Raw genomic sequence first — 57,671 nt, 5'->3', positions numbered from 1 at the left:
TTTTCGGCTATTTGTGAATGCTGTGCTGATGATTGTAATTGTTGATTATTATTCATAGTTTACTTTTCAAATTAAACGCAGTATTTTATATTGCATACAATATACAAATAAAACAACCAGAACATGAAAAATTTATTACTCACACTCGTGCTCACAACACTTATAGCCTGCCAACCAATGCCTGATAATCAGTCTATTGATAGCCAACCCAGCACTCAACATACTACAAAAACAGCGACAAACTTAAATGTAGATCTTAATGTGCAAGGTTACACCAGCACATTAAGATCAATGGATGTTAAATTTTTAGGCAAAACAATTCCCTACACATACAGTGATGGCAAAATTGGCAACAGCCGAGGGTATGACTGGTGGGTCAGTAAACATTTCGCATTGAAAAGTGATTTACCAAAAGAAAAAGTGATTTTATACCTTGAGCTATTAGAAATGGCCTACCCGCATTATGTGGCTCTTTTTGGAATGGCGCCCCCAAATATTGAGCGTCAACGTATTGCTGTGGTTTATGGCAGCTCACGAGCCAGAGTGCGAGAAGCGATGCTGGACGATGGCTTTTTACGTGGTGTTCATAAAACTGCAGGCGGCGAAACCATGTTTTATAATCGTGCGGGATATAACTTTCCAAGTCACCGTGAACACCATCAACGCTATATTGTTATTCACGAAACCATGCATGCATTTCACATGGCACTAAACGGCCACTCAACATGGGCGCCTAATTGGATCACTGAAGGGTTAGCGGATTCTATTGCCCATCATGTTTATGACCCGGAGCAAAAACAACTCACTGTTATGGTGTTTGATCGTGCCCCAATGAACTACATTGAAACGGGCCTTAAGCAATACTACAATGCAAACGAGCCTACTATTGAACAAATAAATGACGACCCAGCTTTAAAGCGCGGCCTTAACTTTTTTATTATACATTACCTTTTAAGTACACCCGAACGTGCTCAATACTTTGGCTACTTCGTTGAACAACTTCGCTTAGCTAACCCACACAGTGGGGCAACACTTTCAACAGCAAATACCTTACTCAAAAAAACCTTTAAAGACTGGCAAAAAATCGAGCAAGGGTTTGCTGATTTTGTGCAATCAATCCAGCCTAGCTTCCACATTGTTAATGGTCCGTGGGAACAAAATGGCAACGCATACTGGCTAAGAAATACAGATGCAACAGAACTATCACGATTAGATATCAATCCAGCAATACAAGCCACGCACCCTGTTATGGACTTTCCTGCGCCTGTTAAAAACAAATTAATCAAAGTAAATGATAAGAACCATGTTTCGGTCCTGCTTAATTTTGAGCCAGCTCAATTAAACAGAGGCGAAATAGGTTTTGCTTTACAAGGTCAGCGCAGTGAACAAAACCAACAATTTCGTGCCTCGTTTATTGGCAAGGAGAACCCCCAAGATGATCAGTTACTTAAATTTATTGTTAAAGATGCCCAGCGCTTAATGATCAGTGCTAACCACGTTAAAGGTCTTAAACCACAAAGCATTGCACTTTCACCTGCAATAAAAGCCGCACTTGCACAAAATCATACTTTAGGGCTCAACTTTTCTTTAACTGATACCCATATAGCCATAAAATTAAACGCAGAGCTGAACAATAATGTAATTGAACAGCATTTTACCCTGCCACTTAATAGCACACAGTTAGAAAAGCTTGATGCACAAAAAATAAGCTTGTTAAGTAAAAACAACAACCACACAGTGACGCCCTATTTATACACGCATCGAGCAGGCAACACACAACTAACTACTAATGCGTCACTGACAAACCCGTGGTTATTCAAAGACTATGACTTACTCGAACGTGTTTTTAAAACCTGCCAACAACACAGTACACAGCTAACTCGGTGTGATGAAGAATTAAGCCAATTGATGGCTAAAATACCCAAGGCTGATTTACATACTGAAGTGCAAAATTCCCTTATCAAGGTTGCCAAAGATTATCAAAATACACTCAATCACGACGGGTTTAATACGCTATCAGGTGTACGTAGTACGATTGAATACCACCATGCAAAACCCTTTTTAAACGTTGAAAACCCCAGCGAATTTGATGTAAAACTCTCTGCAAAAGTTGAGCTTAAATCACGCTCTGGTCGTGTAACTGACATTGCTATGTTAGAGCAAACTCTGGCTCCAAGCGTTCACACCATTGCGCTGCCACATGATGAAAACGCACACACAGTAACCGTCAACAAAACGCTGTACTGGCAATCGCTTGTGGCAAAAGCAACATTGCACAATACGGTGAAACCGTTTAACGGGGTTGAATTGAGTGTATCTCACCAAAAGAACGAGAACGGAAATAGGCTATTTACAACGGGACTTACAGGGCCTTATTCAGGAAAAACGTCTGGGACAATTACATTACATACCAATGCGTTTAATCAACTCAGTGCAAACAACACACAACAACACGAGGTGGTCATTGCACCATATGAGCAAAAAAAATATGAGTTTGAAGTTACCCCAACGAATCAACCACAACTTATCACTATAACGGCGCTTTTGGATGTCGATGGTGAAGCAATTCGTTTAATAGAAACGGTCAATTTAAATTAAGTAACCCTCCTTAAAACGGTCTATTTAAATAACGCCCTTTACTATGAAAATAATAAAGGGCGTTCACTTTTTAAAATACGTCTGTTTAGATTCTTTTTCACTCAGATAGATAATCCCCAGCTCACCTGGATGCGTATCACTGCTTAAATGCCCAAAAGTAATAACAAAATTACCGCTAAATGCCTTTTTTGATTTATTGATTTTGGTTATTTTTACGGATATGATAATGGCTATCATTTACAGTTACATTTTGGATCTCCTTCATGAATGCATTATTTAAATCAGCAACAACCTTAGGTGTTAGTCTCCTTTTAGTGTCAACCTTTGTTACACAACCTGCTTACGCCAATGGTCCAATCGGTGAACATGTAAATCACCTGCAAGCTAATATTAAAGATTACTCAGAAGAAGTAGAGTGGATGGTTGCTAAAGTAGATACATTAGTAAGCAACTATGAGGCTAAAGGTGCAAAAGCAATTAACAGCGATGATTTAATTGAATACTGGGAATCAGTTAAATTTCATAGCGCAATTGAAACCAATTACGTACCTGTTTACGCATCAATTTGGCAGAGCCTGTATGGCATCAAAATGGCGATTGATAACAACAAGCCTGCAAGCGACGTACGCGCGCAACAAACCGCATTAAATGCTGCTTTATGGCAAGGCCTTGGTGCCGTTAAATTAGCGGCAAAGTTTCAACAAAAAGGCGTGCTAGATGCCGTTAAAACAACCGCAACAGAAAACATGACACAAAGCGCCACAGTTGACGAAATCAAACATAAACTTGACCGCGTTGTGGCAAAATATGCAGAGCGTTTAAGCGATGAAGCAACTACCATTGTTCACGATACCTACTTACACCTTTTTGAAGGGATTGAAGGCACATTGATTGAACAAGATGCAAATCTAGTAGAAGTGCTTGAAAAAGACTTTAACGTCACACTACCAAAAGCCATTTCAGACAATAAAACAGTGGACCAAGTGCGTGATGTAATCACGGATATGCAGACCAAACTTGACCGTGCAAAAGCATTGATAGAGAAAGCCGAAAAAACACGTAAGGATGTTTTTTAGTGGAGCGTAGAACCTTTATACAAGGCCTTGCTGCGATAGGGGCAATGGGAGCACTCCCGTTGTCACTCTCTCAAGCATTTGCCGCCACTGCAGCAAACCCGGTTTCAGTCGAGGATTTACCCAAGCTTAAAGGAGCACTTACGCTTTATTTAGGCCGTGGTGAAGGCGGGTTATATGAAGATGTGCTCAAAGCAATCGAAAAGAGAAACCCCGATCTCAAGCTCGCAATACGTCGCGGCCCAACTGCTGCGCTCGCAAATACCATTGTTGCCGAAGCAAAAGCAGGCATTAGACGTGCCGATTTGTTTTGGGCTGTTGACTCAGGGGCTATTGGTTTAGTCTCTGATGCAGGACTTGCACAACCTATGCCTAGCGATTTAGCGGCACAATTACAACCGCAGTTTCGCTACAAAGATTGGGCACCCGTAACGGGAAGAGTGCGTACCCTGCCTTTTAATACAGCAAGGCTTACGAAAGAACAAATTCCTACAAGTATTATGGATATTGCAGACAGCGATTTAAGTATAGGCTGGGCACCCGCTTATTCTTCATTCCAGTCATTCGTTACTGCAATGCGTTTAATTGAAGGCGATGTTAAAACCGTTAAGTGGCTTAAAAAAACCAAACAGCGCGCCAAAACCTATGCGGGTGAGTTAGGTGTAGTTATGGCTGTTGAGCGTGGTGAAGTGGATATTGGTTTTGCCAATCACTATTACACATTACGATTAAAATCTGGGAAGCCTGATGCAAAACTTGATTTAGCCTTCACCGAGCAAGATGCGGGCTGTTTAGTCAATGCTTCAGGTATTTTGGCTTTAAACCAAGATCCACTGGCAACCAACTTTATGCGTTACTTATTAAGCACCCAAGTGCAAAGTTATTTAGCACAAGAAGCCTATGAAATACCTTTGGTTAACGGCGTAGCGCAACCAGAAGGACTGCCTTCTTTCGCGGCTATTTCACCACCAAAAATTGATTTAACTCAGCTAGCTGATTTACGACCCACCATAGACTTGATGCGAAATAGCGGCGTACTTTAATGCGATTACCAGCCTCCTACCCGATGGCGCTGCTTGCAGCGCTTATCACACTGACACCTGTTTTTATTTTAATTACGCTGGCCTCTGATGCCAGTTCTTTTTTTGATAGCCATCATTTAACCATACTTGGCAATACATTATCTTTAATGCTATTAACAGTACTTGGCTCTATTTTAATTGGCGTACCGCTGGCCTTTATAAGTGCCTATGTTGTGCTGCCTTTTAAAAAGTGTTGGCTTGTTTTTTTTGCCGCCCCGTTAGCCATTCCAAGTTACATTGGCGCATTTACCTTGTATGCCGCATTTGGCACAGGGGGTGAAATACATAACCTCCTTGGTATTGAATTGCCTGCAATGGATGGCTTGAGCGGCGCAGCGATTGTCATGACGTTATACACATTTCCTTTTGTGATGATGACAACCCGTTCAGCCCTACTTAGCCTTGATGCGAGTATGGTTAATGCGGCACGTACGCTAGGCATGTCGATGACGCAAAGTGTGTTTAAGGTTATTTTACCGCGGGTAGTGAACGGTATTGCCGCCGGTTCATTGCTTGTTGCCTTATATACACTCTCTGATTTTGGCACCCCCGCGATGATGCGACTTGATACATTTACGCGCGTCATTTATGTTGAATACAACGCATTTGAGCTAAGCCGTGCCGCCATGTTGTCTTTACAGTTAATGGTCATTGTTGGCTTTTTACTACTGATCGAATCGCAAATAAAAACAGCCAGTGAGCGTCATGGTCGCCCCTTAATTTTATTTCCTAAAAAATGGCAATTAGCCGCGATGTTTGCCATGTTTGCTCCTATCCTTTTGCTTGCAATAGGCCTACCTCTGGCCATTTTTTCACTTTGGCTGGCGCGCGATGGCTTAAGCAGTTTTGATTTTAGCATTGCGTGGCACTCTGCTTACGCCTCTGCGATTGCTGCGGTAGTTGCAGTTATTGTCGCCATTCCGGTTGCACATGCCGCACTCACAGGAAAAGCAGGCAAAGTGATGGAACGCGTAACTTATTTTGGCTTTGGTATTCCGGGCATCGTGATGGGCACCGCGCTGGTCTATGGGGGCTTACAATTGCCATTTTTGTACCAAACATTGGGGCTATTAATTATTGCCTATATGCTGCGTTTTTTACCTCTCGCTGTGGGATCAGTAAGAACCAGCACTGAGCACCTCGACCCCAGTTTAGTAAACTCAGCCAGAGTACTTGGCGCAAGCCCTCGTGAAGCGTTTACGCGTATCACATTACCCCTAACAATGCGTGGAATTGTAGCGGGTGCGGCACTGGTGTTTTTAGAATCAATGCGCGAATTGGAAGCCACGCTTTTACTTGGTCCTACTGGGTTTGAAACCCTCTCAACTTATTTGTGGCGAGTCTATGAAGCGGGCTATTTTGGCCGCGCCGCTATTCCTGGCTTATTGCTTGTGGTGATTTCTGCCTGTGGTTTAGCTATCATGATGTCTGGCGAAAAACGTCAGCAACTCGATCATTGAGGATATAAATAATAATGTTATCTGTAAGTCAGTTGTCTATAGATTACGGCAGTAACCGTGTTGTGAGCAACCTTAACTTGTCGCTCGAAAAAAGTGAAATCCTCATGCTTGTTGGCCCCACAGGGTGTGGTAAAAGTACAATATTACAAGCGCTCGCTGGGCTTATTCCAATTAGTGAAGGCAACATTAAAATGGGCACGTGGCATGCAACGCCTAAACACACTGTTCCACCAGAAAAGCGCAGTGTGGGCATGGTGTTTCAAGACTTTGCTTTGTTCCCTCATTTAACGGTAAAGCAAAATATTTGCTTTCGGTTAAAAGACACTACCATTGCCGATCACTGGATCAAATTGCTTGGCCTTGAGGCATTTGTTGAAAAAAAACCGGCAACACTTTCTGGTGGCCAAAAACAACGTGTGGCACTTGCACGAACACTTGCCCACCAGCCTGACTTTGTACTATTAGATGAACCCTTATCAAATCTTGATGCTGCCCTCAAAGATATGTTGCGTTGGGATATTCGTAATGCGTTAAAAGAAGCGGGCGTACCGGCCATTTGGGTGACTCACGATCAAGAAGAAGCACTATCTATTGGTGATCGTGTCGGTATTTTACAAGCGGGTAACGTGCAGCAAATTGATACGCCTGAGCGTTGCTTTAGCCTACCTGAAACACGGTTTGTGGCGCGCTTTTTAGGGGAAGCCAGCTTTATCCCGGGGCAGTTTGCCAATAACCAAGCAACCACTGCGATAGGCAATGTACCTGCACATGCTATTGATACCGAAGAAGGTGATGTAGACGTTTTATTACGACCTGATGATGTGGTGTTAGTACAAAGTGACGTAGGCAGTAATGGCACTGTTGTGTGGGTTCGTTTTGAAGGGACCAGCCGATTATGCGCCATCGAACTTGCGTGTAAAACCATTGTCACCAGTCGCGTAAGCCATGAGCTTATTGTGCGACCGGGCGATAATGTACATGTATCGCTAAGCACCTCTCATCCATTAGCGGTATATAAACGCTGAACCCTGCATAATAAAAAAGCCCATTTTCATGGGCTTTTTTAGCTTCAAAAAAAACTAAACTTAAAACTGATAACTAACGCTAAAATCAACTGATCGAGGCTCGCCCGGCTGTACCCAAATTTGTGTGTATGAGTTAGGGAAATATTTACGGTCAAACAGATTATGGACTTGTAGTTTCACTTCAAATTGCTGCGTTAAATCATATTTAGCAAACATATTTGCCACAGTATACGATGGTAAATAAAAATCAGAACCTCGTTGACCTAAACGCTCATCTACATAATTAGCACCCGCGCCTAGAGTTAAAGCACGGTCAACCACTGAGAATTGCTTGCTAATTTGTAGGCTTGCGCTATTTTTTGGAATATTAAGCAGCTCGTCACCTCGTTTTAAAGCAACACCTAAACCAGTATCTTTTGCATCTTTGTCTACTTGCGCATCAATGTATGCGTAAGAAAACCACATATCAATATCACCTGGTAACTGCCCTGTTACATCAAACTCAAAGCCTGTACTGCTGGCTTGGCCTATAGCAGTGTGAAAGCCTGGATTCGCGGCATCTGCGACGATGATATTTTTTTGTGTGCTATCAAAATAAGCAAACGTAACACCTAAGTTATTATCGAGCAGATTAAATTTAGTGCCTATTTCTGAAGATTGAGTTTCATTTGGTTTAAAACCTTGGCCTTTTGCATCTGTGCCAAAGTTCAGACGATAACCTTCGCCATAACTTGAGTATAAAGACCAACTATCACTTAATTCATAGACCACACCAGCTTGAGGGCTAAAATGAGTTTCAGATTGTTCAGCATCAAAATTTGTAATTTTATCATCAAGTGTTTGCTTTAAACGGTCAATTCGTCCACCAAGCCTAAGGTGTAAATTATCAGTTAAACGCATCTGATCTTGCAGGTATAACCCTGTCGCAATTTGTTCTTGCACTCTTACAATTGCCGGAATAGGCGAAGGTAATGGATGTTGTCCATAAAGCGGCTGATAAATATCAATTGCATGCAACTGTTCATTCGTTGGATTTGTAGATAACGCAGGGGAGCGGTAAACGCGGTAATCACGGTCATAATCAAACAAATCGTAGTCAACACCCACTATTAGTTCGTGTGCAATTGAGCCGGTATCAAATTGCCCAGACACTTCTGAACGGATCACAAACTGATCGGTATCATAATCACGCTGACGTCTTTGACGTGTTAGCGTACGACCATTGTAATACAGCTTTTGTCTCGCGGGAGATACTTCTGCGTCACTCGATGTGCCTGTTAAGCGTGTTGAGCGATAGCTTAAACCCGAATTTAAGTACCAATCATTAGAAAACTCATATTGCCATTGCAATTGGTGTCCAAGTACTTCTGTAACTGTAGCGCCATCGTCGGGCTCGCCTAAAAAGCGCTCGATTGGCATCATATCAAAATCGCCACCTAGGGCTAATATTCCCCTGTCAAAAGGAATTTCTTGACGTGCAGCTTCTAATTCATATTGCCATACGGAGCGATCGCTCTGCTCAAATAAAACTGACGCCATCACACCTTTTTTGTTAATTTCAATGGTATCGCGAAAGCTATCACCCGTTTCATAATAGCCGATAACACGCGCAGCTGCTTGCTCAGTTAAACCACCGCTATAGTCAGCCTCAAATCGGCGTTTATCACGGTTTCCAACTTCTAGAGCTATTTTTCCTTGCTGCTCGAACGTTGGTTTTTTAGTGACTAAATTAATTGTCCCTCCAGGTTCTCCTCGACCATAAAGAGCCGCTTTTGGACCTTTTAGTACTTCAACCCGCTCAATACCTGATAAATCTCTGGGCCCTGAAAAGCCACGCCCTGCGTTAAAACCATTGACTAAATAGCCACTTGGTACATTTTCATCACCAAAAAAGCCGCGTATAGCAAAGCTGTCCCATAAGCCGCCAAGACTATTTTGTCTTGATACTGATGCTGATAGGTCCAACGCTTGAGTTAAGCCTGTCACACCGGTATTTTCGATTAACTGCTGGTTTATCTCAGAGATAGCTTCAGGTGTTTCCAGTACATCAAAGTTGCCACGATAAGCCTGACGCTTTGCTGTAACTTCTATTATTTCGAGTGATTCGTCTTGTTTTGCGTAGGCTGCAGTTGAGCATAAGCTCAGTGCAACCCCTAGGTGGAGGGAGCAAAGTTTAAATGAGCGAAGAGAAAAGTGCATTGTAGTTCCTTTAACAATATAACGTTCGAGATTTGTTATATCATAACACTTGCTGTACCCATATTGTAAAGAGCTTATTTATAGATTAGTTCTTTCGCTGTTTAAAATTAATATACTTACACTTCATTTTAAAGGCACCATAAAGCTTGCACTGCCAATAAACGCGCCAGATTCAACAATTATTTTTGCATCTTTGTAATACACTAAATCCTCTGATAATTTCTTTTTACAGTGTTTAGGGAAAAAACCTTCAAAACTCACCTGCTCTGTTTTATTAATCGTACGTTTAAACTTAAGATCAATATCTCTCAAATACACTTCACCTGCTTTGGTCTCTAATTGATTATCCCAACAGCCATATATTATCCCTAGCTGCGAAATCCAAATCATTGCGCTTTGCGCACTAAAATGAAACTCGCCATCTCCTGGCATTTGAAAATATTTAACATCTATTAAGCCTTTGATATAACCAGGTTCAAGGTGAACGGATGAAAACTCCATCACTTCTTGTTTCCAGCCTTTTTGCAAATAATCAGACATCAGAGCCTGTTGTTGCTGTGTATTTAACTGTTGCATAAATTATCCTTTTAAATGTTGAATGTGTTTAGCTTTTCTTCTTTATTTGGCGAGCTTAAATATAAATGTGCAAGTGCGCTGACTCCTCCTATTGAAGCAAATAAATACCAAATTAAGCCCGGTACTTGTTGCTCTAAATCTAAGGCATAACCAGCTAAAGCACTGCCTATGATTAATCCAAAACCTGCAAACAAGTAAAAGAATCCATAGTGAGTAGACACCGTTTCTGGCGGTGCCGAGTTCGCAATTTGTTTCATAATAAGCGGTAAGCTCATTGCAGTTGCTACACTAAAAAATAAAGCTAACAGCCCCAATTGAAGATATAGCTGCCACTGACTCTGGACTTCAAATAACATGACTAAAAAACCACTCCCCATCAATGCAAGCCCTGAACTAATAAACAGAGAATCTTTATTAATACGCTCAGTCAGCGCGGTAATCGGGAGTTGTACTAGGATTGAAATCAATGCGCACATACTTAATAACCAAGTTACACTATGCAGCGGCATATCTAATTGACCTAAAAAAATAGGCATCGCAAATGAGATTTGGTTGATCAGCATAAAGTAGCCAATCATCACTGCGCAAAGTTGTAAAAATGCACGATTGCCCAACACTGTTTTAATTAATTCATGAGTATTAAGCCCTGCACTTTTTTGTGATTTTTTTGCCGCTGGTAAATAATAAATAAACGCGATACCAAAACATAAAAAAGGAAACGCAGCCACGCCGCACAGTAAACCAAAACTCATTGAAATTAATAATAAACCGCACACAGGACCAAGCAGCTCGCCAGCGTTTCTTGCAACACCAACGAGCGCAAACATGTTTGCTTTACTGATCCCTTGCGCATGTGCAAAATAAGCTTGGGCAGCAGGTGTAAACAATGCCCCCGCAAAGCCCGTCAAAAATGCAGCTAAAAACAAAACAACAATGTGATCGGCCCATAAAAACAGTAAAAAACCGACTGCTCGTAAAAAACACCCCGCTATTATCAATCGCTTAACACCAAGCTTGTCAGCTAACACACCACCGACTAAAAACAAACCTTGTTGACAAAACGAGCGAACCCCCATGACGATGCCGATCAATGTGGCACTCAAAAGTAAGTTCTCTGCAAAATAATGGCTCAGTAATGGGATCAACATATAAAAACCCAAGTTAAATACAAATGCAGCAAACAGCATCAATTTGTACTCAGGGGTTAATCCACGAAAAGGTGCTAATGCGTGCATTAAGGTTGCTCTTCAAACGGCTTTTGCGCGATCAAAATAGAATGAAAATTATCGCTATAGGTCTGAATTTTTAATTTAGGAGTAAAAGGCATTAAATCACTCAACTCAATACTGGGGTAAAGTAGCTGACGTAAATTAAATGCTGTTCTTACTACAACAAAACTTCCCGCTCGCATGCGCGTAAATAAATGCGATAATATTTGCCTTTTTACATCGCTTGACCCCGCTAATGCAGCCAGCCACACTACATCAAACTGTTCAAGGTCTTCAAATTCACAAATATCTGCACAACTAAATTTTTGATTCTGCTGTGGGTAAACATGTTTTTGCACACGCTCACCAACGGTTAATGCCTGTGCGTCAATGTCAAGATTGCTCACCTTCATACCTTGCTGAGAAAGGAGCATTGACGTAATAGGCAGCGGCCCACTGCCAGCCATTAATACGTTTAGATTTTGCTTACCTGATAAGGCATAAATAGCATTTGACTCTAAACCAACCGCTCTTTGGTAGTGACTAAACCAAGGGTAATCAGACTCTAAGGTTGAGATAGGCGTTGTAGAGGCAAGTAATTTTTGCGCCCAGTAATGTTCATAGCGCCCCGACGCGGCTGCAAAAAGTGACGCTATCTCACTTTTAATTGCACTGAGGCAAGGTTCAGCTAAAACTTGGTTAGCAAATTTTTCATCTTGTTGATTAGACAGTAAAGCCATGAAGCGCTCATACAATGCCATGTTCGGCGCTTCAAAAGAATCCATATTTATATTTTTAATCAATTGAAATACATCACAAATTTGCGACGCATGTTGATAGGGTGAAATTGTTTGAGACATACATACCTAATTTAGGAAAAATTGTTACACTTAACTAAATAAAAATGTTATAACATATCAAAATAGGCAATTACAAGCGTTTCCCTGTATTTAATAAGGGTCCTTGATTATACAAAAAGGAATGAATTTTTATGCTCAAAATGTTGTACGGCATCAAAGGACGATGGTTTTTAACACTCTTAATAATTATATTGATTACATTAGTTGGCTATTTTATGACTCCTTCACCAAAGGCAAAAAGTGAGCCAACTAGCTCTTCAGCTAAGCCTTTGCCACTTATAAGTGTAACGCCCATAACGCCTAAATTGATGAATACTAAGCTTGAATTATCAGGCGTTGTAAAACCAATCGAAAACACTGATATTGCTTTTGAAGTTGCAGGGAAAGTAACCTACTTACATCCGAGCTTTATTGATGGAGGGATCGTTAAAAAAGGCACTGTGTTGATCAAACTTAATCCATTTGATTTAACGGCCGCGGTGACACTCGCGGAGGCTAAAGTTGCAAAAGCCAGCGCAGAGCTTGAAGAAGAAAAAGCCAAAGCAAGTGTTGCCAAAGCCACGCTTTTACTTGCTAATACGCCTTCTACCAACCCCCTTGCAAAACGAGAGCCGCAAGTTAAAAGTGCCAAAGCTTTATTACTTGCCGCACAAACACAATTGCAAATTGCACAAACAAACCTTGCCCGTAGTGCATATAGGGCACCTTACGACGCACTCGTTCAAAACCGCGCAGTAGGCCTTGGTCAGGTTATCAGTCAAGGGCAAACGCTGGGGCGTTTAGCTAATGTTGCTAAAGCCGAGGTTCATATTGCCATTGCAGATAACAAATTAAGTGTGTTACCAAGTTTACCAATATACAATGTAATTATTAACCATCATCATGTTATTCATACTGGCCGCTTAACACGCAGTATTGGTACGCGCTCTTCTTCAACTCGTAGCGCTATTTATATTGTTGAAATTACGGATCCCTACGGATTACTTAATCAAAGAAAAAGAATCGAATTTGGTGAATTTGTACACGTCTCTGTACCAACAAGACACTTTGAGAATGCAGCAGTTGTGGCACAACATATGGTTACTAATAGCCGTATATGGGCTTTGTCTGCAAACAATACCTTAGAGTCAATCCCCGTTGAAATCTTAAACATGCAAAAACACAATTTAATGATTCAACTACCTAGCGATGAATCAATTATTTTAGTCGATAAACGCCCTGAAATTGTAAGAGAAAACATGGCAGTAAATGTCATTAACTCAGCTCTAGCGACAGCCCCTCTTGAGGGCAACTCACTATGACGACACAGCACACACCAGCAGCACCTTATAAAAACAGTGTGATCGCTTTTTTTTGTCATCGCCCATTGGTTGCTAACTTATTGATGTTATTTATTATTGCGATGGGATTGTTAAGCTTTAACAGTATTCAAAGACAAATGTTCCCAATAGCTAAAAACCCTGAGATCCATATACAAATTCAATATTTTGGTGCCTCTGCAAAAGAGCTTGAAGAACAGGTCGTAGCCAAAATAGAGCACGCCCTCAATGGCCAAGCGGGCATTAAACGAGTTCAAAGCCAAGCTAGGCAACATAGCGCCAGTATGACCATTGCTTTATACGCAGATCAATCCAGTGAGCAAAGGCTCAATGAAATCAAACACAAATTAGATGCCATCGCTGATTTACCAAAAGCCATGGAACCTATCATTTTACAAAATAAGCCGCAGTTACAAAATGCAGTAAGCTTAGTACTAACCGGGCCAGACGATAAACTCGCTTTAAAGCAGTTTGGCGAACATATTAAAAGAGAGTTGTTAGCCCGAGACCTAATTAGTCACGTACAAGCAACAAACTTACCCGATGTTGAGTTTTCAATAGAGGTAACTCGCTATCAATTACAACGCTACGGATTATCATTACAGGACATTGCTGATCTTATTAGTCAACATTCGAAAAATATCAGTGCAGGTCAAATTGCTACTAAAAATGGCAAAATCAATCTACAAATGCCAGCCCGAAAAGAAACAATAGCGAGCTTAAACTCCCTGCCAATATTGAATACTGAGCATGGCGAATTACTCACATTAGGCAATATTGCCACTATAAAAAAATCACTCACTGAGCAATTGCACCTAGCAAAGTTAAATGGCAAAAATGCTTTTTATATGCGTATTTTAGCCGATGAGTCACAGTCAATTACCGCCGTGGCGCAAAGTGTACAATCTTATTTAGCGTATAAAACCCCTCTGCTGCCTGCGGGGTTTTCTTTGTACCAATTAGTCGACACCACCTACTATTTAGAAGGACGACTTAATATGATGTTAAACAATTTAGCCCAAGGGGCATTGTTAGTTTTTATTGTATTGAGTTTATTTTTACGGGTGCGCTTGGCCATGTGGGTAATGCTTGGCTTGCCAGTTAGCTTTTTAGGCGCTATTTGGTTAATGCCGTTTATCGGCGTAACGCTTAATGTTGTATCACTTTTTGCGTTTATTATGGTGTTAGGCATAGTGGTAGATGATGCCATTGTTATTAGTGAAAGCGCTGCGAACGAAACAACCGATTACGGCCATAATGTTGAAAATATAATCACAGGGGCTAGTAAGGTCGTTGCCCCTGCTACATTCGGTGTACTCACCACAATGGCTGTGTTTATGCCATTTATGTTTAGCACAGGCCCTAACTCAGGGCAATTTATCGCCATTGCGGGCGTTGCTCTACTGTGCTTATTTTTTAGTTTGATAGAATCCAAAATGATTTTGCCCGCACACCTTGCTCATAGCCCTATCAAGCCTCTTTCTAAAACCCACTGGAGAACAAAGTTTGATCACGCCTTTAATCAATGGCTAGCGGATACATTTGTGCCAGTCTTAAAGCATATTATTCACTTTAGGTATCCAGTATTAATGCTCTTTATTGCATTTTTAGCAGGCGCTATTTTACTTGTAAAAACAGGTTTAATTGGCTTTACTGCCGTACCTAAAGTTCCGCATGATTTTCCATCTATCCATATTCAAATGGATAACAATGCGTCGCATCAACAAACATTGCATGCTGTTAAAAGTATAGAACAAATGGTTTTACAAGTAGAGCAACAAACACAGCAAATCTCAGGGCGTTCGCTGGTAAAAGACACCTACATTTGGCTCGATAATGATACCGAGGGCGAAGTGCTCGCCCCCTTGGTTGATGAAGATAAGCGCCCCTTTGACGCATTTGAATTAGCACGTCACTGGCAAGCTGCGATGCCGACGCTACTTGGCGTTAAAGCAATTACCATTGAATCTGATGTTATTGATATTAATCAAAAGCCTGAACTAAGCTATCAATTATATAGCGATAATTTAAGTATGCTAACTGCTGCCACTTTAGATTTGAGTACCGCTTTATCTGAACATGATGCCATCACACAATTAACATCAAACTTAAACACAAATCAGCAAGAATGGAAAATTCAGCTAACACCTAAAGGACGCCATTTGGGGCTAACTTCAAACCAAGTTGCTAAACAGGTATTTGCCTACTTTTATGGTATTGAGGTACAGCGAGTTGTTACACAACAACAAACCGTCCGATTTATGGTTCGAGGGGATTTAAACGAACGCCAATCTTTTTCATCTTTAAATAACCTACCTATTAGTGTAAATGAGCACTCACAAGTGTTTTTTTCAGAGATAGCAACACTCACTACAACGCAAAGCAGCCATGAAATTCATACAGAACAAGGCAGAAGAACATTTAATGTCTCTGCGTTTATTGTTCCAAGTAAAAAGCCGCAAACAAAAGCGATACATTTAGCAATTGAAACCCAAATATTACACGCTATAAAAGCCCGCTACCCTGATGTGTCTTTTGATTTAGGTGAACATTTAAAGGAGCAGCAACAAGAACAAAGCCAAGTCACTTCGTTTGCTATAATCGCGTTATTAATGGTGTATAGCTTATTAGCAATACCACTGAAGAGCTATAGCCAACCGTTCCTGATTATTTTTGTTATACCGTTTGCCACGGCAGGCGCGTTGTATGGGCATTTACTGCTGGGGTATACACTAAGTATGATGTCGATTTTTGGCATAGTTGCCGCATCTGGCGTCGTTATAAACGATGCTCTCGTACTATTAACACGAGTCAACCAACTGCGTAATAAAATGCCTCTAAATGAAGCAATTTGCCAAGGTGCTGCCGCTCGCTTTAAAGCAATTTTAATAACATCACTCACTACATTCATTGGTTTATTACCCTTGATGTTTGAAAGCAGTTTACAAGCACAGTTTGTGATCCCAATGGCTGTTTCATTAAGTTTTGCTGTGCTATTTGCCACACTAACGTCTTTGATTCTTTTGCCTTGCTTACTTTATATTGCGAATGAGCTTAAAACCATACCGCAGCAAGGTGCAAAAGCAATTAAACTACAGCTATTAAAGGCATTTTAACTATTTAAAAAATCTACAAAAAAGCCCATTTACATGGGCTTTTTGTGGGTTTTTATTAAATTATTGGTTTCACTTTAACGGCAACCACCGCTGTTAAAGTCAACGACTAGGCTTGCACCTGTGCTATTGCCTGATACTTTTAAATAACCCCAATATTCGCTTTGATTGGTGATATATATACATTCACTGTTACCGCTATTAGTCGACACATCAATTTCATTGCTACCATTTGGCCAGCCACTTGCAGCGTAGCTTAAGCTGATATCACCAGCTCCATTGGCCGTTGTAATTGCAATACCACTTTGGCTTTGCACATCAGCAATACTAAACCACATTGGATCGCTGTTGCCCAAGCAAATCACTTCGCCATCATTTAAGCGGCCATTGCTTCGGCTACCTTGCGTTGCGCATACATCAGGCACATTTGAGGTTACTTCAGTGTAAGAGGCCGTTAATTGAACATTTTCAAATGTGTTGTAACCTCTAAGCATTACGTTGTAGGTACCGACTTGTACTGGGTTAATAGTGCACTGCTCTTCATTCCCACCAACGTAAGGGCGACAATCAAATAGAGTTTCTGTCGGTACTACTTCGTAACTGACATATAAATCAGCATCACCCGTACCACCTGAGATAACAAAGGCTAAGTCAGTTGCGCCTTGTGGCACAGCAAAAGTGAAATATTGCAGCTCATCTTGTGCACCATTGACACTAATCGTTTGGTTATTTTGTAAAACACCCTCTCCAACACTACTATCTTGCTCAATAGTCGCTGTTGTTGTTGTTGTTTGACTTGCACCTTGATTATCGGTGACTGTTAAGCTTACGTTGTACTCACCCGAACTGGTATAAACATGGGTAGGATTTGCTTGGTTAGCGCTGCTGCCATCACCGAAGTCCCATAGGTAATCTGTGATTGTGCCATTACTATCACTGCTTCCATTACTAGTAAAACTTACTTCACTATTTTGAGTGCCTAAGTAAGGCCCGTTAATTTGCGCAACTGGCGGTGGATTTGTCGTTGTACCGGCAACTAAATCGTCACACCACTGCACAAATTCATTTTCGTAGCTGTTAGCCCATTGCACTGTTTTAGCTTTATATGCACTCCAATCACCAACTCGAGTATGTGCTAGCATAGCGTTGATTTCATCATTATGGCGCTCAAACATAAAGCGCACAGCGAGGTAACCCCAGCGATAAATACGGTCTTGATCAAACCCATCATAATTAGTGGCAAATATTTGCGCGAGTGTAAAACGAGAGCCATCACTGATGGTTGCTTTTGCGGCATCATTATCATTTAAATTAGCCACATACTCTGCAACCCCTTCAGACCACCAAACAATATCTTCTGTTGGCGAGTTAAAGTTGCCGTATAAGTCAAAACGACCGTCTAGGTAATGCACATACTCGTGCTCTAAGTTCCACACATAGTGATCGGCTTTTGCATAACTGGCTTCATAAGCAATAAAGTTTGCTTGGTTGCCAACAACAGACGGATCACCTTCTAAATACATACCACCGTTATTAGTATTAATACCAAAAATAACCCCTGCATATTTACCGTAATCGTCGCTACTATCAAAAATATTAACTTGTAAAAAGCTATTGTTATCATCAGCAACGGGAGTGTTATTGGTGGCCAGTTTTGTATGAAACAACCCTTCTTCAGCGCCCATTGCATCACACGCGGCAGCATGCTGCGCAGCAGTCATATTTTGCGAACGAATTTTAATCGTGCTACTGCAGCTATAACTTTGTGACAGCGCTTGACCTATCAGATTATCCACAAACCCACAAATACCATAATCATTACAATCTGCGTAATAACTTACCGAGTCAGCTGCCGCGAGCCAAACAGCATCACCATAACCAAAACTAGTATACGTTGAAAAAATAGCATTTAAGCCAGTATCTACAGTACTTTGAATCGGTGTGTTTGCGTATTGCTTTAACCGAGCAAGCTCGCTAGCTGCATTAACAATAAGGTACTGCGCGTCTGATCCGATCATCCATTGTTTTTGGGTAAACGCATTGAGCTTTATCACTAAATCAGTGTCTTTGCCGACTGCCGTAACAAATTGATCATTCCATTGACCACGGTATAACAGGGTAAAAATACCATTCACTGCACTGCGTACATTCCACTTAGCGGCGTAGCTTTCATTAAAACGGCTCAACCATTGTTTAACAACTTCGAGGTAACGATGCTGTTGCTCTGAACTGTCCATAGTAATAATAACTTCATTAAGTGTCTTACCGTGGCCATCGTTATCGTCATAAAAGTGACTATTGGCAACAAATGCATCAATGGCATCAACAACAGCAGGGGTTACCCAAGTAGCAAAACTCACATTGTCGTTATAAAACTCAGTATAAAAACCGGTACGTAGGTACAAAAATAGCGCTTCTAACTCAACATTTCCGCCGCCAGTATAAGTCTGTGAGAGTGACTTTGCATGATTTGCAACAGCAAACATTTTATCAGACGTAAACACCTGACTTTGTATTGACGATGAGGCACTAAATAACTCATTAATACATGATGTTCCTTGGTTTTTAACTTCAGTAATAATGGTTGATGTACTCGCAGTTGCTAATGCATCCAAATCACATGTAACAGCCGTGGCTTGCATTGTCATCATACGCGCGCTCAAAAGCTGCGGTTGGCTCTGCACTTTTGCAATGGGTGCTTTTTCGTTATGGTTTTGTTCAACACCGTGATGATGCACACGCTCAACAACGGCTGCCTGAGGTTTAAATGTTCGCTCCCCCACTTTGTCAGCCAATGCCATTGAACTCATGCCCAATATCGGTAACGCCAGAATCAGTGTATTAATTTTCATACTCTACCTTTGATTATTAGTGTGTTCTCAATCTAGAACGGGTTGTTGAGGTACAGTTTGTAACATTTAATTATCATTGTATACAATATATTTTATATAAAATTAACGAATAATAATATATTGGTTTTAATAAAAAAATTAAAATCAATCCTTTTGGGTTTGTTTTTATTAAGATTAAGCACTATTTAGCAAAGCTGAATATCAGGCTCTCCAAAATAGGCCCACACAAAAAGGCTCCGCTTAGCATACCCTGCTTAATACTGCATGGGTTATTAGAGACAGCAGTTTGTTTACACGTGCAATCGTTAAAAGAAGCGACTTACAACGACTCTTTTATAAAATTAGCACTTTGATTTAAAGCCAGATATGGTAATTTACTCTTTCAATCAACATCCTCGCTTGAGTAGGTTATATGAGTACAAAAAACCATTGGACACTAAAAAGTATTGCAAAAGAATTAGGTGTTTCAAATGCCACAGTGTCAAATGCGTTTAACCGCCCAGATCAATTATCAAAAAATCGCAGAGAATCAATTTTAGCGGCGTGCAAAGAGCTGGGATATTTCGGTCCTAATAAAGCTGCTCAATCACTTCGCCGCGGTAAATTTAATATCATCGCAATGGTGTTGCCAGATAGTGTTGAATATATGGTGTCTGATCCGGTAGCAAGCAGCTTTATGCGAGGTGTTGCCTCTGTGCTTGAAAAAAACGGCAGTAACTTATTATTGTTTTCTGGTAACAACGATAACTTAAACAGTGTTGTTGATTTTGTTGATGGCTTTATTTGCTATGGTCGACCACGAAATCCGCTTTTGGTAGAACAACTCAAAACGGTGCCTAAACACGTTGTTACTGTAGACTTTGATATAGACCGTGACGCCTCAGTTAATATTGACAACGAACAAGCAAGCTACGAAGTAGCCATGCATACACTGCAAAATAAAACTGATAATGTGGCTATTTTAGGCCTTCGCCTATTAGATGAAAACGTACTTTGCCGCGTATATGAACATCACGAATGTGAAGCGGGACAATCTATTGCGCACCAACGATTACGCGGCTATCAAAAAGCCCTCACAGAACAAGATATCACCATTGGGGAAGATCGCATTTGGAATATACCAGAAAGTAGTGAACGTTTTGCATCAATCGCTGCAAAAGAAGCTCTATCAATTTCACCACGGCCCGAAGTATTACTGTGCATGAGTGATTTAATCGCACTAGCTGCAATGCGAGAAGCATTAACTATCGGCCTAAATATTCCGCAAGATATTCGCATTGTTGGTTTTGATGGCATTGATGAAGCTAAACGTTTTGTCCCAACGCTCACCACAATCCACCAAAATAGTGAGGAAAAAGGCGCGTTGGCAGCCCAGCTATTCATCACTAAAGAGAAGAAAAAAGCGCTTATTAACTATCAACTCCAATTAGGTGAAAGTGGCTAATAAGCGCACAATTAATACATTCGAGCCTGTTGAGGTTTTCAGGTTGAATTTTCAGCAGTCTGTTTGGTATTTCTGCAATTCAGCGCCCATGTGGCGTGATTATTTGCTTTAAGTGGCCGATAACTCACGTAACCTAGGCGGTCAACTATTTTATAAACCGCCATTAGGTCAACACATTTTAACCTGAGAAATCAGTCATTTTTAAGAAAGTCACTCAGCTGCGTTACTGTTTTATCATATAGTGTGTATTCAATTATCTCGATATGCCTTTGAGTAAAGTTAACACTTAATTCGATAGCCTCATCATCGAGTTGCCATTTTAAATTGCATGTTCCCACTGCGCCATGAACGCTAAATTCACCCGCAAATGCAGGGTGTGTATTACGTATTGCAATTAATTTTAACAGCCCCTTCACAACAGGTTTTTCAAGTGATTGAGTTATTATCTCTGCATTTAAATATGGGCGGTTAATATCGCGACCAACATTAGAGCTTGCCAGTAATGCCATGTCGTTTTCGCAAGCAAACAAACCACCGTAGTAAACTTGTGGCACACCTGGTGCAAAAAATTGAATAGCCCTAGCAATTAGGTAATCGAAATCACTGGCACCTAGGGCGTTATAGTACGTGCAATTAACTTGGTACAAGTCTACATTGCTCGCAGCTGCTCCTGTAGCCTGACGGCTTTGATTGTCGCTATTTGTATGAATTGTCTCAACCAAGTTATCTATTTGATTTTCATCCAAAAGCCCTGCTTTGTCACCCATAGGACCCGCATCAATAATGCCGATACCATCGTGAGTATCCAGAACAGTTAAACAATTTCTAGGTGAAATATTTAACCACTTAACCAAAGCATCACTATTGTTGGTAAACAAGCTGTGTAAAATTAGCGGTGGTAATGCAAAGTCATAAACCATGTTGACCCGCTTCGCGACTTCAACCTGCGTTTGATAGTGGCTGTGTATCTCTGCAATGGTTTCCATACCTAAATCATTTGCTTGGGCAGAAAGCTTATCTAGGTAGTCGAAGGTTTTATCAAGCATAAAGCAGTTAGTTCCTGCTTCTTTTATGGCGTAACCGGCTGCATCAAGGCGAATAATGTTGACGTTATTTTCTGCAAACTTAGTCAGTACGTTGTTTAAATATTCAACACCCGCATCAGATTTAACATTAATATCAATTTGATTGTCAGTGAAGGTGGTCCAAAAATCATATGTTTTATTATTACCACAGGTTATTGGCGTAAAGCAGCTACCTGGGCGTGGGCGGTAAATAGCCTCTTGCTCTGCATTGCTCATGCCCATTGGGAAAACATCGTCTTTTGTTAAAAATAAATCCCAATAAGTGGACTCTTCTCCCAATTTTAACACATCACTGAATTGAAACGATTGAGCAGAGACATGGTTTACGATGAGATCGGCCATTAAATCATACTCTTTACCTAGCGTATTTATGTCTTGCCAAGTACCAATGCGTTCATCAACGGCGCTGTGATCAATAGGATCAAAGCCAGCATCACTGCCATCAATTGGGTTGTAAAAAGGGAGTAAGTGCACGCCCCCAAACACATTTTTAAGCGGGCCATTAATAAGTTTTGTTAACTCATTTATACCTTCACCAGTGATACGATCTGCATATGTAATCAGTTGAACGTTATTCTTCATCATGTGTAAATACCAAGTTGATTCTTAATCGATTAAGATATATCTTTAACTAGGAAACCAATTTTTACAAGAAGTTTTTACAACTTTGATACATAAGGCGGCGTGATTAAACTACTATTTATTGATTAATCTATTGAGTTAATTATAAAAATGCTTAGTCACCTGGCGAGGATATAAAGATGAACAACACACACACTCTCGTTAGCAATACTTCATTGCAACACATACGCTGGTTAACATATATGATGTTTTTTATGTTTGCTATGACCTCAGACGCCGTTGGCATGATCATTCCTGAACTTATTAAAGAATTTGATTTAACCATGACTCAAGCCAGTGCATTTCATTATGCTCCTATGGCTTTAATAGCGCTAAGCGGCTTATTCCTTGGCTTTTTAGCAGACAGTTTTGGTCGAAAACAAACAATCATGTTAGGACTGCTTATCTTCTCTGTAAGCTGCTTTTTATTTGCAGTAAGCAGTAGCTTCATAATTTTTGTTTTACTGTTATGCCTAATAGGGTTAGCAATCGGCTTATTTAAAACAGGTGCACTAGCACTACTGGGTGATATTTCGCAAAGTAACAACGAACACACTAAAACCATGAATAAAGTTGAAGGATTCTTTGGTATTGGCGCAATTGTTGGCCCGGCTATCGTCAGCTTTTTATTAACTCAGCAAGTCAGTTGGACTTACCTTTACATTATCGCTGGTATTATGTGCTTAGTTCTTGCGGTTCTCGCTTGGCGAGCAGACTATCCGCCCGTTGTTAAAACCACCACGCAAACAACCTCTTTTGCGACCACCTTGAAAATGGTTAAAAACCCATATGCATTAGGGTTCTCATTGGCGATTGCGTTATATGTTGCTACCGAAGTGGCTATATATGTCTGGATGCCAACACTACTGGCAGACTACACCGGGTCGTGGACATTATTGGCGACCTATGCGCTGACTATTTTCTTTATACTACGCGCAGCCGGGCGCTTTCTTGCTGTGTGGTTACTGAATCGCTTTAGCTGGCAAAGCGTTATGGTTTGGCTAAGCTTTGGTATTGCCTTGTGTTATGTCGGTACACTTATTGGTGGGGTTAATACTGCAGTAGTATTACTGCCATTGTCAGGGTTATTCATGTCAATGGTCTACCCGACGCTTAACTCTAAGGGTATTTCATGCTTTGCAGTGCAACAACACGGTGCAGTTGCGGGCGTAATACTATTTTTTACTGCCCTCTCTGCAGCTTTAGCGCCCCTGTTTATGGGTATGATCAGTGATATGTTTGGCCATGTGAGATACGGTTTTATACTTGCCACAGGCTTTGCAGTATTACTCTTTTTAGCTATGGTTTATAACTATTTTAAAGACCCTTCAAGCGCAGCTTTACAACAAACGGGTGCGTAACATGGTTAATTTTGTGCAAAAAAAATTCTTTAAAAACAATGCGCGTGCAAAAAACATACACTTTAATATAAAAAAAAGTTGCTTAATGTAAAAAGTTTGTTATTTTTACTTAATCGATTAAGTAAAATGACAAACCTACTGATAGGTAATCAACGAGGCATACTATGACAACACTTAACACATCACTCTATTTACTCAGCTCGCTTGCATTAGCAGTAAGCCAAGGTATTTACGCCGAAGAAGCACAGCAAACTGAACAAGCTAAAAAAGGCCTTGAAACCATTGTCGTAACAGGTGTACCAAGACGCACAAGTATCATGGCATCGAGTGTTTCAGTTAGCAGTGTTTCACTGAATGAAATTCAAGTTGCAACCCCACGCTCAACAGCAGAAGCATTTAGAATAATTCCGGGTGTTCGCTCTGAATCTACAGGCGGTGAAGGCAATGCAAATATCGCGGTACGTGGCTTACCGGTTGCTTCAGGTGGAGCAAAGTTCTTGCAACTCCAAGAAGATGGCCTTCCTATCATGCAATTTGGTGATGTTGCGTTCGGCAATGCCGATATTTTTATGCGTTTAGACAGCACAGTACAAACTGTTGAGTCAATTCGTGGCGGTTCAGCCTCTACTGCAGCCAGCGATGCCCCTGGCGGTATTATTAATATTATTTCAAAAACGGGTGAAGAAGAATCAGGCTCTGTTGCGACCACAATTGGACTTGATTATGACTCGTTACGTACTGATTTTGAATACGGTACTTACTTAAACGACAGTGTACGCTTTCATGTAGGTGGTTTTATTCGCCAAGGCGAAGGGCCTCGCGAAGCAGGTTATACAGCTAACAAAGGTGGCCAAATAAAAGCGAATATTACTAAAGAGTTCGATGCTGGTTATGTACGTCTTTACTACAAACATTTAGATGACCAAAGCATTGGCTATTTACCCATGCCAATGTACGCTGATGGCAGCTCAATTAAAGGGTTTGATGCACAAACTGACACACCACATTCAGCACAGTTCTTATCTACCACTCGCTTGGATGGCAATAACCAAATTAGCCGCGGCGATATGCGCAACGGTATGAACCCCCAAGTGGATGCAGTTGGTTTTGAAGCCGTGTTTGATTTAGATAACGATTGGCGTATTGAAAACCGCTTTAGAAAATCATCAGTCAGCGGTAACTTTACTTCTTTGATCCCCGCAGAAGTTGGTAATGCAGGTGATATTGCCGCAAGTATTGCAGGCAGTGGTGCAACATTAAACTACGCAACGGGCGGTTCAAAAGGACAAGCCTTTACCGACGACCTTGCGATGCGTATTCATACCTTTGATGTCACCATGAATGACTTTGGCTCAATCGTCAATGACTTAAAGCTAACCAAAGAACTCAGCGAAGATACCAGTGTAACCCTTGGTTATTACGCATCAAGTCAAACCATAAGCATGTCATGGCTTTGGAACTCATATTTAATGGAGTTAAAAGGCGATAATGCGGCGCTACTTGATGTATTCGCACAAAATGGCGATAGTTATTCTGACAGCGGATTATATGCCTACGGCACACCTTTTTGGGGTAATTGTTGCCAACGTAACTACGACACTGATTACGAAACCCGCGCTCCTTATGTTGCATTTTCAACCAAGCTTGGTGATGTCAGCATTGATGCCAGCGCACGTTATGACAGTGGTGAAGCACGCGGTACGTATGCTGGCGCTGTAACATCAACCGTTGATATGAATCGCGATGGCGCGATTTCAATTCCAGAACAAAATGTTGCCAGTATTGATATCAGCAATCCAAGTATAGTTGATTACGACTGGAGCTACACCTCTTATTCTGTCGGTGCTAATTATCAAATAGACCCAAGCCTTGCTGCATTTGCACGTATTAGCCAAGGTGGCCGCGCCAATGCTGACCGCTTACTATTTGGTAAAGTCCAAGCGGACGGGTCTGTTGCTGATGAAGATGCGGTAGATGAAGTAAATCAATACGAGTTTGGTGTTAAAAAGCGTTTTGATTCATTGTCAGTATTCGCGACCGCATTTTACGCTGAAACAGAAGAGCAGAACTTCGAGGCTACGTCACAAAAATTCTTTGACCGAGAGTATGAAGCAAAAGGGATTGAGCTTGAATCAACTTACTTCCTCGATTCATGGGATTTTCGCGGTAACTTTACCTGGACAGATGCTGAAATCGCAAAAGATGCGCTAACACCTGAGGTTGTGGGCAATACCCCACGCCGCCAAGCAGACTTTATTTATTCATTGATGGCACGTTACAACTTTAACAAAGGCTCTGCTGGCCTGAGCTTTATTGGCACCACAGATGCGTATGCTCAAGATAATAACGATCTTAAGTTTGACGGTTACACACAAGTTAATGGTTTTGTAAGCTACGATTTATCTGAAAACCTCAACCTTGCTTTTAACGTTAATAACCTATTCGATACTGTAGGTATTACTGAAGCAGAAGAAGGCAGCGTGCCAGATAATAATATTATTCGTGCCCGTGCCATCAATGGTCGTACAACGTCATTAACCTTAAAGTACTTGTTTAACTAATTAAACAAACCCTCCCTTTGTTTGTCGCCCAGCACTTGCTGGGCTTTTTAAGGTTTTACTATGAATAAATTATTGAGCTTTGGCGAACTACTTATTGATATGTTGCCAGCTGATAACGCAAACAGCGCTTATACACCCATCCCAGGCGGAGCACCTGCAAATGTGGCTGTTGGGTATCAAAAGTTAGGTGGTGACGCTTATTTTTGTGGTGGCATGGGTAATGATCATTTTGCGAGCCAATTGCGACGCTCACTCGAACATTACCAAGTCAATACCGAGTATTTATTTACAATCGAAGAGGCACAAACAGCCCTTGTTATCGTCAGCCTTGATGAGGTGGGTGAACGCAGTTTTAATTTTTATCGTCATAACACTGCAGACTTGTTAGTCACTAAAGCGCATATAGATAGAATAAACTGGTCAGCGTTAAGTACATTTCATTTTTGTTCTAACACATTGACTCACGATAATATTAACACGACAACATTAAGCGTATTACAGGCCGCCAACACTCACAATATATTAGTGAGTTTTGATGTCAATTTACGTTATAGTTTATGGTCAGATACCGCTGGTATAGCAGAGCGTGTGTTTGCTTGTTATCGCTTTTGTGATGTTGTTAAATTGTCTCATGATGAATTAACGTTTTTAGCCAAGCAAGCGGCTATTTCGCCATTAGAATACACTCAGTTACTGTTAGATGAAGGCGTCACTTTGATCTTTTTAACTGACGGTGCTAACCCTGCTAAAGTCTACCACCAAACATTTGTTATCGAACAAGCAGCCCCCTTAATTGAGCCTATAGATACCACCTGTGCTGGCGATGCCTTTATTGCAGGCGTGCTCTATCACTTAAACCATACCCATACAGAACTTGAATTAACTGAAAAGTTAAACAGCAGTCACTATGTGAAAGAGGCGCTTAACTTTGGCCTCAAATGTGGCTCAAAAGCCTGCTTAATCAAAGGTGCTTTCCCTGCACTACCATCTAAGCAGACTTTAATCGACTAAGTTTTTACCTAAAAAGGCCTACTGAGGCCTTTTTATTTACACAATCCTTATAGTCATACATTCAAAATACAAATCACACTAATCTAAACAATCAATTTTACCGAACAACTGCTATTCCATACACTGAGCTCAGTTTAAAGCTTGCAAGACGCAAGCGCTAAAATACATGAGGTCGACTATGAATACTCAATTTAACAAAATTAAAAATAAACCAGCGCTCACACTGAGTGCGCTTGCATTAGCCATCACGCTTCCAACCAGTGCTAGCACAACATTAACCAAAGACAACGGTGCACCAGTAGGCGATAACCAAAACTCGATTACCGCAGGTGAACACGGCAGCGTGTTACTTGAAGATGTGCAGTTAATTCAAAAGCTACAACGCTTTGCCCGCGAACGTATTCCTGAACGTGTTGTACATGCCCGCGGGACTGGCGCACATGGAGTGTTTGTTGCTAGCAAAGAGTTAGATGATTTAACGATTGCGGCGCCGTTTAGTGAAGCAGGCAAAGAGACTGAAGTGTTCGTGCGTTTCTCTTCCGTTATTCACTCTAAAGGTAGCCCTGAGACATTACGTGACCCACGCGGGTTTGCAACTAAATTTTATACCGAACAAGGAAATTGGGATTTAGTGGGTAATAACTTACCCGTGTTCTTTATTCGTGATGCCATTAAATTCCCAGATATGGTGCACTCTCTAAAGCCATCACCGGTGGATAACATTCAAGATCCAAATCGCTTTTTTGACTTTTTCTCGTATGAACCAGGCTCAACCCATATGCTAACGTGGGTATACAGCGATTACGGCACGCCAGCAAGCCTTCGTAAAATGGATGGGTGGGGTGTACACGCATACAAAATGATAAACCAATCAGGGGACGTTAAATACGTTAAGTTTCATTGGGTCAGTCAGCAAGGAATCGATAATCTAGATAGCAAAGAAGTCGCTAAGGTGCAAAGTCAAGATTTTCAACACTTAACGCGCGATTTCTATCAAGAGATAGGCAAAGGTAACTTCCCGAAATGGGATCTGTACATTAAAACCCTTAAGCCATCACAGCTTGATGACTTTGATTACAACCCGTTAGATGCAACCAAAATGTGGCTAAACGTTGAGGAAACAAAAGTCGGTACACTGACACTAAACCGTATGCCGACTAACTTTTTCCAATCCACTGAACAAGTAGCGATGGCGCCAGGTAATATTATTCCGGGTATTGAGCCGTCTGAAGACCGCTTATTGCAAGGGCGTGTATTTTCGTACTCTGATACCCAAATGTATCGTCTAGGTGCTAACCACCAGCAACTGCCCATTAACCGCAGCAAAGTGGATGTTGTAAATTACAACCAAGACGGCGCAATGAACTATGGCAATACCACTAGCAATGTGAACTATCAACCAAGTCACGAAAATGTGGCTGAAAACCCTATTGCCCGTAGAAGCCAAACCGAGCTTAAAGGCTATGTTCAACAAGCAGCGATTAAAAAGCAGCAAAATTTTGCCCAAGCAGGTGTGCTATACCGTGGCTTTAGCAAGCAAGAGCGTACTAACCTCATTAATAACCTTGCCGGTGATTTAGGTAAAGTACATAACAGCGTTGTGAAGCACAAAATGCTCAGCCACTTTTACAAAGCGGATAGCAACTATGGCACACGTTTAACCAAAGCCGTAAATGGCGATCTGAAAATGGTTAAGCAACTGGCCGCAAAGCTTTAATTATTCATTAACACAACTCCCAACCTTGATGAGGAAGGCTCGCCTTCCTCTTTTTTAAAGGACACTTTTTTGAAGGGCAAACTTATGCGTAAACTATTAATTATGGTTATTGCCATTTTTAGCCTGCAAGCACAAGCAGATCAATCGCCAAACACTGACGCACAATCACAATACGACAATTTACTTGGCTATTATTTTGCAGCAGCCCGTACAGGTGATGAACAAGTTATTGAACAATTCGTAACTGCTGGTATCCCAATTGATAGTTATAACAATAAAGGCTATACAGCATTAATGATTGCTACCTACCATGGTCACAAAAACACGGTCGATTCATTATTAAATTTAGGCGCTAATGCATGCCTTGAAGACAACCGCGGTAACACCTCACTCATGGCAGCTATTTTTAGAGGTGAATTTAGTATTGCCAACACCTTAGTAAGTCTTGATTGCGATACTGAACATACAAATAAAGCAGGGCAAACAGCCGAGCAATTTGCACAAACATTTGGTCAAGAGAAGGTGCTTGAGTTACTAGATTCAATAAAGCCAAAACAGTAAAAAGCCCTGCAGGGGAATGACAGGGCTTTGCTGGGGGTTTGCTTAAATATTTAAAAACAGCTCATTTATTAATTTCTTATCTTGCTCTGAAACCTGCTGTTTCAGTGCCCGAATAAAGTCCATAGCAGTTGCGGGGCTATTAGGATAAGCATGATTTTCCCATACGGAGTTAAGTGCCTTAATTATTGCTTCATCGCCTATTTCTTTCCTTAATTTTGCAAATGCGATAGTGGCTTTTGAGTATTGATCATAGTTTTTTGTTGAATCAATTAACGCCATTTTGGCGGTAATGTCCATACGTGATGCTTGCTCGTATCGCTGTGTTTCATAATCGACTAAAGCGTTCATAGCCGCTTTGCCGTAGTGTTTTTCTATGACCACCAACTCGATATATTTTGCCATCGATTCAATTAAAAAGGCACTGTCAGCAGGCACACTATTGCCAATATCGTGGCCAAACCATTGATGCGCGGTTTCATGGATTGCACGGCGATAACGCTGATCAAAACCGGCATCATCGCTTGGCCTAGCCCTAAAACCAACGGTATCTTCAATTAATATTATTTGGGGTAAGGCATACCCTGTGCCCCCAAAAGGTGGGGCCGCAATTAAGCTCAATTGCTTTGGTTTGTAAGCAACAATATTATTTTTAAACCAATCAAGTGTGTCTATCATCGCTTGAAAATTAACGGCAATTGCATCTGAACGCTCAATCAGCTCTTGTTTTTTTGCAAATACGTGTAAAGTAACACCGTCATGCTTTTTAGATTCAGTAGTAAAAGGCACAGACAGCCAAGCTGGTAAATTATTAATTGCAGTCAATGTCTTAAACTCAAATATCTCACGGCCCTGTTCATGTTGATGTGCAATTTGCTTGCCCTGTGTCACAACTTGATACCCCGCTGCCGTTGATATTGTGCTCGACATCGTTATGCGCTCGTAGTGTTCAGACAGTTTTTGCTGCTCATTAAATAACACAGAAGCTAAAGGCCGTCCCTTTTGTTGCAAACCATATTGAGCGCGCAAATGTGTGTCGGTTAGCTCATAGTTGACTTGATATCCAATGGTTGGCAACGCAGGAACCGCGCGAATATAACTAAATTCAGGCGTAATTATTTGATGCCCACCAGCAGGCCACAGTGTTGCTTGATGAATCTCAAACTCTGTGGTTAATTGTCGAGTTTCATGCGGTTTTAATGCTATATCAAACTCATAAACGGCTTGATTTAAGTCAGGGTAAAACGCAATTTGGGTCGCACCGTCAATCTTCACATTCGCCCATTTATAAAACCCTGCTCTGCCCACTAAAATTTGCTTAATAGCTGTTGGGTGAAGATTTTTTAAGGTGTAAGTCAGATCAAACTTAGCAAACTGCTGATGCGGGTAAAAACCAATTTTTGCATCAATATGGCTAACTTGAGGCTGCAACTTATGCTGCCAATCAGTAAAGCTCTTTTCATAATTGGCTTTAAAGGCTTCACGTTTATGTGAATTGGTGAGGGGCTTTTCATTAACTAAACGTAGGTGTAATTGCACAAATAAGCCAACGCAGAGCAATACTGGCATTATTAGCCAGGCATCTTTTCGCACAACTGCGCGCCTATCAAGCCCCGTACCGCGGTGACTAAATACACACGTTAGCAATATAAAACTTATACAGGCCAATAACCACACCTGCATATAAGGCCAATAACTGCTAATACTCGCCCGATAGCCCCAAAATTCACTCGGCGGCTGTAATGGCGTCCAAGCTAGGCTCCAAAATGTGTGGGTGAGGCCTAAATAAGTCATAACGGGTGTAAATTTTAGCAACAGCATCACAAAAATGATTGCTCCAGCTACCAGTGTTGAACGACAAATATTAAATACACACACCGTTACCCAGCCAATTAGCATTAAGGGCAGTGCCATTAAACACAAAATATATACATGGTCGTACGCGTTATATTGACTATCGATAAACCACTGCGCTAAGGAAGCGCCCACAAAGCTCATCGTTGAAAAAATAATAACTAGAGTAGTCAATGCGAGTAATTGGCTATATAAGATAGTGACCGTTTTGATAGGCGTTGCAGCAATTAGCTCAGCCATATTAAAGCGCTTTGCATAACAAGTTATTTGCCAGCTCCAAAGCACCGTCAGTAAACACCCAAACAATATTTGCATATCAAATGCATAGTGGCTAATAGCATCAATGCTGGTTGAATTTATTACACTCAATGGCTCAGCATAAGCAGCAGAAGAGGCTACATTATTAAACACCATGGCCGGCCAAGCTAATAAAATTATTAATGTTATTGGATGCTTTAATACATTGAAAAACGCTACTTTATAGAACGTGATAAATATCGCTAGTCCATGATTTTTTGCAGCCACAGGTCGGTACGAGTCATTTGCTACTGTAACGGATTGTAGCTTGCTCACTTTACTTTTTGCTGGCTTACTAAACGAGTTAGACCCATTACTTGCTACAGCACTAAAACAAATAAGACTTGTGAGTAATAAGATCAGCACCCGATTAACAGCGACAATCCAGCCTTGAGGCTCAATAAAACTAGCTATAATTGCAGTGTATGCGAAAGGGTCTAACCATATAAACAGTTGATAACTGGTTTCACTGATAATACTACTGCCCGCCAATATAGGATTACCAGTAACACTAGCAAGCAATAAATAGCCAATCCACAAAGCGGCAAATGCCACATAATTCACCAAAGCACTGTTGAACTTTTGACAAAACCAAAATGCAATTACACTGAGCAAACACGTATTTGGAAACAGCACAAAAAAGCTATTAACAACCAATAGATTTATAATTTGCCAGTCAAACCCTTTACTGAACAACTGTGTTACAACCATCACCAGCATACTAATAAACGCAATCACAAACACACACAGCACCAAAGCGCTTAAACGTAGCAGTGCGCGTTGTTTTAACGTAACAGGTGTCGCAGCCACAAGCTCGTGCATATCGTGTATTTGATCACGTAAAAAAAATGTCGGTGCAAGCGCACCTGTCAGTAAAGCAAGTTGCATCATTTGTAGTGCAACTAGGTGCAGCTTTAATTGGTTTATCGCATCACTCCCGTCAACAGCTAACCCTGCTGACAATGTATACGCAAATAAAGGCGCAGCTAAAAAGCACAGCCAAAGCAATGGCTGACGAATGATAAAGCGAAGCTCATTGATCAATAACATGCGTGACACCCTCGTGCTTTCAATTCATAAAAATAGCTATCTTGCAGTGTTGGTTCAGCGGGTACTGCACTTTCAGCGGGGGGCGCTTTTGCATAAACACGAAATAAAGGTTTGCCATATCGATAACTTTTGCTTAGTACCAAACTCTCTTTCGGTAGTTCACTTGGCAGGGTGTCTAGCAGCCATACACATCCATGCAATGGATTGATAAGAGCGGCCACTTCACCACTTTGAATTAACTGGCCTTGGTTAATCATTGCAACGAAGTGACATTGATTTTCTATGTCTTCTACAATGTGGGTCGATAACAGCACTAGGCGTTGTTTACTAATGGTCACCAATAAATTGTTAAGGCTTTCACGCTCAGCAGGGTCGAGCCCTGCGGTTGGTTCATCTAAGATAATCAGTTTAGGGGAGCCAAGCAACGCTTGTGCAATACCAAAGCGTTGTTTCATCCCACCCGAAAAGTGGCTCACGTTTTTGTTGGCAAACGAAGATAAATTTAACAGTGCCAGAAGCTCACTTATTTGCTGCTTTCGGTCTTTTTTATTGAGTCCTTTTAAAATTGCAATATGTTCCAGTAATGCAATACAACTCATATTTGGATAGACGCCAAATTGTTGCGGTAAATAGCCCAGCTGTTTACGCATCTGTTCGGGATGTTGCAACACATCTATACCGTCAAAACCTACATGACCATTATCAACGCTTTGCAAACACGCAAGGGTGCGCATTAAGCTTGACTTACCCGCCCCATTTGGACCAAGTAAACCAACCATGCCAGCAGGCAAGCGAATATTCACATCATTTAATGCGTGCGTACCATCTGCGTATTTTTTATTTATATTTGTAAGTGTCAGCATCTATTGCGCTCCTTAATTGACGAATAGCCACATTAAGCAACACCTAACAAAACAGCTAGCAAGTAATGATCAAAGCCAAAAAATAAGGGATAAGAGGAAAAATTGGCTACTCATCATTAAAAACCTTACTTTCATCATTATTTGAGGTTTTTTAGCTGTGTAAAGATGTGTTATTGATATTTAAAAGGTAAAGTGATGTGAAGTTAAAATTATAGTTAGGTGAAATGTGCAAGCGGTTATTTCCTTTTTATCACAACGAATTAAGGTAAAATATGTTATTGCATTACTGCCTCTATTGGCTGCAATTTTGCTTGAAGCCCATATTCGCTTTCTATCGTTAAGGCTCAGCTCAACGGCGCATTATTTACAAATAAATACGCAGCTTCTTTTAGTATGCCTGCCTTTTTTAATCGCCCACGTAATAGCATTTAAGCACTCTTTAAGGCTGGCCTTAATGAGCTGGCTGTTAGGTTTTATTGCTTACCCTATCTTGATATACGCGCTCAATGTGCTGTTTCCACAATTTGCCCATTGGCAACACCTTGGACTGCAAGGGTGGGTTTTATGCACTGGAGCAAGTAGCATTTGGCTGCTATCTCAGTGCACCACAGCAAACCACAAGTCATTCATCAGTAACTGGTATAGCTCATTAATATCGTTAGATAATGTAGTTTTAATACTCCTCTTTTGCTGGTCTTTCATCATGGCTGGGGTACTCAACACACATGAAAACCCTTTCCTAAATCAGCCATTCGAATTGATAATTGAGCCAAGTAAAATAATCTCCCAATTTAGCCAATTTATGACTTATTTTTGGCAACTTAGCGTGTATGTTGCAATACTTTATGGCTTATACTTATTGAACCGCTACCTGCTTATTCGTCACTTGCTTGCTACCCATGGTGTGTTTACCTTTGTTGCTGCATGTATCATTGTAATCGCGGTGCTGACTCCTTTATTGATTGCTGCTGTTCTTACATTACCTGTAAACAATTTACCTGCTCACATTCCAAACCTAACCCCAAGTGGCAACCAAGAGATTTTTAACAAATACAATTATCAGTTTATGCTGCTTTTTCTTGTTATAAGCACACCGATTATTTTAGCGTTTGAGCGTCAACAGCAACAAAGCAAGTTAAATGAGGTCGCTAAACAGCAAACTCAAACCGAATTAAAATTACTCCAACAACAAGTGAACCCTCATTTTTTATTTAATACATTAAATAACTTATATGCGCTTACGCTGACAAAATCAGAACAAGCTCCACAGTTGGTGCTACATTTAGCTGACCTACTACGCTACACAGTGTATGAAGGGCAAAAGTCATCCGTGCCTCTAGAAAAAGAGCTAGACTACCTTAAAAGCTTTATTGAATTACAAAATATAAGAAGCGCAAATAAATGTGAGTTTAACCTTGTTTGGCCACACAATTGTGACGACCTCAAAATCACACCGCTGCTATTGATTATTATTGTCGAAAACGCCATAAAACATGGGGTTGAACCCGCGAGCGACAAAACACATGTATCAATTGAAATAGCAATAAATAACAATACTTTAACGCTATATTGCGCCAACCCAATACCCGCTCGAGTAGCCAAAAAAGAACAAGGGATGGGGCTTGCTAATTTACAAAAACGACTGCAACTTTTATACCCTAATAAACATTCACTAATAACCCATAAGCAAGATGCAATATGGCAAACAACACTGACCTTGGAGCTGCAAAAATGATAAAAGCCATCATTGTTGATGACGAGCCATTGGCGCACCAAGTGCTGCTGCATCATTTAACAGAACACACTAATATAAATGTGGTAGGCCAATACTATAGCGCTCAAGATGCCTTATGTGTGCTTGCCAAACCAGGTATTGATTTAGTGTTTCTTGACATTAATATGCCAGAATTAACAGGGCTCGAACTATTAAAGGCGCTCGCTAATCCGCCGCAAGTAATTATCAATAGTGCCTATCAAGAATATGCCCTAGCTGGCTTTGATTTAAATGTTACAGACTACTTGCTCAAACCCGTTTCAGCGCAAAGACTAAAGCAAGCCCTCAGCAAAGTGTGTCAACGCACTGCCAAGCCTTTAGACCAAAAGCCCAAAGATATAACGCTTAAAGTCGACCGAGAAAAACGCAAGTTCGCGTTAGACACAATTGAGTATTTTGAAGCCTACGGTAATTATGTAAAGTTACACCAAGCTGACTCTTTTACCCTTGTCACAGCGACACTTAAGCAATTGAGTGAACAGCTAGCAGATACATTTATACAAATTCATAAATCGTATTTAATTAATAAAAACAAAGTGACTGCTGTTAATCATGAATATGTTGAACTAACAACAGGGGCTAAAATTAAAATTGGCAAATCATATAAAGAGCTTTCGCGTACACTGCTTTAAAATAAGGGTAGTAGCTGCTTTGCAAGCCGTTTGTGTTCTTCATAAGGCCAATGTACCCCCTCACTTTCACAAGCATCAATAAGTGTAAAGCCATCGATAAACACACATTCTTGGCGATCAGCGATGGCTTTGAATTCAATAGATAATTGTTCAGCTTTTTTACTTGCACCTGCGTAAATGCTTTTATAACTACCAACCTCATGAACCCTAGGCGGACTTACAATGATTATCTTTGGTAATGTTTTACATTGATAAAAGGCTTTAATGGCTAAAACTAACTCCTCAAGCGCTTTGCCAATCTCGATAGCTGACAGCTCAAAACGTGCTTTTAAATCATTGGTACCGAGTTGAATGATAATGACATCCAGTGGCTGTGCCTCAAGGTAAGGTTTTAAATATTTTACGCCTGATTTATTGCCGCTAAATGGCGGATTATTCACTAAGGTGCGATTAGGCAGCCCCGCTTCAATAACGTCAAAGTCTATGCTCAACTGCTGCTTTAATAAAGTAGGCCAACGCTCACTTTCAGAAAAACGTTTACCATCAACCGGTGAAATACCAAAGGTATTAGAGTCACCAAAACATAGGATATTCATTAAAACGGATTCAACGTATAGCCTTGTTGCTGTAACTGGGCGTGAGCGGTCATCGCTGAAAGCGCCATTTTCACTCCAGGAATGAGTTGTTCAGATGAAACTTTCATATGCATTGCCGACTGCCCGCACACATACACCTGGGTATTATTAGCAAGCAGTTGTTTGATCAAAGATTGGGTTTTGTTATCTTTTTCAAACCGGGCTTTATAAAAACTGTTATCAATCACATCAACACTTGCGCTACCATGCACCACTAACGCGAGTTGAATGTTTTCAGGCTTAACGCCATGAGCAACATGCATATTAATGAATCGAGCAAGTGAGTTGATATGATTATTTTGCGCGCCTTTTTTAGCGCCATCACCTACATCAAAGGCAATTTTAAACTGCGCTTGGCTTAAATCAGATTTATGCTCAGGTACATTATAGAAATAACCATAGTCTTTAATAACAGGCGCAGGCTCTGCCGCCAAACTACTAAAGCTAGTTAAAAGAAGGCTAAAGCCTAGAAGTGATGTTTTCATAAGTTACCCTTTTATTTTGGTTTAGCCTACCCTAACGTTATTTAAAGTAATTAACTAGCCTGAACATGGGAATGCGCCTTAAACGTCATCCCTAAATAATTAAATGTATGTTTAAACATATCCAAAAATGCATCAGGAGCAGAAAGTGATGCCGCATTAGAGAGGAGTGAAAACTGTTTTTGTCGTAATGATCTCAGTTTGGGTTTTAACGTTTCGTCGTCCATGTAATCAGTAATTCTATCCATAAACGCTTTCATTTGCGGCGTAGTGTTATACCAATAAATAGGTGACGCTATGACCCAATGATCAAAGGTAAGTAGCTGCTCAAATAACCTATAAAAATCATCTTCTGGGTAGTTTTTGTCATAGCGATAAGGCGAAATAACAAAGTCATCAAGGCAAAAACCTTGGCCACCATGCTTGGCTACGTAATTGTTAACTTGCATGCTGGTATTGCCCACTTTACGTGCGCTTGAATAAATAATTACTGTATTGTGGTTTGATTTTTCTTGCATTGGGTTCACTCCTTTTTTTATGATGGAGCAAAGCTTAAAACCTCAAGTTAACTTAAGGTCAATAAGCACTTATAAATTTTTTAACCGAAGAAAACAATGACTGCTTTACAAAAAAAATTAATTGAAGCCAATTTAACCGTGGGCTATGTTGCCAAACGCAGTGGTGTCAAAGTATCAACCCTCCACTTTTACGAAACTAAAGGGCTCATTCGCAGCTGGCGTAACAACGGTAATCAACGGCGTTATAAACCTGATGTGCTTCGCCGTATTGCTGTTATTAAAGCCGCCCAAGCGATGGGAATAACGCTGGAGGAAGTCAAGCAAACGCTGTCCACATTACCCGACGAGCGCACTCCCACCAAAAAGGATTGGTCAGCACTGTCAAAACAATGGCAAACGCAACTCGATGAACGCATTGCGTTTATGCAGCGGTTACGCGAACGCGTTGATGGCTGTATCGGCTGTGGCTGTTTATCAATGGACAAATGCCCTATTTACAATAAAGACGATCACCTTGGCGAAAACCAAAGTGGCGCAGTGCTATTAGAAAAAGACACCTAAAGCATCATTCCCGCATGGCAACGTTATATTATATAAAAGCACTTATCTGCGCTAAGCAACTGAGTGCAGTTGCGTTTAAATAAAATTAAAGGGTATTAAACGCCATAGGCTGTTGTTAATTTATACAAATTAACGTAGTCTACCGCGCTCAAAAAGGACGCTATAATAAGGACATTTATGGAACACATTGATGAGGCGGAAAATAAGCCCAAATTGGCGCATGCTTTAAAAACAGTTGATAACAAAGAACTTAAAAGCACAGGCTTTTGGTTGAACCAACTGTTTTTAGTACTTTCTACAATTTTTGGTGTCTATCTTGCTGCGCAAAGTGGGCTAGAACAAGCTCTCAAATTTGACACCTTTAGTAAGATGGAAGACAACTTTTATCTACGCAGTTCGTTGTATGATGAAGTTAATGATAACGCCATCAATGTGGCCGCGTATGCGCAGCGCTTATCTAAAAGCCCGCCACTGTCTGAAATGCAATATCACACCCCTTCCCTAGAAAAATACATATGGCAAACAATGCAATATTCGCCTACAACATTAGAAACACCCAGTGTTTTTTTAACTCAAATCCGCCGTTTTTACAGCCGCGCTGAATTTATTATTAATGCCGCCTTAAAACACCAAATGTCAGCCCGCCAAGCCGCTATTGAACTAAATAAGCTAACCGACATAATCCAACAACAGACGTTACCTCAACTAAAGATGAGCGCTGCAGCGCTTCAGCAAGAACTAAAACAAAATGACATTATAATAGGATCATTAAGGGAGACAAATCATGGCCACTAAAATTTGTCCTCATTGCAAAAATGTCGCTCTTGAGGTAACACATTATCAAGGGGAAGAAATTGATATTTGTCGAAAATGCGGTGGGCTTTGGTTTGAAAAGAACGAAGTGAATCGTATGATTGCAGAAGTCAGTGACACACCCACCAGCGAAAAATACGAAGCGCATTTTGGAAAATCTCTAGGCATATCAAAATTAGATTGCCCTGATTGCAATAAAAACCTAGAGCGCTTTCATTTACTCGAAGACTTTCATACCGAGATTGACGTTTGCCGTCATTGCGATGGCAGTTGGATAGAAAAAACACAACTAGACAGCGTTAAAAACAGCCCTGAACTTAAAGCAAACCTCGATCTGCTGAATAAAAAAATTAGTTGGAAAACATACCTATTCCAATTTTTAACTCAAATGCCCGTTGAATATAACGTAAAACCCAAACATGTACCTTGGGTCACTCGGGGGCTCGTCGCACTCAATATTATTATTTTTGCATTATATTTCTTTAATACTGACACGTTGATTACCGCCATCAACGCCTTTGCGATGAAGCCAAGTGAAGTTGGGCAAGGCAACCAGATATGGACGTTGTTCACCTGCGTGTTTTTACACGGTTCAATTTTGCACCTACTCGGTAATATGTATTTTTTATATATCGTTGGCGATAATCTTGAAGACGTATTAGGCCATAAACGGTTCTTAATGTGGTATTTAGTATGTGGATTAGGCGCATCATTTACCAGTTTTATTGTTAATTCAGGTTCAGCGACGCCAAGCGTCGGAGCGAGTGGTGCGATTGCAGGGTTATTTGGTATGTACTTAATGTGGTTTAGGCACGCAAGCTTAACGTTTATGATCATTATTTATCAAAAAAAGCTCTCTGCAATGTGGTTCTTCGTGATTTGGTTAGGTATCAACCTATTTGGCATATTATCAGCACCGGACGGGATTGATTATGGTGCTCACCTGGGTGGTTTTATTATTGGCTTAATCATCGGTTATTTACTTAAAGCGAAAATCTATCAGTGCAACCCAATCATTGTGCTGTTAAACCAACCACACGCCCAGCTAAAACGCTAACCGTTACAGCCTTCTTAGAAGAAGGCTGTTTTTTCATCCAGTGAGTTGTTCAATAATTGCCTCACATTGCGCATGATTCATAAAGGCCGGTACGGGGTAGTCTGGATGCGCTTCTTTCATCGCGACGGCGGCAATTTCAGCAATATCCGTGGTGCGTATTTCTGCAAGCGTGTTGGGAATATTTAGCGCTAACAACAACTGCTCTATTGCATCGAGTAATATTGTAGCCTTAGTTTGCGTACTTTGCCCTGCTTGCGTTAACTGACAATAGTCGGCGATGTCTGCAAGTTGAGGAAAAATTTTCTCACCATAAAACCTAAGTACAGGCATAAGCAATACACTATTGGCTAAGCCATGTGCCGTGCCATAACGCGCACCAAACTGATGGGCAATTGCATGAACATAACCCACCGACGCGCGAGTAAATGCTTGGCCTGCATAAAAAGAAGCCAGTAACATATTTTCTCGCGCCGCTAAATTATCACCCTGATTATAGGCTGTAGAGAGGTTGTTTAAGATCAGCTTAATCGCGGCCAATGCCTGTTGATTACTAAAGTCTGTGCCAATCTTACCGATATAGGATTCAATGGCATGCGTCAACGCATCTACCCCTGTAGCGGCAGTAATAAAATTAGGCACACTTTGAGTCAAAGGGGCAATTAAAATTGCATCGCTGGGAACTAAACAAAAATCGGTTATTGCATATTTTGTTTGCGCCTTAGGATCATTTATAACCGCCGCCACCGTAGTTTCAGAGCCTGTGCCTGCTGTTGTAGGAATCGCACAAAGCGGGGGCAGTTTTTTCAAGACTTTAAACAAGCCTTTTAGTTGCTTGATTGACTTTTTAGGCTTAACGGAGCGCACCGCAATCATTTTGGCGCAATCCAATACAGATCCACCACCTATTGCAACAAGGCCAGCACACTGTTTTGCATGATACAAAGATAACCCATTTTCAACATTATCAATGGTTGGGTTTGGCGAAACATCAATGTATAAATGCCATGGTATTTTATGCTTATCAATCAATGCTAACGTATGCTCAAGCACCCCTAAATTGAATAATGTCTCATCACTGACAACCAGTAATGGCGCGTTTTGATCCCATGTTTTTAACCATTGCTCAAAACCACTGTAGCCTGTGTACAAACGCGGGTTGGGTATACCAATCAAAGTAATAATACATTGTAAAATAAAATGATAGCAGCGGTAAAAAAATGTCATATCAATAACTTATCATGTTAGTTGTAGGCTTAATATTGCATCAATTTAACGATATTGCCAGTGATATACTCAAGCCACCTCAAGATGCCGAATTCAGCTGATTTGGGTATAAAGGTAACCAAGTAGGCCACTATTTATAAAAATAGTGGCCCATAAAACAAATATAAACGATCGTTTTTTTGATTTGTGCCTAAACCACTGTTGCGCAATGAGTGCGCCAGGCCAGCCACACAGTATGGCTAAAATGTGTAAGCTTCGCTCTGGAACACGCATTGTTTGCGTTGACGGGTTAGTAGCTAAACGCTTATCCCATTTATAAACTAATAACGTAATCATGCTCATAAACGCATAACTACCTATAATAAAATGGGGCCAGTAACCAAGTAAGCTGCCAACTAATAGCGTAGCTAAAAAAACCATCGAGAGAGAAATTAATAATTTTTTAATTAACACACAGTGACCTATACTAGAATAATTAATAATAACTAGCGTTAATTATGTCATATTTAAAAACAATTTTGCTCTCCCTAATACTTTTTATAGCGCCTGCTGTAAGTGCAAATGAATATCAAAACTTAGCTAAAGAACTGCAAGTTTTTGCGCCCTACCTAGGTACATGGCAAGCTGACTTTGAAGTAGAAAAAGGTAAGCCCCCCATTCAAGATGTAAGTAAGTGGGAGCGAGCCTTAAACGGCATGGCAATTCGTACGTCGCATTCAATTAATGAAGGCATGTATGGCGGCGAGTCAATGATCTTTTGGGACAGTAAAGAGCAGTCTTTAGTATTTTACTATTTCACTACCGCAGGATTTTACACTAAAGGCACAATGAATGTGCTCTCTGACACCAAGTTTGTTGCGTATGAAACAGTCACGGGTTCAAAAGAGGGCATCACCAAAGTTAAATCTACCAGCGAATACAAAGACGACAAGTTCACAGTGCTCACCTCATACTTAAAAAAAGGCGAGTGGACTAAACCTGATCAACGGGTTTATGGTCGCAGTAATAAAAAAGTGCAGTTTAAGTAAACGATTGCAGCGTACGCAGAGCATAATCTGCGTACGCTGTTAAATCATTTAACAAACGCTTTAAAAGGCGTATCAATCGGCGTTTTTGCAAGGTGGTTAGTATAATTGCTCATCACTTTTTGTGATAAACCCACCACAATCTCTAGCAATTGCTGTTGTGCGTAACCCACAGCAAAAAAGGCGTCTATTTGCTCATCACTAATAACACCGCGATTTTTCGTCATCGCTAATGTTGTTTCACGTAATGTGTCTAACTTTTTATCTGCCAGTGGTGTGTTATTAACCAGCGCATCCACAATTGCTGGGTCAACATTCATACTTGCTGCAATTGCACTGTGTGCTGGCACGCAATAGTGACAATGATGTTCAACGTTAATCGTTTGCCACACAACAGTTAATTCCTCAGCGTTGAATGACGTGTTTTGAAACAACGTATGCAGCACTTGATAACCTTCAAGCAAAGTGGGTGCCTCTGCCATCACAGCATGCAAGTTTGGTAGCATGCCAAATGCAGCTTTAGAATTAGCAATAAGTGGTTTTGACGCCTCAGGTGCCGTTTGCTCTGTGTGTAATGTAAATTCTGCCATGTTAATACTCCAAATAATAAAGTGTTTATGAAAGTTCATAGGCATACTATTTGATTTTGAGCGGTCGCTCAAGTTAAAATTGAGCAAGTGTTCAAAATAGGTTTTCAATATGGCTAACAAATTAAAGTTCGAACGTAATGAAGTGGTGCGAACTGCGGGTCAATTGTTTTGGCAAAAAGGCTTTAATGCAACCTCTACACGTGACTTACAAAATGCAACGAACATGCGCCCCGGCAGCATCTATGCTGCGTTTGGCTCTAAAGAAGGGTTGTATTGCGAGGCACTCAAAGACTATGCACAATTAATGGAAGGCCAACTGTCGCAAGCAATTAATCAACACAATTCCGTACTAGACGGTTTAGCAAGCTTTGTCACAAGAGTACTTATTGAAGACGCTGATTGCGCCCCGAGTAGGTTATGTATGTTAGTAAAAGCAAATAACGAATTTACGCAAAATGAACCGGCATTAAAGGTACTGAGTGTTGACTTAGCCAATGAATTCGAGGTTTTTTTAACGGCACTCTTTACACAAGCACAACACCAAAATGAGCTTGGTACACACCTGAGCGCACTAGAATATGCTCGTTATTTTCAAATACAATTTACCGGATTACGTAGCTATTTAAATCGCCCAAATACTCAACCACTGGCAACAACGTTAATTGATCAGATGTTTGTCTCACTCAAACAACTGTGAGAGCAATAGTGGCACAATAAATAATTATTAATTCAAGATAATACGCTTATTCAAACTGAGAAAATCAAGCCCAGCCTGTAAATGTTTGCCTTAAGCTACTAGCCTAACAGCCGCATCGACAGACAAAGTAAACGGGGTTGTTTATTGATTTTGAATTGACCGTCACTGTATAAAAAAGGTCAAAAAGAATACTAGTACCTATTGACAGAATTAAGGCTCATTGTAGTGGTCAATAAAATTTGGCCACAGTTTTAGAATCTTGATATCTAACCTCAGATTCATTTGGCGCTAAACCAGCATTATAATGATGCGGCCTAACGTTGTTGTAATATCCGTTGATATAATCACTAACGCTATATTTAGCATCTATAAAATTTCCATATCCAACCTTTGGCATCCATTCCGTTTTAAAGCTTCTAAAAAATCGCTCCATTGGCGCATTATCCCAACAATTTCCACGCCTACTCATACTTTGTGTGATTTTATAGCGCCATAAACGTTGGCGATATTTTAAACTTGTATAATGACTACCTTGATCTGAATGAAACATCAGTCCTGTCGGTTTTCCTCTGCTTTCATACGCGAGTTCAAGCGCTTTTAGCGTTAAATTTGTATCTGGCGACAACGACATGGCCCAGCCAACTACTTTACGTGCAAATAAATCAATAACAACGGCTAAATAAGCCCAGCGATTACCTACCCAAATATATGTCACATCACCGCACCACACTGTATCTGGCTCAACAACATCAAATTGTCTATCAAGCAGGTTTGGAATTTCAAGGTGTTCATTACCGCCGCGTTTATATGAATGTTGAGGTACTTGGCAGCTTTCAAGCTTTAATTTAACCATTAGCTTAGCAAACGACTCAATTCAAAATCATTGTTCGTTGCTATTGCCGCGATTGTCCGCGCCCCAGCTGAGCCACCGCTCATTGCATGTATTGCTTTAACTTCAGCCTCTAGCCTTACTTGCTCTGACGTCGGCGTTGTATCCCGTATAGCCCAATATTTATAGCTGCTACGATGCACATTGAATACGTTACACAGCACGCTAATTGGGTAACGCTCTCGTTGATTTAGTTTCTCAATTAACGAGAATTGTTCAAGGAGTCGGACATCAAGAGAGCGGTGCCTTTTTTAATATATCCTTTTCTAATTCAATGCGTTGGATTTGCTTTTTAAGTTCGCGGATTTCAATTTGTTCGGGCGTCATTGGCGAAGCCGATGGTGTCTGGCCATTCCGCTCTTGCTTTAATTGAGTAACCCACTTACTGACGGTTGATTTACCCACCCCCATCGCTTTGGCTGCTTCTTCTTGCGTATAGCTTTGGTCAACTACGAGCTGAGCTGTTTCTAATTTTATTGCTGCAGAATACGTTGCGCGTTTTAATTTCGTCATTTTTTCACCCAAATTTGTATGCTTATTAGCATAACATTTCTTTCTTAATGGGTGGCCAAAATCACTGTACCACTACATCTGTTAACTCAATACAAACGTAGTGTGTTGAATAGAATAATTTAAAAGTTATTCTATTTAAACGAAAAAACATAGCGACTAGAACCCTTTGCTATTTTATAAAATAATTCTAACCTATGATTTACTAGAAACAGGATGATAATGATGTATAAAAATAAAAAAGTATTGTTGCTGTTTTAATAACTACCTTACTAGTGATGGCTTCAGGATGTTCAAGCAAATCAAACCATTCAAATACAAAAAGTCATCATTCTATAAAGCATCCAATTAAGTACGGAAAACTGAGTGTGTCTTCTGTCCCTAAATCCACCCCAATCCATATTCATCCTTTTAATACAAATCAAATAAATTTTGACTCCGATACTGTACGCACTATGGCAAAATCTGCTCCACACCTTTTAGCTGCTGATATAGTTTATACATTGCGTAATGCTGGTTTTACAAATGTTACATTAGATGAAACGAAAAGCGGCGCATCAGAAAAATCCATGAGTCTTGTCGGCTCTTTCACGAAATTAAACCCAGGTAGTCAAAATTTGCGTTTATGGATAGGTTTTGGAGCTGGTGAGAGTGAAGTGTGCGTTGAAGGAAAACTAAAAGATACTCAAGGTAAAGTAGTCGGTACTTTATCTCATTGTGAAAATGGCATAGGTTGGGGAGATAGTATGGCCCAGGTAGAAAATGAAGCCAAAACTATAGGTGAAAAAATAGGTGCTTTTGTTAGTGGCATTGCGAAATAATCAATGACGATTTTTAAAATACTAAACTAGGTTAAATAAGGAATATATGAAAAATATAATTTTAATTTCTACAACATTATTAACATTATGCGGATGTGCCGTTGAACCAGATAAAGTAGGGGTTAATATCGTTGGATTAACATATCAAAGTACCGTTAAGCAATTGGACGATGATCAATATTACATTGAAGTTGAAGCCGCTCCCTTAGCTGGTCGTGTTGGAGGGGCATTGAAGGTTGCAAAAGCGGACGCCGAGAATTATTGTAAGGAAAAAGAAAAAGAATTAGAAATAGTAGAAGAGACAACTGATTCTCATTTACTTGTAAATGGTATAGGTAAATTAATATTTAAATGTAGTTAATCTCTTTTGATGTTTTTGATATCCAAATAATATTTCGGCCAAAATAATGAAATATTTATTATTTGATTAACTGAAGAGCAACCACAATGTATTACTAAATCTAATTAGTTTAAGGTTTAAGATTAGTAGCTATTCAGTTGAAATGGCAGCTAATAATGTTGTAATTTTCATATTACTATAATTAATTATTAGTGGATATATACTGAATATTGATTAAAGTTAATGGGTAATAGGTTAATGACTTATCATATTAATAAATTTTAACAAAACTGGTCATCAATAATTAAGGTTAGCGAATGAAAAAGGTTTTATTTTTACTCTCTGTTTCAATCATTCTCCTGAGTGCTCCACTTAAGACTGCCTTGGCACAAAAATTCTCCTTTGAAAAGGCTTGGAATACTGTATTAATAAATAGTGATGCTTTAGCCGCAGAAAAACAAAATATTGAACGTTCGTTATATTTACAAGATGCGGCCAGCGATTTATTTTTTCCAAGTGTTTCTTTACATGCAAATTACACAAGGTTAGATAAAGCAGTGCGGGTTAGGCCTTCTGAAGTTATTGAAAGTATGCCTATAGATAGTATCAATCAAGCATTCGGGATAAAGACAACTGATTTAGATAGCCTTTTTACGTCAACCTTAACTGAAAGAGATGTTTTTACTAGTTCTATACGTGCATTATGGCCTCTATATACCGGAGGACGCATAAATGCTGCTCAAGGAATAGCTAAAGCTCAACATGACGAAGCTAGCTTTCTACTGACAATGAAACAGTCAGAGAAATTTGAAGATTTAGTTAAGTACTATTTTGCCGTTGTCTTATCTGAGCAAGTACTTCAAACAAGAATAGATGTTGAACAAGGGTTAAATCAACATTATGAAAACGCTTTAAAATTAGAGCAACAAGGGCAAATAAATAAATTAGAACGCTTGCAAGCACAAGTTTCATTAAATAAATCACAGGTTGAGTTAAAAAAATCATTACGAGATACCGAAATTGCCCAAGTTGCGTTAGCAAAATTACTAAAAATAAATGAAAAGGCTGTACCCACTGCCACTTTGTTTGTTAATGAAAGTTTACCTAAAATGTCCTATTTTATTGAGAAAACATTATCTGACTTCCCTGCATTAAAAGTACTTGATGCTAAAAAAGAACAAGCTAAGGGACTAATTAATATAGAAAAAGGTAAGTATTATCCAGAGGTTTATTTGTATGGTAATTATAATTTATATGAAGAAGATAATTTAGCCTCTCAAATTGCCCCTAACTGGGAAGTAGGCATTGGTATTAGTATTCCTATTTTTGATAACTCTGGTCGTTCTGGTAAAACGAAAGCGGCTCATAGCTCTGTTATGCAGGTTACTTATTTACAAGCCCAAGCTATTCAAGATCTATCGGTTCTCGTTGAAAAAACTTACCGTGAAGCAAATCAATCCTTAGAAGAGTATCAAGGTCTAGAGTCTAGCCTAGCATTATCTGATGAAAACTTACTGTTACGCCGTAGAGCCTTTACACAAGGACTTTCAACCTCTATTGAGGTTGTTGATGCGCAACTTTTTGTTGCCAGTATAAAAACTCAACGGCTTGTGGCCGCTTATCAATATATGATATCCCTCTCAAAGTTACTTGCCTTAAGTACAGATATTCATACGTTTAAACATTATCAATCTTATCAAGGTATAGAGGTTAAATAACGATGTCGAATTCATCAAATAAAAACAAGGTTTGGCCATTTGCTGTAGCGTCTGTCGTCATAGCTTCTTGGTTGGCTTATTCTTTTTATCAAGCATACCAACCACGACCTGAAAGAATACAAGGACAAATTGAAGCACAACATTACAGTATTTCTTCAAAAGTACCGGGGCGAATAGAACAAGTATCGGTAAGAAAGGGTGACAATGTAAAAAAAGGGCAAATAATTTTCACTCTACTTAGTCCGGAAATACAAGCCAAACTTCAACAAGCACAGGCAGGAAAAAACGCTGCGGGAGCTATTTCAGAGCAAGCAGATAATGGCGCAAGAATTCAAGAAATATCGGCTATGAAAATGCAGTGGGAAAAAGCAAAAGCTGCAGATGAATTAATGGAAAAAACCTATGAAAGAATTAACAATCTTTTTAACGATGGCGTTGTCGCTGAACAAAAACGTGACGAAGTTTATACACAGTGGCAAGCATCTAAATACAATGAGAGTTCAGCTTACCAACTTTATGCTATGGCCAAAGAAGGCGCTCGTGATGAAGTAAAACGAGCAGCAAAAGAGCAAGAAAACATGGCAGCAGGTGCAGTAGCTGAAGTTGAAGCCTATATAGCTGATACTAAAATTTCGAGTTGGCATAATGGCGAAGTTAGCCAAGTATTATTGCAAGAAGGAGAATTAGCACCTCAGGGCTTTCCTGTCGTTACCATAATAGACATGGATGATGCTTGGGCAATATTTCATATTAGAGAAGATACCTTAAAAGATTTTCCTAAAGGCCAAAAAATTGAAGTGAACATTCCTGCTTTGGGTGACAATACTTTTATGTTTGAGATAACCCATATTTCTGTCATGGGCGATTTTGCCACCTGGCGTTCAACCGATAATAGTCAAGGTTTTGATATGAGAACTTTTGAAGTTGAAGCTCGGCCTTCTGAAAATATCCCATTATTAAGAGTCGGCATGACAGTATTACTCAATCGTACTGTTAAATAACAACGTGGACTTTTTCCAAACGATAAAGACTGAGTGGAAAATAATTTGCCATGATGCTTGGCTAAAAGCTTTACTCTTTTGGCTGCCCGTGCTGCTGGCGGCGATAATCTGGGCAATATTCTCAGTAGGTATTGCCAGAGATCTACCCATTGGGGTAGTAGATAACGACAATAGTTCAATATCTCGAGCACTAATACGAAACTATAATGCTAGTCCAACGTTATCTGTTGAAAAGCATTTTAACTCAATGGAGCATGCGAGTGCTGCGTTTAAAGAGGGGTCTATTTATGCGTTAGTGATTATTCCTCATTCATTAGAAAAGAATACGCTATTAGGTAAATCGCCTCAAGTTACCGCTTTTTACAACAGTCAGTTCATCTTAGTTGGTAAGTTAATCAATGCGGCGCTGTTGAGTTCTCATGGAACATATATAGCCCAAATAGAAACATTTAAAGACTTAGTAAACGCACATGGTATAGAAGAACAAGCGATAGCTGAAGCCTTACCAATTTCTTCACAAATATCCCCCTTGTTCAATGGTAATTCTCATTATGGTCAATTTCTGGTTGTTGGTATTATCCCTGCTATGTGGCAAATTATCATCATTGCAACTGTTTTACTGGTATTAGCTCATCCTTTACGAAAATCTACGCTAGAAGAATGGCTGCCTAACATTAACTTTATTGATGTATTGGTAAAATTAATTCCTTATGTATTCGTTTTTTGGTTACAAGGTATCGTATACATTAGCGTGTTCTATGGTGTGTTGCATTGGCCCATGCACGGTAGTTGGTTTTTACTCATATTTGCTCAACTTTTTTTCGTTATAGCATGCGCAAGCCTTGCTGCTTTATTATTTTTTCTGACTTTAGATGTAACACGCTCAATGAGTTTGGTTGCCGCTATTGCAGCGCCAGCATTTGCTTTTATGGGAGTAACATTCCCAACAACTGACATGTCATTATTAGCGCGAATATGGCATTCACTATTGCCAACAAGTCACTATATCAAGATACAAATTGAGCAAGTGAATTATGACTCCTCAATATTCAATAGTGTTAACAGCTTATTTATATTATTTATTTTCTCTATCTGTTTATATTTTTCTAAACTCCTGTTGAATAAACATCAACTGAAACATTTAAATAAATTGAAATTAGAAAATGAAAACTGCAAAAATAAGGTAGTAATTAATGACTTGGAAAAAACTAATACATAGTGAATTTTTTGCAATTTTCACGAATATGCCTCTATTGGTTACTGTTTTTGGTGGTGTGATAATTTATTCATTTCTTTACCCTTTACCTTACGCTAATCAAACGCCGAGGGAACAAAAAATAGCAGTAATTAATTTGGATAACAGCCAGTTGAGCCGTACTATTGAACGTATGGCTAATGCTACGCAGCAAATAAAAATCACTCAACAAGTACACACTATCGATGCAGCCAAAACACTACTTATTAATGGTGATATAGCGGGTTTTTTACTCATCCCTCGACATTTTTATCGTGATTTATTACTTGAGAAAAGCCCACACTTAATGTTTGCTGGTAATGCCTCTTATTTTTTAGTGTACGGTACTGTAATTGAAGGGTTAGTGCGTTCTACATCAACAGTAGCCGCTGAAGTCAAAGTTAATCGTATGGTCATTAGAGGAGATAATATAGCGTTAGCGTCTTCACAATACACTCAAATTGGCTTGAATCTCAAACCTACATTTAATCCAAGCATGGGTTATTTGAATTATGTAGTACCAGCTGTATTTGTGTTAATTTTACACCAGACGCTATTGATTGCTATGGGCTTACTCACAGCAGGGCAATACGAAGATAAAGTAAAACTTAAGACTTCTTCAGAACTGCGGTCAAGCTATTGGTTAACTTACCCAGTTTGGAAAGTACTACTTGTTCGTTCATGCTTGATGTTCATCATATATTTAGCTTTGCTGAGTTATTATTTTGGTTATAGCTTTGAATACTATGGTATTAAACGCTTAGCTTCTATTCCAGATTTAATGTCACTTGTTGTGCCCTTTTTGTTGTCCGTGATTTTTTTAGGAACCGTGATAGGTTTATTAATACCAAGAAAGGAATTATCAACCCTTATCGTGATATTAACTTCTCTGCCTTTGGTATTCTCAGCGGGATTTATATGGCCTACATCAAACATCCCAGTAGTGATAAACATGATGGCTCAGTTTTTTCCGTCAACGCCTGCCATTAACGGTTTTTTAAGATTAAATCAGATGGGAGATAGCCTTGAAAACTTGGTACAAATTAGAATGCAGTTATGGTCACTTGTTTGTTTATACGCCATGATATCGTATGTTTTAATGACGAAAAAACAACAAAATTTATTAAAATCTATCCTGTAATTCATTCACGTCAAAAAAAGAAAACAAGTTATATCGTTAGTATAGTTAGTGTCGTTTGAAGTATTGATTTTGCTATTTTGAATGTAAGCGTATAGCTAACGGCACCTGTCTCTAATTCTAGATCTTCGATATCTTATCTCCGAACTTAATTTCGGAGATAACCATGAGAATTACGCGTAGCCAAGAGCAATGGCAAACCATCATTGAAGATCAGCAAAGCAGTGGCTTAACCATTATTGATTATTGCCAACAACATCAATTAACAATCTCTAGCTTTTATGCCGTTCGAAAGAAACTCAGTTTGTTGTCAGGTAATTTTGTTCGCGCGAAAATAACACAACAGGTAGAACTCATTGAAGAGAAAACCTTCATAACAGTCACTGTGGGTAAGGCAAACGTCAGTTTACCTGCATCAACCCCTGTTACTTATCTAAGTCTATTATTGCGTGAGATTATGTAATGGAAATGTTTGTTGAGCCTTCAACGGTTTTCTTATATCGGGATTTTGTTGACTTTCGAAAGGCAATCAACGGTCTTGTTGCTCTTGTCGAAGATGAGTTAAACCGTGATGCCTATACTGGCGCTTTATTTGTTTTTTGTAATAAAGCTAAAGACAAATTGAAAATACTGTACTGGGACAAAACAGGCTTTGCGCTTTGGCAAAAGCGTTTAGAAAAGCAAAAATTCAAATGGCCAAGCAAGATAAACGCGCATGAATTTATATTAACGACTGAGCAGCTCGATTGGTTACTCTCGGGATATGACGTTCTTGGTCATCAAGAATTGCATTATCAGTCGATGATCTGATTGATCGCTATTTAGTTTTTTTTGCAGTCAACGATCATTGACACAAGCGCTTATATTCATTGCTGCCAAAGGCTGTATCTGGTTGAGTTTTTTGTTAAAATCAGCGGATGAAATTCAATGCGAACTCCTTACCAAATGACCCAGAACAACTTAAGCAGATGCTGCTTGAATTGCAGCAACGCATGGGTGAAGAGTTAGCTCAAAAAGATAATGAGTTAGTAGAAAAAGATCTCGCATATTGAGCGCTACAACCTCAAACTTGCTAACGAATACGGTAAAAAATCAGAGAAAATGCCTGGTGCCGATGAAGTATTCAATGAAGTAGAGTTAGTGCTTGATGAACACGACAAAAAGCTCGTGGTCGATTCAAATTCTGACGTGACACCTAAAGGCAAGCCAAAACGTAAGCCTTTACCTCAAGCACTGCCGCGTAAAGAAGTCGTGGTAGATATTGACGAAAGCGACAAAGTTTGTGATTGCTGTCAAAGTCCGTTGCACAAAATGGGTGAAAGTAGCAGCGAAGCACTAGAATTCGTCCCCGCTCATATCAAAGTCATTAAAACGATTCGCCCCAAATACACCTGTCGCCACTGTGAGCGTAATGGCATTGAAAGTGTGGTGAAAACCGCTTTGATGCCAGCAACACCGATACCTAAAAGTATTGCGACACCTAGCTTACTCAGCCAAATTATTTCGTGTAAATATCAGTTTGGCTTACCGTTAAACCGCCAAGAAACCATGTTTAGTGATATAGGACTCGAATTAAGTCGTCAAACGATGTCGAATTGGATGCTACGCAGTGCTCAATTACTTGAACCACTGTATATGCGCTTAAAAGAAGTGTTGCTCGCAGAGCCTGCCATTCATGCGGATGAAACCCCCTTGAAAGTCATCAAGGCAGAAAAAGCGACCAGTTATATGTGGGTGTATTGCTGTGGCAGCGATAGGGCAAGTGAAAAAACTAATATTGTTTTATACGATTATCATAACAGCCGCGCAGCACAATGTGCGATTGACTTTCTTGATGGCTACCAAGGCTATATGCATGTTGATGGTTATAAAGCTTATGGGCTAACACAAGCTAAATTAGTCGCCTGTCTTGCCCATATTCGTCGTAAGTTTGTTGATGCGAAGAAGATACATGCCAAAGCGAAAACAGGTAAAGTTGATGTGGCATTAAACTTAATCGGCAAGCTCTACGGCATAGAGCAGCGTATTAAAGAAAAGTCGTGTGAAGATAAGTTCAACATTCGGCAGACACACGCTAAGCCAATCGTAAAAGAACTGCATCATTGGCTGATAAAGCACAAAGATAAAATCCCGCCTAAAAGCAAACTGGGTGAAGCAATAAGTTACAGCTTAAATCAGTTTGATAAATTCCAGCGATACCTTGAAGATGGCAGACTATCCATTGACAACAACCGAGCTGAGCGAGCAATAAAACCGTTTGTGATCGGGCGCAAGGCATGGCTGTTTTCAAATACCTGCAATGGTGCTCATGCGAGTGCTATTCTCTATAGTCTCGTTGAAACCGCTAAGGCCAATGGCTTAGTCGTGCATGACTATATATCACAGTGCTTACAGCATACTGCTGAGCAACCAAACAACCTTGAACCGCTGTTACCATGGAATATTGAGCGCAGCTAGGTGTCCTTCCCTATACGCTTACGCTTTTCAGAACACAATAGCGCTGTTATACCTATCCACTCGCTTGGTATAACAGCGCTTAAATAGTTTATCAGGTTTTTAACTTATTCAATTCGTCATCTTGCTGGGCAACTAATTGATTTAACATTTGGCTACCATCGCCTGCTTGCGTTGATAGCTCTGCCAATTGAGAGGCCGCATCGGAGATCAAAGTAAGATTACGGTTGATCTCTTCTGTGACAGAACTTTGCTGTTCAGCGGCAGTGGCTATTTGTGTGATTTGACCTGTAATTTCTTCGACTTTAGTCACTACACTGTGTAGTGCATCAAATGCGAGGGTAGTTTCATCCACAGCCGTTTGCGCTCTAACAACGCCCTTTTCAATTACCGTTGAAGCATTACCCACTTCAAGTTGCAGGCTGTCTATTAAACTGCTGATATCATCGGTTGAAGCACGAGTTTTTGATGCAAGCGCCCTCACCTCATCGGCCACAACAGCAAACCCTCTTCCTTGCTCCCCAGCACGAGCGGCCTCTATTGCAGCATTAAGAGCGAGCAGATTTGTTTGCTCAGAAATTGTACGTATAACGTCTAATATTTGTGTAATATCATTACTGCGTGCGGCGACTTTCTCTACTGCTTGATTAGCTTGCTTAATCTCATCAGACATCGTTTTCACTTGGGTGACCGCAGACGATAAGCTAGACTCACTGCTGTTTACTAATGAGTTGATTTCATCTGCTTGCTGCGCAGATTGCTCTGACGCCCTTGCCACCTCGAGTGCTGTTGCACTCATTTGATTCATCGCGGTGACCACACTTTCAATTTCTTGAAACTGCGCTTGTACGTTTTGCTTAGTATCAACAGCAACATGCGCTGCGGTTTGTGCCTGTAGCTTAGTTTGACCAGACACATCTTTGAGTTGAGCTATCAAGTGACGCAGCTTAGCCAAGAAGGCGTTAAAGCCATCGGCTAACGCAATTAACTCTGCGTGCGATTCCACACTGAGTGTTTGCGTTAAATCCCCTTCGGAGCTTGCTAAGTTGTCTACCCGCGTTTGTATTTGTTGCAGTGGCGCAATGATACTCTTAATCACAATGGTCATAATGATAAAAGCAACAGCAGCGATAATAATGCCGGTGATCAATATAATACCACCGAGTGTATTGGCATTTTCATCCATTGTGTTTGCAAGTGCTTGCGGACCCATTAATGCTAACTCAGCGGGCACCTCGATTAATAAGCTCCACTGTTTCTCTGCTAGTGTTATTGAAATTGGATAATTAACTAAGTAGTCACCATTAACAATGTGAATGCCACTGTCTTTTTTCAGGCGATCATAGCTGTTTGCTAAATTCGAAGAGGTCGCTTCTTTTAAAGGGCGGCCTAATTTATCTTTGTAATGACTACTGCCAACAATCAAATCTAATGAACTCAGTAACGTCACTCTTGCTTTGCCGTTATATAACTCTTTTGACAACTGCTCAGTCATGGTTTGAAAAACCGGCAACGTTAAATCAACCCCTGTAATTCCGATAAATCGGCCATTTCGCATTACTGGCACAACAAGTGAGGTCATCATTTCAGAATTGCCTGGCGAAATTTCGTATAAGTAAGGCTCCATGATGCACGGTCGTTTCGAATCTTTTGCACACAAGTACCATTCGGCTTCTCGTTGCCCAAACTCGTTCAGCGTGGTTATGTACTTTTCATTTATATCTTCAACGACTTGTTGCTCAATTACGCCATCTCGGCTGCGCGTAAAGTACACTTCGAGCGTTCCGGCGTCTGCAACAGAGTGCTTAAAACCCGTCAGGTATTGAGCGTCATTACCATCAAAACCATTGGCTTCAAATTGAGAATAGATAGAGGAGATATTGGTGTTTTTTTCTAAAAGCGATTGATTTAGCTGTACCACAGACTCGCGGCTTAATGTGTTTGCTGCTTTCTCATCGCCTAGTATTGCCGCGAATGAAAAAGGTACGCGGTATGATTCATTAATAAACCCAGCAATCCGCTCGCCATACGATGATGCATTAGCGACCAGCTTTTCTTCTACTTCAGCAACAATGAGCTTTTTAGACTCAGCAGATAAATCTTTATTACTAACTGATAACTCCCACCACAAGATGCTCGATAATACAAAAACGGTGGTAAAAATACTCCCTACGGTTAGCCATAGTAATTTTTTAGATAATGCTATTTGCTGCATTCGCCTGTTCCTCTGCCCTTAAATAAACCCCTCTTTTGAGTTTAGTCTAATTATAAAAAGTTACAGTATATTATTGAAAAAACATGATTAAAGTGCAGAGTGTATTGCTGTTTTGTAACGATGAGAGTAATGAAATAAATGGCCTAAAGTAAAGCATACCAACCTAGCATTTTGCTAAGTTGGTATGAGTTGGTCAATTAAATAACGGATAGTTCAACGGCGATGTTACCGCGAGTAGCATTAGAATAAGGGCACACCTCATGCGCTTTAGTAACAAGTGCATTGGCTGTTTCTTTGTCAATATCACCAACAAACACAGCAAGTTTTACGGCAATGCCAAACCCACCGTCGATTGGACCAATTGATACTTCTGCATCAATACGCGTGTCTGTAGGTAGTTTTATTTTTGCTTGGCCTGCAACAAGCTTTAATGCACCAATAAAGCATGCAGCATAGCCTGCTGCAAATAGTTGCTCTGGGTTCGTACCTTTACCATCATCGCCACCTAAACCTTTTGGTGTTGATAAGGCAACATCAAGACGGCCGTCATCTGATTTTGCCGTCCCCTCACGTCCACCGGTTGCAACTGCTTTTGCTGTATACGCTACGCTTTGTAATTCTTTCATGAATGCCTCTTAAATTTAATGTATTTATTTTGCATGCAAAATAATAGACCGAAAAACCCAGTATTGCAAATACTTTGCACACAAATTAAAATGCAGGTATGGCTTTAAGCATTGAGTTAGTATGAAATTTTCACCATTAAAATTAGATAATCAAATCTGTCATCGCTTATACATGGCGTCAAACGGGATTGTTCGCACTTACCGTGAGGCGTTACTCGCGCTTGATCTTACTTACCCGCAATATGTTGTCATGATGGCGCTGTGGGAAAAAGAGGGGATTAGCATTCATGAACTGCTTGAAAAAACTGCGATTGATGGTGGTGCTATGACGCAAATTTTAAAAAAGATGACCGACAAACAGCTGATTGAAATTATAAAAGATGACCAAGATAAGCGAAAAAGGTTGATAAAGCTGCAACAAGCAGGCCATGAATTACAGCAAAGGGCAGTCGATATTCCTGCGCAAATTCGCTGCAACTTCCCTTCGATTAGTGAGCAAGAAGCCGCGCAGCTAATAACCTTACTCGATAAGTTGAATAGTGATTTAATTAGCTAAAAATTTTTGAATGTCATTCTATTAAGCGGGACTTTTTATCTATGAAAACTGCGTTATAGTAACGCCATAACGTTACCTTATCGGAGTAAACATGAAAGCATTTGGTTATACACACGCAACTAAAACGCTCACACCTGAGTCATTTCAAGCGATTGAGATTCCCACACCAGAGGCACAGGGCCATGATATATTAGTTGAAGTGTCAGCTATTTCTGTAAACCCTGTTGATGCAAAAATACGGGCAAATGTGTCTCCTGAACAAGGCTACAAAGTAATTGGTTGGGATGCTGTCGGTCTTATTAAAGCCGTTGGCGATAAAGTAAGCCTATTTGATGTGGGCGATCGTGTTTACTATGCTGGCGATTTAACCCGCC

Annotated in this window: 47 protein-coding genes and 2 pseudogenes (2 of these 49 running past the window's edge); 31 read left to right on the top strand and 18 right to left on the bottom strand. The window is 40.2% G+C overall.

Features of this window, described 5'->3' with window-relative positions; translation table 11 throughout:
• On the bottom strand, positions 1-56 hold the 5' end (the start) of the coding sequence (locus ACFI4Z_RS05570; RefSeq protein WP_462669705.1) for an MFS transporter. The gene continues 1,696 nt to the left of window position 1, outside the view; the window shows 56 of its 1,752 coding nt (coding positions 1-56); its start codon is at positions 54-56; its stop codon lies beyond the left edge, outside the window.
• 67 nt (positions 57-123) lie between these two features.
• Here ACFI4Z_RS05570 and ACFI4Z_RS05565 point away from each other — a divergent pair, with 67 nt between their 5' ends.
• The 5 genes from ACFI4Z_RS05565 to ACFI4Z_RS05545 all read left to right on the top strand — a co-directional run bounded on the left by ACFI4Z_RS05565 (position 124) and on the right by ACFI4Z_RS05545 (position 7,238).
• Positions 124-2,598 (top strand): hypothetical protein, encoded by a 2,475-nt coding sequence (locus ACFI4Z_RS05565; RefSeq protein ID WP_462669704.1) that lies wholly within the window; start codon positions 124-126, stop codon positions 2,596-2,598.
• Positions 2,599-2,861: 263 nt separating this feature from the next.
• Positions 2,862-3,674, top strand: coding sequence for a hypothetical protein (locus tag ACFI4Z_RS05560; protein ID WP_462669703.1), 813 nt, complete (start codon positions 2,862-2,864; stop codon positions 3,672-3,674).
• Complete coding sequence (locus ACFI4Z_RS05555) at positions 3,674-4,714, top strand: extracellular solute-binding protein (RefSeq protein ID WP_462669702.1); 1,041 nt, start codon at positions 3,674-3,676, stop codon at positions 4,712-4,714. The genes ACFI4Z_RS05560 and ACFI4Z_RS05555 overlap by 1 nt, the downstream gene beginning before the upstream one ends.
• A complete protein-coding gene (locus tag ACFI4Z_RS05550) occupies positions 4,714-6,213 on the top strand; it encodes an ABC transporter permease (protein ID WP_462669701.1) in 1,500 nt (499 codons plus the stop codon). The genes ACFI4Z_RS05555 and ACFI4Z_RS05550 overlap by 1 nt, the downstream gene beginning before the upstream one ends.
• 14 nt (positions 6,214-6,227) lie before the next feature.
• Positions 6,228-7,238 carry an ABC transporter ATP-binding protein gene (locus ACFI4Z_RS05545; RefSeq protein ID WP_462669700.1) on the top strand — a complete coding sequence of 337 codons (1,011 nt, stop codon included), beginning with the start codon at positions 6,228-6,230 and terminating at the stop codon, positions 7,236-7,238.
• Between the two features lie 60 nt (positions 7,239-7,298).
• Here ACFI4Z_RS05545 and ACFI4Z_RS05540 read toward each other — a convergent pair whose 3' ends face one another.
• The 4 genes from ACFI4Z_RS05540 to ACFI4Z_RS05525 form a co-directional block, all read right to left on the bottom strand.
• Positions 7,299-9,437, bottom strand: a complete 2,139-nt coding sequence (locus ACFI4Z_RS05540; RefSeq protein WP_462669699.1) for a TonB-dependent siderophore receptor — start codon at positions 9,435-9,437, stop codon at positions 7,299-7,301.
• A gap of 123 nt (positions 9,438-9,560) precedes the next feature.
• Positions 9,561-10,013: a hypothetical protein gene (locus ACFI4Z_RS05535; RefSeq protein ID WP_054204175.1), complete on the bottom strand. Its 453-nt coding sequence runs from the start codon at positions 10,011-10,013 to the stop codon at positions 9,561-9,563.
• 11 nt (positions 10,014-10,024) lie between these two features.
• The gene (locus ACFI4Z_RS05530) at positions 10,025-11,248 is read right to left on the bottom strand and encodes an MFS transporter (RefSeq protein WP_462669698.1); all 1,224 of its coding nucleotides are present in this window, start codon (positions 11,246-11,248) and stop codon (positions 10,025-10,027) included.
• The gene (locus tag ACFI4Z_RS05525; RefSeq protein ID WP_462669697.1) at positions 11,248-12,081 is read right to left on the bottom strand and encodes a nicotianamine synthase family protein; all 834 of its coding nucleotides are present in this window, start codon (positions 12,079-12,081) and stop codon (positions 11,248-11,250) included. Before ACFI4Z_RS05525 ends, ACFI4Z_RS05530 begins: the two co-directional genes overlap by 1 nt.
• A 131-nt stretch (positions 12,082-12,212) precedes the next feature.
• Here ACFI4Z_RS05525 and ACFI4Z_RS05520 point away from each other — a divergent pair, with 131 nt between their 5' ends.
• Both ACFI4Z_RS05520 and ACFI4Z_RS05515 read left to right on the top strand, forming a co-directional pair.
• Positions 12,213-13,382, top strand: coding sequence for an efflux RND transporter periplasmic adaptor subunit (locus ACFI4Z_RS05520; protein WP_462669696.1), 1,170 nt, complete (start codon positions 12,213-12,215; stop codon positions 13,380-13,382).
• Positions 13,379-16,516: an efflux RND transporter permease subunit gene (locus ACFI4Z_RS05515; RefSeq protein WP_462669695.1), complete on the top strand. Its 3,138-nt coding sequence runs from the start codon at positions 13,379-13,381 to the stop codon at positions 16,514-16,516. Before ACFI4Z_RS05520 ends, ACFI4Z_RS05515 begins: the two co-directional genes overlap by 4 nt.
• 74 nt (positions 16,517-16,590) lie before the next feature.
• On the opposite strand, the gene ACFI4Z_RS05510 is transcribed toward ACFI4Z_RS05515, so the two are convergent.
• Positions 16,591-19,365, bottom strand: coding sequence for a collagenase (locus tag ACFI4Z_RS05510; protein ID WP_462669694.1), 2,775 nt, complete (start codon positions 19,363-19,365; stop codon positions 16,591-16,593).
• A gap of 412 nt (positions 19,366-19,777) precedes the next feature.
• Between ACFI4Z_RS05510 and ACFI4Z_RS05505 the strand changes: the two genes are divergently transcribed.
• Positions 19,778-20,809 carry a LacI family DNA-binding transcriptional regulator gene (locus ACFI4Z_RS05505; protein ID WP_462669693.1) on the top strand — a complete coding sequence of 344 codons (1,032 nt, stop codon included), beginning with the start codon at positions 19,778-19,780 and terminating at the stop codon, positions 20,807-20,809.
• Positions 20,810-21,000: 191 nt separating this feature from the next.
• Here the strand turns inward: ACFI4Z_RS05505 and gtfA are convergent, their stop codons facing one another.
• Positions 21,001-22,479 (bottom strand): sucrose phosphorylase, encoded by a 1,479-nt coding sequence (gtfA, locus tag ACFI4Z_RS05500; protein ID WP_462669692.1) that lies wholly within the window; start codon positions 22,477-22,479, stop codon positions 21,001-21,003.
• Positions 22,480-22,655: 176 nt separating this feature from the next.
• On the opposite strand from gtfA, the gene ACFI4Z_RS05495 reads away from it, so the two are divergent.
• From ACFI4Z_RS05495 to ACFI4Z_RS05475, 5 genes are all read left to right on the top strand, one after another.
• Entirely contained in the window at positions 22,656-23,876 is a 1,221-nt protein-coding gene (locus ACFI4Z_RS05495; protein ID WP_462669691.1) for an MFS transporter, read from the top strand.
• Positions 23,877-24,040: 164 nt separating this feature from the next.
• The gene (locus ACFI4Z_RS05490) at positions 24,041-26,437 is read left to right on the top strand and encodes a TonB-dependent siderophore receptor (RefSeq protein ID WP_462669690.1); all 2,397 of its coding nucleotides are present in this window, start codon (positions 24,041-24,043) and stop codon (positions 26,435-26,437) included.
• A gap of 60 nt (positions 26,438-26,497) precedes the next feature.
• On the top strand, positions 26,498-27,448 hold the full coding sequence (locus ACFI4Z_RS05485) for a carbohydrate kinase family protein (protein ID WP_462669689.1): 951 nt from the start codon (positions 26,498-26,500) through the stop codon (positions 27,446-27,448).
• 178 nt (positions 27,449-27,626) lie between these two features.
• Entirely contained in the window at positions 27,627-29,165 is a 1,539-nt protein-coding gene (locus ACFI4Z_RS05480) for a catalase (protein ID WP_462669688.1), read from the top strand.
• Positions 29,166-29,267: 102 nt separating this feature from the next.
• Complete coding sequence (locus ACFI4Z_RS05475; RefSeq protein WP_462669758.1) at positions 29,268-29,726, top strand: ankyrin repeat domain-containing protein; 459 nt, start codon at positions 29,268-29,270, stop codon at positions 29,724-29,726.
• Positions 29,727-29,768: 42 nt separating this feature from the next.
• Here the strand turns inward: ACFI4Z_RS05475 and ACFI4Z_RS05470 are convergent, their stop codons facing one another.
• Together ACFI4Z_RS05470 and ACFI4Z_RS05465 are read right to left on the bottom strand one after the other, a co-directional pair.
• Positions 29,769-32,924, bottom strand: coding sequence for a M1 family aminopeptidase (locus tag ACFI4Z_RS05470; protein ID WP_462669687.1), 3,156 nt, complete (start codon positions 32,922-32,924; stop codon positions 29,769-29,771).
• Positions 32,915-33,787, bottom strand: a complete 873-nt coding sequence (locus tag ACFI4Z_RS05465; RefSeq protein ID WP_462669686.1) for an ABC transporter ATP-binding protein — start codon at positions 33,785-33,787, stop codon at positions 32,915-32,917. The genes ACFI4Z_RS05470 and ACFI4Z_RS05465 overlap by 10 nt, the downstream gene beginning before the upstream one ends.
• A gap of 226 nt (positions 33,788-34,013) precedes the next feature.
• Between ACFI4Z_RS05465 and ACFI4Z_RS05460 the strand changes: the two genes are divergently transcribed.
• Together ACFI4Z_RS05460 and ACFI4Z_RS05455 are read left to right on the top strand one after the other, a co-directional pair.
• Positions 34,014-35,522, top strand: coding sequence for a sensor histidine kinase (locus ACFI4Z_RS05460; RefSeq protein ID WP_462669685.1), 1,509 nt, complete (start codon positions 34,014-34,016; stop codon positions 35,520-35,522).
• The gene (locus tag ACFI4Z_RS05455) at positions 35,486-36,193 is read left to right on the top strand and encodes a LytR/AlgR family response regulator transcription factor (protein ID WP_462669684.1); all 708 of its coding nucleotides are present in this window, start codon (positions 35,486-35,488) and stop codon (positions 36,191-36,193) included. The genes ACFI4Z_RS05460 and ACFI4Z_RS05455 overlap by 37 nt, the downstream gene beginning before the upstream one ends.
• Here the strand turns inward: ACFI4Z_RS05455 and ACFI4Z_RS05450 are convergent.
• From ACFI4Z_RS05450 to ACFI4Z_RS05440, 3 genes are read right to left on the bottom strand one after another with little or no spacing between them, the layout of a single operon-like run.
• Complete coding sequence (locus tag ACFI4Z_RS05450) at positions 36,190-36,789, bottom strand: SGNH/GDSL hydrolase family protein (protein ID WP_462669683.1); 600 nt, start codon at positions 36,787-36,789, stop codon at positions 36,190-36,192. The genes ACFI4Z_RS05455 and ACFI4Z_RS05450 overlap by 4 nt on opposite strands.
• On the bottom strand, positions 36,789-37,313 hold the full coding sequence (locus ACFI4Z_RS05445) for a DsrE family protein (RefSeq protein ID WP_462669682.1): 525 nt from the start codon (positions 37,311-37,313) through the stop codon (positions 36,789-36,791). The genes ACFI4Z_RS05450 and ACFI4Z_RS05445 overlap by 1 nt, the downstream gene beginning before the upstream one ends.
• 50 nt (positions 37,314-37,363) lie before the next feature.
• Complete coding sequence (locus ACFI4Z_RS05440; protein ID WP_462669681.1) at positions 37,364-37,828, bottom strand: flavodoxin family protein; 465 nt, start codon at positions 37,826-37,828, stop codon at positions 37,364-37,366.
• Between the two features lie 96 nt (positions 37,829-37,924).
• On the opposite strand from ACFI4Z_RS05440, the gene soxR reads away from it, so the two are divergent.
• The 3 genes from soxR to ACFI4Z_RS05425 all read left to right on the top strand — a co-directional run bounded on the left by soxR (position 37,925) and on the right by ACFI4Z_RS05425 (position 40,259).
• Positions 37,925-38,389, top strand: a complete 465-nt coding sequence (gene soxR, locus ACFI4Z_RS05435) for a redox-sensitive transcriptional activator SoxR (RefSeq protein ID WP_058561550.1) — start codon at positions 37,925-37,927, stop codon at positions 38,387-38,389.
• 177 nt (positions 38,390-38,566) lie between these two features.
• Positions 38,567-39,184 (top strand): hypothetical protein, encoded by a 618-nt coding sequence (locus tag ACFI4Z_RS05430; protein WP_462669680.1) that lies wholly within the window; start codon positions 38,567-38,569, stop codon positions 39,182-39,184.
• Positions 39,174-40,259, top strand: a complete 1,086-nt coding sequence (locus ACFI4Z_RS05425; protein ID WP_462669679.1) for a rhomboid family intramembrane serine protease — start codon at positions 39,174-39,176, stop codon at positions 40,257-40,259. The genes ACFI4Z_RS05430 and ACFI4Z_RS05425 overlap by 11 nt, the downstream gene beginning before the upstream one ends.
• 33 nt (positions 40,260-40,292) lie before the next feature.
• Here the strand turns inward: ACFI4Z_RS05425 and ACFI4Z_RS05420 are convergent, their stop codons facing one another.
• Positions 40,293-41,483 carry an iron-containing alcohol dehydrogenase gene (locus ACFI4Z_RS05420; protein ID WP_462669678.1) on the bottom strand — a complete coding sequence of 397 codons (1,191 nt, stop codon included), beginning with the start codon at positions 41,481-41,483 and terminating at the stop codon, positions 40,293-40,295.
• Between the two features lie 93 nt (positions 41,484-41,576).
• Positions 41,577-41,936 carry a DUF1294 domain-containing protein gene (locus ACFI4Z_RS05415; protein ID WP_462669677.1) on the bottom strand — a complete coding sequence of 120 codons (360 nt, stop codon included), beginning with the start codon at positions 41,934-41,936 and terminating at the stop codon, positions 41,577-41,579.
• 44 nt (positions 41,937-41,980) lie between these two features.
• On the opposite strand from ACFI4Z_RS05415, the gene ACFI4Z_RS05410 reads away from it, so the two are divergent.
• Positions 41,981-42,511 (top strand): hypothetical protein, encoded by a 531-nt coding sequence (locus tag ACFI4Z_RS05410; protein WP_462669676.1) that lies wholly within the window; start codon positions 41,981-41,983, stop codon positions 42,509-42,511.
• 44 nt (positions 42,512-42,555) lie between these two features.
• Here ACFI4Z_RS05410 and ACFI4Z_RS05405 read toward each other — a convergent pair whose 3' ends face one another.
• Complete coding sequence (locus tag ACFI4Z_RS05405; RefSeq protein WP_462669675.1) at positions 42,556-43,098, bottom strand: carboxymuconolactone decarboxylase family protein; 543 nt, start codon at positions 43,096-43,098, stop codon at positions 42,556-42,558.
• 109 nt (positions 43,099-43,207) lie between these two features.
• On the opposite strand from ACFI4Z_RS05405, the gene ACFI4Z_RS05400 reads away from it, so the two are divergent.
• Positions 43,208-43,795, top strand: coding sequence for a TetR/AcrR family transcriptional regulator (locus tag ACFI4Z_RS05400; protein WP_462669674.1), 588 nt, complete (start codon positions 43,208-43,210; stop codon positions 43,793-43,795).
• Between the two features lie 232 nt (positions 43,796-44,027).
• On the opposite strand, the pseudogene ACFI4Z_RS05395 reads toward ACFI4Z_RS05400, so the two are convergent.
• A pseudogene (locus tag ACFI4Z_RS05395) lies at positions 44,028-45,197 on the bottom strand (transposase); the annotation flags it as partial.
• A gap of 365 nt (positions 45,198-45,562) precedes the next feature.
• On the opposite strand from ACFI4Z_RS05395, the gene ACFI4Z_RS05390 reads away from it, so the two are divergent.
• From ACFI4Z_RS05390 to tnpC, 9 genes and pseudogenes are all read left to right on the top strand, one after another.
• Complete coding sequence (locus ACFI4Z_RS05390; protein WP_462669673.1) at positions 45,563-46,015, top strand: DUF4410 domain-containing protein; 453 nt, start codon at positions 45,563-45,565, stop codon at positions 46,013-46,015.
• Between the two features lie 46 nt (positions 46,016-46,061).
• Positions 46,062-46,376, top strand: coding sequence for a hypothetical protein (locus ACFI4Z_RS05385; protein ID WP_462669672.1), 315 nt, complete (start codon positions 46,062-46,064; stop codon positions 46,374-46,376).
• Between the two features lie 296 nt (positions 46,377-46,672).
• The gene (locus tag ACFI4Z_RS05380; protein ID WP_462669671.1) at positions 46,673-48,073 is read left to right on the top strand and encodes a TolC family protein; all 1,401 of its coding nucleotides are present in this window, start codon (positions 46,673-46,675) and stop codon (positions 48,071-48,073) included.
• A 2-nt stretch (positions 48,074-48,075) separates the two neighbouring features.
• Complete coding sequence (locus ACFI4Z_RS05375; RefSeq protein ID WP_462669670.1) at positions 48,076-49,074, top strand: HlyD family secretion protein; 999 nt, start codon at positions 48,076-48,078, stop codon at positions 49,072-49,074.
• Between the two features lie 4 nt (positions 49,075-49,078).
• Complete coding sequence (locus tag ACFI4Z_RS05370) at positions 49,079-50,293, top strand: ABC transporter permease (RefSeq protein ID WP_462669669.1); 1,215 nt, start codon at positions 49,079-49,081, stop codon at positions 50,291-50,293.
• Positions 50,268-51,449 carry an ABC transporter permease gene (locus ACFI4Z_RS05365; protein WP_462669668.1) on the top strand — a complete coding sequence of 394 codons (1,182 nt, stop codon included), beginning with the start codon at positions 50,268-50,270 and terminating at the stop codon, positions 51,447-51,449. The genes ACFI4Z_RS05370 and ACFI4Z_RS05365 overlap by 26 nt, the downstream gene beginning before the upstream one ends.
• Positions 51,450-51,612: 163 nt before the next feature.
• Complete coding sequence (tnpA, locus tag ACFI4Z_RS05360) at positions 51,613-51,909, top strand: IS66 family insertion sequence element accessory protein TnpA (protein WP_462669667.1); 297 nt, start codon at positions 51,613-51,615, stop codon at positions 51,907-51,909.
• Positions 51,909-52,256, top strand: a complete 348-nt coding sequence (gene tnpB, locus ACFI4Z_RS05355) for an IS66 family insertion sequence element accessory protein TnpB (RefSeq protein ID WP_462669666.1) — start codon at positions 51,909-51,911, stop codon at positions 52,254-52,256. The genes tnpA and tnpB overlap by 1 nt, the downstream gene beginning before the upstream one ends.
• Positions 52,257-52,363: 107 nt before the next feature.
• A pseudogene (gene tnpC, locus ACFI4Z_RS05350) lies at positions 52,364-53,903 on the top strand (IS66 family transposase).
• A 91-nt stretch (positions 53,904-53,994) separates the two neighbouring features.
• On the opposite strand, the gene ACFI4Z_RS05345 reads toward tnpC, so the two are convergent.
• Positions 53,995-56,115, bottom strand: a complete 2,121-nt coding sequence (locus ACFI4Z_RS05345; RefSeq protein ID WP_462669665.1) for a methyl-accepting chemotaxis protein — start codon at positions 56,113-56,115, stop codon at positions 53,995-53,997.
• Between the two features lie 197 nt (positions 56,116-56,312).
• Positions 56,313-56,741, bottom strand: a complete 429-nt coding sequence (locus ACFI4Z_RS05340; RefSeq protein WP_462669664.1) for an organic hydroperoxide resistance protein — start codon at positions 56,739-56,741, stop codon at positions 56,313-56,315.
• Positions 56,742-56,862: 121 nt separating this feature from the next.
• Here ACFI4Z_RS05340 and ACFI4Z_RS05335 point away from each other — a divergent pair, with 121 nt between their 5' ends.
• Entirely contained in the window at positions 56,863-57,297 is a 435-nt protein-coding gene (locus ACFI4Z_RS05335) for a MarR family winged helix-turn-helix transcriptional regulator (protein WP_462669663.1), read from the top strand.
• A 91-nt stretch (positions 57,298-57,388) separates the two neighbouring features.
• A protein-coding gene (locus tag ACFI4Z_RS05330) for a zinc-binding alcohol dehydrogenase family protein (RefSeq protein WP_462669662.1) crosses the window boundary here: on the top strand, positions 57,389-57,671 show its start. It continues 728 nt past the right edge of the window; the window shows 283 of its 1,011 coding nt (coding positions 1-283); the start codon lies at positions 57,389-57,391; its stop codon lies beyond the right edge, outside the window.

The organism is Pseudoalteromonas sp. RWi3, from assembly GCF_054960735.1.
The sequence above is the reverse complement of the archived record's forward strand: the minus strand, read 5'-3'. Positions and strand labels throughout refer to the sequence as shown.

Bases quoted from the DNA above. Each gene is read 5' to 3' on its own strand.
- ACFI4Z_RS05375 (WP_462669670.1), top strand. From the start codon at position 48,076: ATGTCGAATTCATCAAATAAAAACAAGGTTTGGCCATTTGCTGTAGCG.
- ACFI4Z_RS05445 (WP_462669682.1), bottom strand. From the start codon at position 37,313: ATGAAAACATCACTTCTAGGCTTTAGCCTTCTTTTAACTAGCTTTAGT.
- ACFI4Z_RS05565 (WP_462669704.1), top strand. From the start codon at position 124: ATGAAAAATTTATTACTCACACTCGTGCTCACAACACTTATAGCCTGC.
- ACFI4Z_RS05545 (WP_462669700.1), top strand. From the start codon at position 6,228: ATGTTATCTGTAAGTCAGTTGTCTATAGATTACGGCAGTAACCGTGTT.
- ACFI4Z_RS05485 (WP_462669689.1), top strand. From the start codon at position 26,498: ATGAATAAATTATTGAGCTTTGGCGAACTACTTATTGATATGTTGCCA.
- ACFI4Z_RS05495 (WP_462669691.1), top strand. From the start codon at position 22,656: ATGAACAACACACACACTCTCGTTAGCAATACTTCATTGCAACACATA.
- ACFI4Z_RS05345 (WP_462669665.1), bottom strand. From the start codon at position 56,115: ATGCAGCAAATAGCATTATCTAAAAAATTACTATGGCTAACCGTAGGG.
- ACFI4Z_RS05450 (WP_462669683.1), bottom strand. From the start codon at position 36,789: ATGAATATCCTATGTTTTGGTGACTCTAATACCTTTGGTATTTCACCG.
- ACFI4Z_RS05400 (WP_462669674.1), top strand. From the start codon at position 43,208: ATGGCTAACAAATTAAAGTTCGAACGTAATGAAGTGGTGCGAACTGCG.
- ACFI4Z_RS05470 (WP_462669687.1), bottom strand. From the start codon at position 32,924: ATGTTATTGATCAATGAGCTTCGCTTTATCATTCGTCAGCCATTGCTT.
- ACFI4Z_RS05455 (WP_462669684.1), top strand. From the start codon at position 35,486: ATGGCAAACAACACTGACCTTGGAGCTGCAAAAATGATAAAAGCCATC.
- gtfA (WP_462669692.1), bottom strand. From the start codon at position 22,479: ATGATGAAGAATAACGTTCAACTGATTACATATGCAGATCGTATCACT.
- ACFI4Z_RS05430 (WP_462669680.1), top strand. From the start codon at position 38,567: ATGGAACACATTGATGAGGCGGAAAATAAGCCCAAATTGGCGCATGCT.
- ACFI4Z_RS05465 (WP_462669686.1), bottom strand. From the start codon at position 33,787: ATGCTGACACTTACAAATATAAATAAAAAATACGCAGATGGTACGCAC.
- tnpB (WP_462669666.1), top strand. From the start codon at position 51,909: ATGGAAATGTTTGTTGAGCCTTCAACGGTTTTCTTATATCGGGATTTT.
- ACFI4Z_RS05385 (WP_462669672.1), top strand. From the start codon at position 46,062: ATGAAAAATATAATTTTAATTTCTACAACATTATTAACATTATGCGGA.
- ACFI4Z_RS05440 (WP_462669681.1), bottom strand. From the start codon at position 37,828: ATGCAAGAAAAATCAAACCACAATACAGTAATTATTTATTCAAGCGCA.
- ACFI4Z_RS05510 (WP_462669694.1), bottom strand. From the start codon at position 19,365: ATGAAAATTAATACACTGATTCTGGCGTTACCGATATTGGGCATGAGT.
- ACFI4Z_RS05515 (WP_462669695.1), top strand. From the start codon at position 13,379: ATGACGACACAGCACACACCAGCAGCACCTTATAAAAACAGTGTGATC.
- ACFI4Z_RS05405 (WP_462669675.1), bottom strand. From the start codon at position 43,098: ATGGCAGAATTTACATTACACACAGAGCAAACGGCACCTGAGGCGTCA.
- tnpA (WP_462669667.1), top strand. From the start codon at position 51,613: ATGAGAATTACGCGTAGCCAAGAGCAATGGCAAACCATCATTGAAGAT.
- ACFI4Z_RS05335 (WP_462669663.1), top strand. From the start codon at position 56,863: ATGAAATTTTCACCATTAAAATTAGATAATCAAATCTGTCATCGCTTA.
- ACFI4Z_RS05505 (WP_462669693.1), top strand. From the start codon at position 19,778: ATGAGTACAAAAAACCATTGGACACTAAAAAGTATTGCAAAAGAATTA.
- ACFI4Z_RS05535 (WP_054204175.1), bottom strand. From the start codon at position 10,013: ATGCAACAGTTAAATACACAGCAACAACAGGCTCTGATGTCTGATTAT.
- ACFI4Z_RS05425 (WP_462669679.1), top strand. From the start codon at position 39,174: ATGGCCACTAAAATTTGTCCTCATTGCAAAAATGTCGCTCTTGAGGTA.
- ACFI4Z_RS05410 (WP_462669676.1), top strand. From the start codon at position 41,981: ATGTCATATTTAAAAACAATTTTGCTCTCCCTAATACTTTTTATAGCG.
- ACFI4Z_RS05380 (WP_462669671.1), top strand. From the start codon at position 46,673: ATGAAAAAGGTTTTATTTTTACTCTCTGTTTCAATCATTCTCCTGAGT.
- ACFI4Z_RS05550 (WP_462669701.1), top strand. From the start codon at position 4,714: ATGCGATTACCAGCCTCCTACCCGATGGCGCTGCTTGCAGCGCTTATC.
- ACFI4Z_RS05530 (WP_462669698.1), bottom strand. From the start codon at position 11,248: ATGCACGCATTAGCACCTTTTCGTGGATTAACCCCTGAGTACAAATTG.
- ACFI4Z_RS05420 (WP_462669678.1), bottom strand. From the start codon at position 41,483: ATGACATTTTTTTACCGCTGCTATCATTTTATTTTACAATGTATTATT.
- ACFI4Z_RS05365 (WP_462669668.1), top strand. From the start codon at position 50,268: ATGACTTGGAAAAAACTAATACATAGTGAATTTTTTGCAATTTTCACG.
- ACFI4Z_RS05480 (WP_462669688.1), top strand. From the start codon at position 27,627: ATGAATACTCAATTTAACAAAATTAAAAATAAACCAGCGCTCACACTG.
- ACFI4Z_RS05560 (WP_462669703.1), top strand. From the start codon at position 2,862: ATGAATGCATTATTTAAATCAGCAACAACCTTAGGTGTTAGTCTCCTT.
- soxR (WP_058561550.1), top strand. From the start codon at position 37,925: ATGACTGCTTTACAAAAAAAATTAATTGAAGCCAATTTAACCGTGGGC.
- ACFI4Z_RS05520 (WP_462669696.1), top strand. From the start codon at position 12,213: ATGCTCAAAATGTTGTACGGCATCAAAGGACGATGGTTTTTAACACTC.
- ACFI4Z_RS05490 (WP_462669690.1), top strand. From the start codon at position 24,041: ATGACAACACTTAACACATCACTCTATTTACTCAGCTCGCTTGCATTA.
- ACFI4Z_RS05340 (WP_462669664.1), bottom strand. From the start codon at position 56,741: ATGAAAGAATTACAAAGCGTAGCGTATACAGCAAAAGCAGTTGCAACC.
- ACFI4Z_RS05475 (WP_462669758.1), top strand. From the start codon at position 29,268: ATGGTTATTGCCATTTTTAGCCTGCAAGCACAAGCAGATCAATCGCCA.
- ACFI4Z_RS05540 (WP_462669699.1), bottom strand. From the start codon at position 9,437: ATGCACTTTTCTCTTCGCTCATTTAAACTTTGCTCCCTCCACCTAGGG.
- ACFI4Z_RS05525 (WP_462669697.1), bottom strand. From the start codon at position 12,081: ATGTCTCAAACAATTTCACCCTATCAACATGCGTCGCAAATTTGTGAT.